Below are 54,551 nucleotides of genomic sequence, written 5' to 3'. Positions count from 1 at the left end.
AGTTGGCGCCAGTCGGCAAAACTAGTTGACGTCTAATAAACCGGAGCAGGCATTGTCGACAGCACTTCCACATTCGACTGCGGTTCCGGTTGCGCAACGTAAACCCACTTCACTGCACTCTCTGGCGTATCTTCATCCGGTCCACCAGCAAAGTCTCTCGTGGATGCTGTCGCAGCATTCATCACGGTGGCAGGCATCACAATACCAGGCTGAACGTTCGACCCGGTACTATCGCTGTTTTCCAGCCGGACAGCACTGTTGTGCATCAGGGTACGCAGCGTATCGAGCTGGCTCAGATGTTTTAGCTCCAGGCGCTGCAGTACTTCTCCCAGACCCGTAAGCAGTTGCTCCGCCCGGTACAGCTGGCTGAGGTCGCTGTAATTCAGCGGAAGCGAGCGCATCCGTTGCTGCAGGCGCTGACTCAGACTGCTGAGGATTTCCATGCGTGCATGGACTGGCTGAGGCCACAGTGCCCCCCACTGATGGTTTATCAGGGCCTCGAGTATCGTCAGCCCTTCATTGAGCCCGAATAAGCCGGCCAGCTGCGTACGCGCAAGCGTATACCAGGCTGCTGTTTGCAATTCCACACCGTTCTGCTCGAACAGTGAGAGACATAGTTTTTCCGCATAACGCCAGTTCACATCCGGGCGAGCCGGATGCGTCAGCTTACTCAGCTCATCACGCAAGGCGGCATAATCAGATAGCGAGCGCGGGTCACCGCCGGTTTTAATCTTACGTTGGGTAATGTCATTCATGACCAGTTGTCCATTCTGACGTGTCCGGGAATAAGGATGATTAAGGCTTATGCGGCTTCGCTTTCTGCATATTCGAGACTCTGCAGATACTGTAACGCCACCGGGTCGGCGATATATTCAACCTGGCCATGATGACGCTCAACCTCATCGATAATTTTACTGAGTTCAACCCGGAAAAACTCCTTCCGCAGGTTGATTCGGTTAATCCGGTAGCTTTCCAGATGATCATGCAGTGTCTTTTCAAGCGCAGGGGCGTCATCGCAGGAAATCATGGCATGGACGTCAAAATCAAACGGCACGGCTGCTCCGCTCAGTTCTTTCACGCGCTCCATAGGCTCCAGTCGTCGGGTCATACCGATTTTAAATACGTTTTCACCGAAGGAGCCAATATTCGAAATCACATATACGTGTCCCTGCTTCGTGAGCTGGGCCATGGATTTGGCGCGTTCATACTGTTGATGCACGTCCTGGATTTTCTGCTCCAGCTCCAGACGCTGTCTTTCCAGCTCTTCCCGGTGCGCACCTTCAGCGGCGAGCAGAGCTTCTTCCAGTAAACGCTGCTGCTCAGCAAGGCGTTGCTCCTCCTCTTCCGCTTCGCGCTGCTGCTGCTCCAGTTCATCCTGACGCTGTTTCTCTTCCCGCATCTGACGCTTGAGCTCAGCCTGATATTCTTTTTCTTCCTGAGCTTTTTCAAGCAGGGCGACCTTATCCAGAAACTGCTGTTTTACGCCTTCCCAGTCGGCATTATCTTCCAGTTCCAGAAAGGTGATTTTCTCGCTTATAGCAGCATAAGCGTCTCTCTCTTTTCTGAGCTGGTCGTACTTGCTTTGCCAGTTATTTACCGTGGTGCCCGAAAGCAGGGTTTTGACTTTGAATTTATACGCGGAGTCCACAATACGCTGCAGAGCCCGGGAGGTTTTATTTCTGGCATTGTGAAAGTCATCCCACTGACCGGAAAGCTTTTTCTTTTCCTGATACAGGCCGCGAGCCACTTCAGTCCTGACCGTTTCGTCAAAGGCTTTCTCTTTCTGGGCCAGGTCCAACATGGCCTGTTCGAGTTCTGTTGTTTTCTTCCGGAAACCCCGGTAAATGAAAATTCGTATTATCAACGCACCGGCTATCAGTAAACCTAAAAACAGACCGATTATTCCGACCGGATTAGACACAGATTCAATAAATCGCTCATTAATATTGATTAATGCTCTTACCGCAACATAAACACCCCAGGCAACGACACCAATAATAACCAGAATAATACCCGCTGCATTGTCATCCTTTTTTCTTCGTGCCATGTTTTATTTCTTTCCTTTCTTATTTTTATCCTGACGATTTAATCTGAATAATGGAAATAAAATCTTTTCCATATCAAATTAATACTGATTCCCTGAGCAAATCGGTAAATGGGTGTATCCGGGCTTACTGGCCATATAGAGGGGAGCGCATGTGGGCTGTCGGGGTTGGGTACTGACCGGTTCGTCGTTTTCTGCAACACGTTGCGGTTCCTGCTTTTTCGCAGTTGTCACTTTTTTCGCCTTAGCTTTGCGGGTGGAAGTGGGCGGTTTTACCGGATTGCTGGTTGCTGAGGAACCATACCCGGAACAGAATCGTTTCGACTGACTTAAACTCCCGTCATTACAGACAAAGGGTCCATCCGATGTGCAGTGCGCTATACCGCCTTTTGAACCTGAGCAGGGCTGCCTTCCACGCGCAGCATCAGCCTGTGCCGTAAAAAGAATTCCTGAGACCAGTAGAAAGATTAATTTTCTCATTTCCATATCCGTAATTTATTTCGTTATTTTGTGGCTCTGTTCTCCGTCAGCCATTAACTGTTTCGCCAGGTAATTATGCAATGGCTGACAGGCAAACAAACTATTGCTCATTCCGGTTGCACTATGGAAGGAGTGCCAGAATCAAACCAAAAAAAGTGCTCTCATCAAAACCCTGCCCTGGGCTGGATAAAACACCAGGCGGAATAAAGGTCCAGTTGTTCACCATTCCTGACCGCATGAATAAACGTCCCAGCGAAGTCGTATGCCTCCCATCATGGAAGTTCACCTCCACGCACCCGGTCACACCCTGACCATAAAGGAACGCCGGCACAAATTTTACAGACCGGTCGTCGATACGCAGAACGAGGGCGGTAATCTCAAAAGTCCCGTTCTCCACCAGCAGATCCGTAACGGATGTACTGTACGCCTCCACATTCAGTCCGGTACCTTCCAGCCACACGTCCATCTGCTCCTTAAGTTGCGTCATTCGCAGGCAAAACTCAGCTATATCGGCCTGACTCTTACTGACAGATGAAGCCGGAGCAGACTGTCGGTCCTGCAATTTATCGAGAAACTGTGATTTTACTGACATGATGCTCTCTGGCCTTACTGACGGGTTGCAGTATCGATATACTGCTGTTGCTTAAGATGGCGTAACATTACTCGCCCCTCCGGCATAAACTCGGTGCCATAGCGTACGAGGCCAATGCCCTTCAGCTCAGCGTCAATGGCATAACGCAACTCGCCGGGGACGTTCTGCTCCAGCAGGACGACAGTAATTTTTTTCAGACGCGGCTCATATTTGAGCAGCACGTCGGAGAATGTTTTGAGCAACTGATGTGCGGTTCCTGGCATGCCTTGCAGGATTTTAGTCATATCCGGCAGACCGTAGTCCGGCAGGTGCGCCAGCGTGCCGGCGCGACAGTTGAGGATACGCTGCATGTTATCCAGCACCGACAATATGACCTGATTCTGTTCACTGACCTGATGCAGGTCGAGGCCACCGGTGAAGTTGCCAAAGAGCGTTTCATACAGCGACGGACGTGGAATTTCATTCATCTTTCAGCGCCTTCAGGGTCAGGCGGTTGTTGCCCGCTTCAATGACGCGAGCCTTATCTGGATGAAGGTCATCGCGGCTCAGTACCACGCGCCAGGTGTTGTTCACCTGGTCCGGCGACATAAACATTCCGGCCACCGCCACGTACTGCGCATTTTCCTCCATCGGCATATCGACCGTCACCGCGCCACCCGGCTGCAGGCGGATATCTTTCTCTGCCACCAGGTCTGCTTTAATGGCCTGGCTGTCGGCTTTAAACAGGGACGGGTAGTCCGTGCTGTCGAAGGTCTTGCGGTCCTTTAGCTGATAAATACGCACCACCGTCGACAACGGCACACCACCGTCATTGCTGTTCACGGCCTCGCGGGCCCGAATATCCAGATGCAGGGTCTTTATCTGCTTATAAAATATCGATTTGGTCACAGCAACGGTGCCGTCTGTCACTTTTTGCGTCAGCCCACAGCCCGCCAGTATCAAAGTGATACCAACGGCCAGCGCAGCCAGAGGAAATTTACCAGCGGTAATCGCCATCTTCATCGGTCTCCCTGCGGTGAATATTTTCCTGTACCCGCTCATAGCGGCCAAGATTGATGGTTATAGTTTTGGGGTGCGTGACTGTGTTTGCCGCATTCAGCGGCCGCATCACGGCGGTACGGCCCAGTTGCACTGCTCCGGCGTCGGGTTTAGTGCTCATTGTCGCGTCCGGCAGCAGGCTACGGTCGACACACAGCTGCAGACGCACATCGAGGCGGGAGCCAAGATAGACATGCAGCAGCCCCATTAAATCCGAGTGAAGCTCCCCGCCCGGTAACCAGCCCTGTACTTCAGCCGGGTCAGAAGTTGTCAGGCGCATCAGCACCTGGCTGTTCACGTCGGTGGCATAACTGCCCATCACCGGTCGGTTTGTCAGGGTGACGGGCTGGCTGACGCTCATGGTCAGTCGCTTCTTCAGCGGCACACGGCGTTTGTCATGGTGCCAGATTTTCGCCAGCGTGTTGGGTGCCAGCAGGCGCACCAGTGAGGCCATACCTTCTGCGGTACGTCCGGGCAATAACATGACCGGCAACAGCGCCAGAAAGCGCGAAGCCGGGGTCGCGATACTGTCCGTGCAGCCGTCAATGCCAAGCCCGGCCAGCCCCAGCAGATACTGCGAGGTTTTGTCCTTACCGCCTTCTTCGAAAGTCGCCGGGTATGAATATTTACGCCAGATACGGTAATACTGGGCAATCAGCCGGTGGTTGAAGATATCGAGGAAATCCGCGGTGGCCTCATACCCTTCCCGGCGCTGGGTGATGTCATCGATATAGTGCGTTGGCAGCGGGGACTCCACGCCGTAGAGCCCCATAAAGGTGATGCGTACCGTCGGCGGCAGATGCGAATGCTCAGACTGCTCAATCCCTTTGATTTCAGATGCCGGAAAGCCCATCCCCTGGTGTGGCCGAAAACGTACCGGTTCATGACGTACCTGCCAGGTACTGCCCGTATCCGGTTTGTCCGGCTGGCTCTGCTCCAGCAACTGGCAGAAGCGGTAAAAGTTGATATATGGCAGCCGGTCCCCCAGCTGCGCTATCAGCCGGGCAGGCGCGGACTGTGGTTCTCTTTCCACCGGATGCATTTTCCTTCTGGCTGAACAATGAGGGTGAGCTGGTTGAACTGGTTCATATCGGCATACAACGCAAAGAGTCGGTTGAGCATTTCACCGAACAGGTGAATATCGCCCTCGCCGGTGAAGCCGCTGCTGTCGAGGGTTACTTCGATATCCAGCCCCCGCAGCAGGTAGCCCTGTTCAAAACGTTGCAGGCGATGGTGCTCCACATGCTGAATCGCCTCCAGACGCCGGGTGTTCATTTCATCTTCCTGCCAGTTATAGAGGGCCAGCGTGCCGCGCAGCACTTCGGCGGTACTCATCATATTCAGGAAACCAGATCCCAGGTGGCTCAGAACACGCCAGTGGAAACGGTCTTCGGAAGGCGGATAGACTGGCAGCGTTGGTTTGCAGAGGTTGTGTACTGAAAGTTGTGTACTGACCACCTGCTCACAGCGGTCAAGCAGCGTGCTCTGTAATGCCCGGCGTGGTAACTGACCGTTGGTGCCTGTGATTTGCAACGAGACAGCTTCTCGCTCAAACAGGCGATCATCTTCCCACTGGTGCCCACCAAGGATAAGCCAGGTATCATACAGCCCGGTCACGCTGCGCTTCACACGGGTGTGGTAGTAACGGGGTGGTGCATGACGGCGCATCATCCCGCCCTTGTGCCTGAAGCTGCTGAACGGCACATACTCTGCATCACTGGTCCGGTTTGAGCCTGTCACCGAATCCACCGAATAAATCTCGGTGTGTCCGTCCTGCAGACGTTTGGGGCGCAGCAGGTACTCACTTTCAAGCCCGGTAATGGTGAGCGGGTCAGCTTCCAGTGTGAACAGGTTAATCACCGGCACACAGTGCAGACGAACCGCGTCATCGGTGACCGGCAGCTCTGAAGGCCACGGTGTGCTGAACACGACTTCAATGTCGAAATACTCCGCTCCGGCAGGCGGTGTAATGCCATCCAGGCCGTTGAGGTTGACAAACATAAACTTGTCACGGAAGGTGAAATACTCCAGTAGCAGCTGGTAACCACTGAAGGCTGTATCGCCCTTCGGCCACAGCCCGTCTTCCTCCGCAAACCCGCCCGGTGAGAAATATCCGTCAAGCCGGATGCGGTCGGTCTGGCCAGGCAGACGTATATAGAGTGCGGCCTGACGTTTGGTCAGCATCAGATGCAGCTGGCTACTGACGGGGGCATCCGCCCCGAGATACAGGCTCAGACGGCTAAGGTCAGCTCCGGACCAGTCTGCCTGGCTGCTGCAGGCAAAACGCATCCGCAACAGCGAACGACCGTCGGGCTCAGTGGTCATGGTAATGCCCGAAACGCTCAGGGGATTGAGCATCACATCCTGGGTGGTGCGGTAGCGACAGACGGTGTTCTTCGGCCCTACCGGACGGGAATATATCTCAAGACCCGCGGGCACCACTTCCGCCATTTTCATGGAATGCAGGGCCGGGGTCAGTGCCACCACCGAGAGGGACGGAATGGTGCGCAGGTAGTGTGGCCAGAGCATGCTGACCAGCCCTTCCGTCAGTTCCGGCAGGTCGTCGTCAATTTTTTCGCGCAGCCTCCCCATTGAGAAGGCAAACCCTTCAAGCAGACGTTCAACATACGGATCGGGTGTACCAGCCTTATCCAGGTCGAGCATTGCTGCCCGATCGGGGTGGGTTTGCGCGAACTCTTTCGCGGCTTCACGCAGGTAGCGCATTTCTGCGTCGTAATAACGCAGGGTTAAATCTTCCATTTATTCATATTCCTGTGGATCTAACCGCAAAGTACGGCGGCGCGAGCAGGGTCAACGGTTATCAGTCCGGCCAGCAGCTGGTCCATCACCGGCGTAAGGCGTGCTTTGTCAGCCTCGCTGCGACCGGCTTTCAGGCGCAGGAGTTTCAGATGGCGGGCCTGTACCTCAAACAGCAGCTCTGGCTCCCACTCACTGAGGGTCACTTCTCTTGCACGCTCACCCAGCTCTGCAAACAGATGCACCGCCAAGTCATTTTTTCCGTACTGCTCAGCAATGCGACCCATCAGCAGGCGCAACAGCCACTTCTGACGATCGGTGGTCATGCCCGGCCGGGTCTGCAACCAGCCCAGCGCGGCATCCAGGCCTTCACTGTCGGCCAGTGCCACGGCTTCCGGCTCCAGCGCCAGAATGTCATCGTTACCGGCGGTGACCGGGACTGATGGCGTGTCGTTGCCCCACCCGCCCGTGGTATCAAGCACGCTCTGCTGGATCCAGTTCAGCGTCACTTCGTCCGCAAACGGCGTACCGTCACTGAACGCCAGCGTCTCCAGCCCGGACAGGCGGGTCAGCAGTCCTTTCAGGTCGGCAGCAATGATGCCAGCCAGAGTGTCCTGACCTGATTTCGTCAGCGCCTGGTGAATGTACCACTGCAAATCCAGCCACAGGTGATTGGCACCGCGGGAAAAGGTGCTGTCCGCCGTTTCCAGCATCTCAGCCCAGTTTTGCTGCAGATACAAACGCTTGAGCAACGCACGCTGGTCTGCTCTTGGCGGTTCGATACGGGTACGCCCCTGTGCATCCGGTGCCGGAATGGCCCGCAGGGTGTCATGACGCAGGCTTTTCATCAGATGGTGAGCTGACAGCCAGCCATCCGGCTGTTCACGCAGGTATTCGGTGAGGGTGCGGGCCTGGGCCAGCAAATCCTGACCGGAGGTGATCCGCCCGATTGACGGGGCATCGCTGTGACCGATCGGGTTTTGCGGTTCGCTGCAGACATTCTGTGGCACCACCGCATCCACGCCCCCGCCTTTCTGCAACCGGCTTTCTAGCGCGCCATACAGCGCATTGAGCTCCGGGCGGGTTTCTTCCGCTTCTTTCTCCGTAAGATGTGCTAACAACAGCAGTGCACCGGTGGTACGTTCCGCATTTTCCCTGACGACTTCCGGGTAGAGAGAGAGGCTGTCAGTCATACGCGAACCGCCCAGCCATTCCAGCGCGGCCTTACGGCTGCGGTCACGCTGCGGGTGCAGCTGTGTACCAAAGCGCTCCAGTAGTCCGGTCAGTAGTTCAAGGCCCTCAGCCAGCCCCTGCTCGCCTTCACGATGCAGCTTTGCCCAGCAGTAGTACGTCGCGACGCGAATGTCTTTGGCAGTGGTGGTCAGCAGCTTCTCCGCCAGACGACAGATGAGTTCGATATCCGCGCCGGAGAGTTTATTGACCTCTTCTCGCATCTGCTGGAAGTCATCGTCATAGCCTGGGTCTTCGCCAGCGGGCGAGGGTCCGGACAGCGGCTGCAGCCAGTTATCCCACTGCGCCACACGCTCACGGGTTGCTACAAGTAATGGTTCCTCTTCTGCCTGACAGGCACTCAGTAACGTGTTCAGCGTACTCATCAGTAGACCTCCTCTGCATCGCTGGCGACCTGACCTGATGCCGCAGCGCCGGTCGTGCTGAATATGGTTTCCGGGAGGCGGAAGTTACGCAGCTTCAGCAGCGCCAGCGGCCCCTCACCCGCTTCAGTACGCAGGGTATAATTGAGCATGCGACCGTCCGGGGCCTTCCAGCTCAGGCTGTAGCTGCTGCCCACGCCCGGATATGCTTTTACGCTGGCTTTATCGAGCATGCGAATCAGCCCCCAGCTACCCGGAATATCGGCGTACTGACGGGTCCCGGCCTGCGTGCTAATCCAGCTCAGGTTGGCCCCCGGGGCTTCAGTATCAGCAGGCCAGGTGAAGCGCTTCCACGCCGGCATCTGGTTCACATAAGTCAGCTTCTGGCTGTCGATAATCATGTCGGTCTGCATCACCCCATCGGCTGTGCCCGGGCGCAGTTCGAAGTTCATGCCAGCATTGCCTTCGGTGAAGGCCACATCCGAAATGTGACTCAGGGTGTTAATGGCGTTGAGGAATGCCGGGTTAAAGGCGAGGCCCTGCGAGTTGATGCTGTCAGGTACCCAGTGGTTGCCCTCTCTGTGCAGCACACCTTTGAGGCGGGTCTGCAGGAACCGGGCGATACGCCCGGAATCCGCGTTGAGGTATTTGGCGAGCAGCGGAAGAGAAACATCGCTGCTGGAGTTGTTAAATGGATAACGGCCTCCAAAAGCACTGTTCCAATCAGCCACGACTGCCTGCTGCCACTGGACATTGAGGCTGTCGGCCGCCGGGGTCAGCACCTGCTGCCAGGCCTGCTCCATCGGATTCACAAACACCGTCCGCCCAAAGCCGCTCCACTCCTGCCCCAGACCGGCGGCAATGAGACTTCCGTAGTCGCGGGTTTCAGTCAGATCCACGGCTTTTCCCTGGAATACCGTCTGGGCAATGGTCTGAGTCATCGCCTGCGGGTCGGCGGCGTTGGTCACCTGCTGAAGGCGCAAACGGACCTGCGTCACGCGGGTCAGGTACGACTGCAGGCTCAGTTCCTGCGCACCGGTGCGGCTCTTGTCCATCAGGGCCAGTACCGGACCAAAGGACGCATCCAGCGGCCCGTGAACACCGGCACTCTGGTCAAAGGCATCTTTGTTGTCACCGCCCAGCAGGTTCTTCGCGGATTTCACCAGGGAGTCAGAAATCGCCTCGCCGGTCTGGCCGGTGCGCCCCTGAATGTTAAGTGTGTTCATCAATGCCACAAGAGGGGACTGGCGCACATCGGCCATCAGCGTCAGCTGGTCAATGGAGTCCGACAACGTCGCAGCCTGGTTCCAGCGCAGACTGTTCAGAAACTCCAGCCAGGCACCACCAAAGTCGGCGAAGTAACGCTCCGTCAGGCGTTGCTTCAGCGCTTCCGGTGAGGTTTCATCCTGTTTATTCACCTGACGCTTACTGTCCGTGAGCACCCAGTCGAGTTCGTCCCGGCGAGCTTTCACCACTTTTTCAATGGCGGGCTGTACCGCCTGCTCCCAGGCCTGGCGGGTAAACATGCCCGGCACAATTTCGGTGGTGCTGAACAGACGGGATGCATCGGTATCCCCGGTCATATCTTCGAGGCGCATATCGACATACAGGTGCGCCACCTGAGAGAGCATCTTCTGGTACAGGGTAGATTCACTGTTACGCACGCCCATCAGGCGAACCAGCAGGGAACGCGCCTGGCTGACCATGCCCTCATCAGTACGGAGTTTCCACTCCGGATGCGCAATCAGTTGCGCGCCCCAGAACGACAACAGAGAGGGAGCCATCCCCTGCCAGACCCCGTCTTTCACACCGTTACGCTTGGGCCAGTCGTTCAGCAAAGCAGAGCTGAACCAGGCGGCATCCATATGTTCCGGACGGGCCAGCATCAGGTAGAGCTTGAGCTGGTCATAAGTGGTTTTTGCCATCTGCTCACGCAGCGGGCTGTCCGGCGGCAGTGCATTAAAGGCATTAATCTGTTTTTGCAGATGGTTTGCAGATGCATCTCGCAACAGCGGCAGTGCGCTATCCTGATAACGCGGCCAGAGTGCCGCCAGCAGGGCGTTGTTCTGGCTCAGCCCGGCCTTCTCGTACCACGGCACGCCATGCTCTGAACGGTATTGCAAACGAGCCAGGGTTTTCTGCAGTTCAGACAGGGCATGCAGGCGCTGCTCCAGCGGCTGATTCTGTCGGGCGGCAAGTGCGGCCTGTACATTAGCACCGTCAATCTGGCTGCGGTTGGTGACATACGCGATGCCCATCCACACAGCCCAGCCCATCATCGCCAGGGCGACAACCGATGCAAACACTTTACGCCATGGAATGCCCGGTTTGCGCGGACGCAGTCCGACAGGCAGCATCCGGACAGATTCAGGCAGCACATCCCAGCGTTTATCCATGCCCCAGTGGTGCTGAACGCTGCGCTCAGTACCAGCTGAAGGCTGGCTGAACGCGATGCCCGCCAGCGGCAGCGGGCGGTACGGATTAAGCATCACCGACAGCGGTGCGGTCACACTCTGTGGCTCACGAATGAGCTGGTCGGCAAGCGTCAGTAAGAAGTTATGTTTCACCTCACTGCAGGTCTGCTGCAGACCCTGTGAAGTCAGATCTGGCGTCAGGGCGGAGAGTTGCTCTGCCAGCGCTTCGGTACGACAATCGGCAGGCAACAGACAGCCAGTCGCCTGAGTAATGCGACCTTCCGGTTTACCGGCGCGCGGGTGCAGGGACCAGACATACAGCGGAAGCTTCCAGCCCAGCGCATCCATGCGGCTGCTGATGGCATGAGACAGGGAATCCATGGTGCTTTCTGACGGTACCGGCGGCGGCTGCTCCAGCCCTGGTACTGAGAGTTGGTCAAAAGCCGAGGTCACCCACACCAGTCCGTCAGCCGGGCGATGGCGCAGTTTACGCAGCGCGGTCAGCCAGGCACTGTCGGCTGGGGTATTGAGGTCGCCGCCCCACAGCAACAGCGTGCCCCGGTCTTCCTGCCAGAGCTGGCCCGTCAGGCCTGGGGTCAGTTGCTCCACTTCAGCGGCGGGGCCAGTTATCAGCAGAATGCGCGTTTTACAGCCCCAGCGGCGACCGTAGAGGTTGCGCATGGCGAGGCGGATGGTATCAACGGTGACATTGCGAGGCGGAGTCAGGGCAACTCTTGATTCATCAGAAGGCAACGCATTGTTCTTCTGCTCCCGCCAGCGGTGATACTTTTCCCGCATGTACCGGAACATGAACGGCGTATAGAAAACAATTAGCAATACTATCCATACGGCAACAAATGCAAGCACTTGCTTCAGTCGGGTATCAAGGCCATACGAGGGCCCCAAATGCAGGATCAAGGCCACTATAATCGCTGAGATGCAGGCTATTATGCCGACAAGCCCCCCTCTGCTCCATGTACTACCCGGCATCATTATTTCCACTCCCTGAGGTAACAGTACTGACAAAACGATCAGCACCTGAGGTAAACAACCCTAAAACAGGTTTGTTGCTGACGAACACTATGTCGGCCAGTAATGTGGCTAAAAGCCACGCACTCCCGCCCCCTGGAATTCCGTTATATTTTTCCAGTACATCAATTTCCTGGGGCACCCATGGTGTCAGATGCGATTGAGACGCGGTCATTAGATCAGCAAACCAGCCATTCCAGTGCCCGTAATCACAAAACACGTTTGACGTCTGACAGGCGATCGTTTGTGTTTCGAGGAACAAACCTATATCAGCCCTGAAATTAGTCATGTCCAGCGGCATCGGTCGCAATATGCGGGCAGAGTGTGAAAGCTGGTATTTTTCAGCAACATCATCGCTGGTAAGTACCATCGCTGCGAGTGCATCGGAATACTGTTCAGCACCCTGATGCTGCAATATCAGGATCAGATCGATATCGAAAACGGGATTTTTCAGGCGCTCTTCGATCCAGGCAAAAGAGAGAGTTTTACAAAACGAAACCGAACCTGTCAGCACACGACCAGGGTAAATTCTTCCCCATGATTCACGAAACCGGGTCTCGAAGTCCGGCGAAGTCAAGTCGCTCACAATGGTAACATTGAACGGCACTATCGCAGGCAACATAGCGATCGCGCTTTGTACACTGGCCAGACCCTGTTCGAGTAAGGAAGTGGACTTCGCTGATTTCGCATCAAAATGGCTGGTCAGTGAAAGAAATCGCGGCGCATCTGCAGCATCAGATTTAGCAATGGCGTCAGAGGTCACTCCGGAAGGTAGCAGTATGCTGCTTCCAAGTACGGCCAGATAGCGCCCAGCCCAGGCTTCCCACTGTTGCTGCCCGTATTCAGCTTCCTTCTGCAAAAACTGATGTTCGCTGACTGTTCTGCCCCACAGCCACCCCCGCAAACAAAACAGGAAAAACCAGCCAAGAATCGGGCTGGATGCCAGCCACCAGATATTGAATGCAGCTAGTGTCTTAACCATGCCTGACGCATGCAGGATAAACAGCAAAACCCCCACAACTGCGGCAACAACTCCTGCTAACAGCCATCCCGTAAAAGATGGCTCACGAGGCAACTCCATTGTTGTTGCTTTCGTCCTTTCCCAGCCCATTGATTATCCTACTGTGCTGTTCTGAGCACTTGAAATTACAGTACAACCACACTGACATTTGCAGCCATCGACGACAACAGCGCGACCATTAAATGTCCGGTGCGGTGATCCTTCCACGATAGGATTAGTTCCATGCCCTTCTATCGGGCAACTAACCATATCACCAACTAATGCGGCTTTTTTTCCGTCGACAGTAATATTGGAAGAGGCAGAGATCACTTTTCCGCCGTGAGAAGTTTTATCACCGAGCAAAACGATGCCATTGGACATAATAAACACCTATATTTATTAGCAGTTACTTCGCATTGATTTTATTAAAATCAGAAATCTCGGATGATGGCGATAATATTCGCTCATCTGCACTGACACAACCAACAATAAAGAACATTAAAGTATAGAGGGATAATTTATTTAGTCCCTTACACATAAATTAATCCTTTAACTTATTTACATCAGGGTGAGTTGTTCCATCGGACACAACCGAGCCATCCGGATAGATAATTTTATAAAACGCTCCAACCTTATGCTCTTTTGGAGCAATCATTTTAACAAGTTTAGATTCATCAAGAGTTGGTTTAAATATCACCTGAATAGCTTGGGCAGGAGAAACCATCTTTATTTGCATAAAATCCTTCTCACCAAATAAATTCAACATATCGTTTGCGCTGATACGTTTATTGGTTTGTATCAAAGGATAGTACGCTGGAGATAAAAAAAGTTCAGGGTTTTCAAATACTTTAAATAGACCATTTTTTGTTGCATTGTCATCAAATGCAATTGTAGCACCAACGGCTGTTCCTAGAACTAAACCCTTCCCAAGGTGGGTAGCATCAACATATTCAATACCCAAATTGAACTCACTCAGTTTCCAGTTGCACTTACCGCCGCCATCTTTTGCTATTTTTGCAATCCATACACCGGATGAGTTCTTTTCCTGAAGAGGTATTTTTATTGGATTAAGTCCCACTTTCTCATAATGCTGACCATCTCGCATACTCATCAATTCACGCTTGCACGTCGTTGATACGTACAACACTTCAAGAGGAAAAGGCTTTGTATACGGTGAAGGATTTTTTATCTGCACATCTACCCATTCAGTATCCGATGGCGGTGATAATGTTCTGTCAGTTGCCTGAGCACATCCATTTAGCAAAAAAACAGCCTGAAGTAAGATGAATAAATTAAATCTCTTATACATTTTCTATGTCCTCTTCTCCATAATGGCCAAATCTTTTTACAGCATCAGATCCGGATGCGGCTGAGACGGTTGAGTTAAGCGAGTTTTTTAGTAACCCCTCGAGTGAAAGAAATTTTTTATTTCTGTCAAACTCATTCTTAGGAATCTCACCTGAATAATGATCCATTTGTAATTCAAAGGAAGCTACTTTATCCGCATGCTCAGTGAAGGTCTTTCCATCGCTCAACTCTTTTTCATAAGCTAACCCTAGTAATTTATTATTTATATAGGGCATATATGATGTCAGGAGATGATTTCCAACATTAGCTGGAATACCTCTATTTGGATTCATACCTTCAGGGAAAAATTCTTTAAGATCTTCCTTGGTAAGTGTAGCTTTAAAATCCTTTTGATCTTGCCCGGATTGTTTAGCTTCCTGAAGAGCTAGGGAAGGTACAAGATAAAGCTTAACTTTTTCAGGAAGCCTTGCCTGAATGGTCATGCAATTTCTCGGATAAGGAAGCTCAATACTACACTGCTGCCATTTTCTGCTTTGAGTTGTGGTTAAAAATGCGACCGTGTTTCCATGATGCCAAAAACAATCGCCCCACTCTACAATTTGCCAAGCTGTAAGCTCAACGACGGACCATAAAAAACCAAGTGTTGTTCCCAATGGGCCCCATAATTTATATAACTGGTTATCCAAATCGGCCTCAGGTGGAACTGATGGTACTGGGTCTTGATCATTTACATGCCGATAGTGAGTAATACTTGATAATACATCTACAGCATTTTTAGTGAACGTTCTTGGCATACCATAAGTATAAAGAAGTGGTTTGCTTTCCTTTAACCTTGCCGAGTGGATTAATGCCAGCGATCCTCCTAAGCTATGACCACAAATGAACAAATCCCTACCTTCGATTTTATTGCTAAGTTCATTAATCTGATTTTCAAAAATTCTTTCAATTAAGGTATAGCCAGCCCAAAATCCCGTATGTACTTTCCCAGCAGGAACTAATGAAGTACATTCAGATTTAATACTGCAACTATCGGACTCTACTGGCCTGAAAGAAGCATCAGTTATCCCATCTGTAAGGCTGGCAGTTCCGCGCCACGCAATGACTACTTTATTATTATTGTAGACATAATAAAGCTGAGTATCCCCTTCAGGATCATCAGCTTTGGTCGAATCGATATCTATTGGAAGAAAATATCTATCAGAATACGGCACATCAACGACTAAAGCATTAATAGTTGATTGACCAATTTTTCTGGATGGTATCGTCGATAGATCCTGGAATTTATTAATAAAATACTTCGTGATGGTATCTATATCATCATAGGCTAAATCTGAGGCCAACCCTAAATTAATGGCATTTGCCATAGAGTAATCATTTTGGTGATGGAGCACTAACTCCCAGGCTCTAAATGGGCAAATTTCGATCACATGGCGTTTTTCAAGCTCATTTGTTCTGACCTTAACACCCTGAAATGAACTACTGATTGGAAAATGAAATAAGGGCAACTCCTCCCCATCTCTTAACTGCAAATCAGGTTTTCCATGGCATAACTCACCTACGACAGCGTAGTGCCATACATAACCATTTCCCTCTGCTTTTGGGCGAACAATCGAATCTTTTATAGCATCCCTACCAACGCGAAGAGAGCGCTTTTCCATTTCCTTTGTCAGTTGATTACCATCTAACGTCAACCTCAGTTCAAGTCCATGCGGCATATCAATACGAATAAGCCCATTCGCATCGCTTTGGCCAGAATGCGTAAAGTTATCAACAGGGCCGGAGTCAGGATGAGCACTTTCCACAGTCCATGGCATGTTTGCCACCGGATCGCCCTGCTCATCAACCAATTGAAACTCGACCCAGTAAGGCATTTGTTCGTCACATGGAGCATGGGGATTTTTACGGCAGAGTGAGGATACAGCTGTAGTCATTTATTCGCCCTCCTGGCTACCGGCAATATTTCGCGGATATTCAATTTTTAACTGCGATGGCATAGACGTAAATATTGGAGATGTCTTTCCATCTGCACCAGAAATGCCCTCATAAACGTCCCCTTCAGCCGTCGTAATTTTATATGTGGTGAAGGGCTTGACTGCCCCACTGGCTGATGACGTTGTGGTAAACCCTTCGCTGTACCCTTTAGGAAAAGTCACAGGTGGTGTATCTAAACTGGCAGGTCCGGTCTGATTGACATTCGCGGCTTTCAGTAAAATATTCCCCGGGCATCCCAGTTCTATATTCCCGCCGCTAAGCTTTATATAAGCGCCCCCACAACTTAAAACCAGCTCCTGGCTGGCATTCACCTTTACACTTCCCTGACCACTGGTGATGGTGATGTCCTGTAGCGCCGAGACATTCATGGCATCCGCCTGCGCCTGAATATCAACCTTCCCTGCCCCGGCATACATTTTCATTCCTGCAGCCTGTGCAAACAAACTTACAGCCTCGCTTGCCGCTACAGTGAACGATTGCCCGGTGCTGATATCCGTGTTTTTCCCGGACATCAGACCAATACTTGCCCCGCCTGAAGCAAGCCGGACAGCCTCAGGACTGAGAATGCCTATACCAGCAGGTGCACTGGCCAGCATTCCTGGCATTTTTAGATATCTCAGTGAACGATTAAGTGTCTTCTGGCTGTCGATATCGGATACAGTTGCCTTCGCTCCTTTCGCAGCAGCCTGGAGGCTTCTTGCCAGCGTGAGTGCCTGCTCCAGTTGTTCTACAGCCCTGTCCATTTCAAGCATTTTACTGCCGACGTCAGGCTGAGCATCTGCAGTAAGCAGAATGCCCTTACCACCACGAACGCTGACCCAGTCGTTAGTGCGCAACTCTGCCCCTTCACCACGAAGAACCCTGGAAGCATTGACGTTGTGCCCTAAATTCAGTTGGGTCTTACCCCCGTATTCGGTACTGAGCTTAATGTGCTCTTCGCCGCGCTTGTCCTCCATCCGCAGTTTGTTCAGGCCAGCTGTGCGGATAACGTTACGCGTGCTGTTGGCTTCAGTGACGTGATCAACGTGACGGGAGTCATGCAAGGCGTGAGCTATATACGGACGATCAGGATCGCCTTCATGGAACGCAATGACAACTTCAGTACCCTGTATCAGCGGGAAGTGGAAGCCGTACTTGTCTCCCCCGTAAGGCTTGGCGAAGCGCACCGGCATACTTTCCATGCCCTGACGTTTGTCGTCGCGGTCGGCATCAAACTTCACCCGGTACATGCCGGATGCATCCTGCCAGGCGTAGATGTCGTTATCTTTGGCACTGGTCACACGCGCCATCAGGGTGCCGCTGACCACCGGACGCTTTTTCGCGGCTGGACGCCAGCATCGGTTCTCGTAGTACGGCATAGCCGCCCATTCCACCTTCAGCGCGCTCTGACGGCTGGCAGAGTAACCGGCGCTGATGATGACGAGACCGTTTTCGGTTTCACGCGGCAGCGTCGGCGGGATAGCAGTTTCGGTGATAGTCAACACCTGAGACGGGCCCAGGGTATGGTCGGTACTGCTGCCAGTTACAGTGGTCTGGGTGGAAAGGTAGCGTTCATGCTCCAGGCGTGCCCAGAAGTTACCTGTTTCCGCTGCGGGGTTAATTTTGTCGCCACGTTCAAGGTGACGCGGGCGATAATGGTACACATCGCCGTAGGTGTTCCCTTCCCCGTCCCCGCGAGTCATGTCCGCCAGCACGGACGTCAGTACGTTCTGGGCTTCGCGGTGGTTGTAATCGCTGGCGGTGACCGAGCGCTCCACTACGTTGTGCCACACGTGCACGTCCCACACCGAGTCGACCGCATTGTCATTCGCCCCTGACGGGCTGTTCAGCGGTAGTTTCTTACCAAACGTCCACGCGCTCTGCTTGTCCGCAAAGTGCACCACTTCGGTCTGGGTATCAGGCTGCAGGGTGAAGAAATAAAAAATACCCACCTCCGCCAGCAAGCGTTCAATGAAGGCGAGGTCGTTTTCCTGATACTGGTTAATCTGCTCACGCTTCGGATAGTCGGCTTTGAGGGTAAATTCATACTCCCAGCCTTTCAGGCCATGCTCCGTGAGCACCTCTGCAACCACTTCCGGCACCGACTTGTTAACGAAAAAGCGATGAGTACGGAACTGATTCCCCAGTAATGCCAGGAACGGTTCCAGCACAATGCAGTACTGCGCTTCATCCGCGGAGCCACCGGTACGCTCGAAACGGGTCACCACCCCGTGAACCACCTTGCGCTCCGTCAAGGAACGCAAATTGCCCGCGCCCATGGTCAGGGTCGCCGGCTTGCTCAGCATCTGGCGGGCATCAATGTTCTTGTCGGCACTGGTGAAGTTGATGGTGTAGCTGTAAAGCTCGCTCATCGCTTCTGAACCACTGAAGTCCTCCACGTCGATATCGGCCGTGCAGGAAGGGATATCGAGGCGATAGCGATTCAGGGCTTTTCCGGTGACGGTGGCCACCATCGTGTTCAGGGTATCCGTCAGGCTCATGGCGTTGACTCCATTGTGTATTTGGTTATTCCGTCAGGGCTGGCGCGGGCCAGTATCGGTCAGAGAAGAAGAAAACGGACTATTTATTCAGACGGTTGCGCAGCCAGTGGAGCAGGGTCAGCAGGAGGTATGCTCCGACGCCGCTCAGCAGGGCTTTTATCAGGTTGACCGTCATCGCAAGGTTATCCATCCCCTCTTCGCCGTCTCCCGGCACCGGAAGGTGGTTGATGACAAAATCGGTAAGACTGCCATCGGGAAGGAAGAACGACCCGAGCAACGCCAGGACCAGTACGAGCAGGATTTTCATTCTGCGCTCTCCGTGCGTTTCTTCAGGGCCTGTTGTGCACGACGCTTGTCAGCGTCTTCCTTTTCTCTGACCTCTGCCTCGCACTGACTGAAATCAGGCGTACTGCGCACATCGATACGCGCCCAGGCCATCAGGCCGTTCCCGCCTGGCACCGGAAAGGTCCCCCGCTTCAACAACAGGCGGCGCAGATGGTGAAAATCGCTGTAACGTCTCAGGGTGATACAGCCCCAGGAAACGCCGGTGCCATCGCTGTTCAGGGGGTGAAGACGAAAGCCCGTGCGGTTGAGGCCATTCACATTCAGGCAGTCTTTTTTGGTTTTATCACTGAACAGGGCAAACCATTCAGAATGATGATCCCGGTAACCATGCCACGCATCAATCGCCTCTGCCCTGACGCGGTTATACAGGCTGCCGGCAGGCCTGTCGGTCACCCAGTATGTACCGGGTGGAATAGCCGCCTTCTCATGGTCGGTACAGTCAGGGTTATTAATATAGCGCTCAATCCCCGACAGCACTTCAAACGTCCCGATGCCGTAGCATTTCAGGTACGCCGTTTTGCCATCCGCCGACAGGTTGCCGTAATCCAACATGCAAATCTGCATTTCAGCCTCCGTGCGCCTCATTAAACGCCAGTACAATCCCTTCCTCATCATTCCAGCCGAACGTCAGGGAGTGTGGTTTCTGCTTCGCAGCCATGTGGGTCAGCAGTTGTTGACTCAGCACCGGCAGAATTTGCTGGCTGAGCAGGCTGTCGACGTTGCGCGCACCGGTATCCGGCAGCAGGCAGGCGGCGGTCAGCGCGTCGTAGAGGCTCTCATCAATCTGCGTGGTCAGGCCGTAGTGACGGTTCAGACGCCTGCTGACCTGAGCCAGTTTCATTTCCACGATGGTACGCATGGCAGCTTCCGCCAGCGGGCGGTAAATCACGGTCTGGAAACGGGCCAGCAGCGCCGGCTGGAAGTGGTCGCGTAATATCGGGCGCAGCAGCTCGTGCAGGTCGCCTTCGGTGGCCTCCGGCTGTTCATCGAGCAGTTGCATCAGGTGGTCACTACCGAGATTCGAGGTCATCAGGATGACGGTATTGCGAAAGTCGATTTCGCGCCCTTCGCCGTCGCGCATAAAGCCGCGGTCGAACACCTGGTAGAACAGGTTCATCACGTCGCGGTGCGCCTTTTCCACCTCATCGAGAAGCACCACACTGTACGGGCGCTTGCGAACCGCTTCGGTGAGAATGCCGCCCTGACCGTAACCCACGTAACCCGGCGGCGAGCCTTTCAGCTGCGACACCGTGTGCGGCTCCTGGTATTCGGACAGGTTGATGGTGATGAGGGATTTCTCACCGCCGTACAGCACGTCCGCCAGCGCCAGTGCAGTTTCGGTCTTACCGACGCCACTCGGGCCAACCAGCAGGAACACGCCCTGCGGACCGTTCTCGGAAGTGAGACCCGTTTTTGCCGCACGCAGGCGCCGGGCGATGGCGGTCAGCGCCACGTCCTGCCCGACCACACGTTTACCGATTTCATTTTCGAGTGTCAGCAGTTCGGTCTGTTCATCTTTCATCAGTGAAGAGAGTGGTACCCCCGTCCAGTCTGCAATCACGTTGGCAACCATGCGGATATCCACATCCGGCCGGATTAGTGCACCGTCCTGCTGCAGAAAATCCAGCTGTTGCTGTAGGGTGTGAATATCTGTCTGACGACTGATGTCCTGACGGCAGGCTATCAGCTCCCCGACCAGCTGGCGCTCTACCTCAAGACGGGCTTCCTGCGTTTTCAGCTCCGATTCAAGCTCCGTACGCAGCGTGTCGATGACTGCCAGCCGGTCACCGTGTGACGATGCGCCTGCGGCAATGTCCTCCAGCAAGTCCTGTGTTTCCATTCCAAGCGCTATCAGACGGGATTTCAGGCGTACAATGGCTTCCGGCACGGTATCAAGATTCATGCGCACGCGCGCGGCGGCGGTATCCAGCAAATCAACAGCCTTGTCCGGCAGCTGGCGGCCGGTCAGGTAGCGACGGGACAGCGTAACCGCGGCACGGACCGCATCGTCGGTGATGTGCACGTTATGGTGTTCGGCATATCGGGATTTGAGACCGCGCAGCATCAGGCAGGCGGTATCGTCATCCGGCTCGTCCACTTTCACCATCTGGAAGCGGCGCTCCAGGGCAGCATCGCGCTCAAAATATTGTTTGTATTCAGACCATGTGGTGGCAGCGATGGTGCGCAGTTCGCCACGCGCCAGCGCCGGTTTCAGCAGGTTCGCTGCATCCGCGCCCCCCGCCTGGTTACCGGCACCGATAATGGTGTGGGCTTCGTCGATAAACAGCAAAATCGGCACCGGTGACTGCTGCACCGCGTCGATGACGTTTTTCAGGCGCTGTTCGAACTCACCTTTCACTCCTGCCCCCGCCTGCAACAGGCCAAGGTCGAGGGTGCGCAAAATAACCGGCTTCAGGCTTTCCGGAACGTTGCCTTCAGCGATACGTAAAGCCAGACCTTCCACCAGCGCCGTTTTGCCGACGCCTGGTTCACCCACCAGAATCGGGTTGTTCTTGCGACGCCGCGAGAGAATGTCCACCATCTGACGAATTTCAATATCACGACCAAAGACCGGGTCGATTTTGCCTTCTCTGGCTTTGGCGGTGACATCGAGCGTGAATTTATCCAGCGCATTCTGCAGGGCCGGGGTCAGCTCCCCCTCTTTCAGTTCTGCACCCACCGGACGGCCAACAAACTCCACCTCTCCACCGTGGCTCTGTGCCAGCTTTGCTTCACGCTGCACGTCCGGGCGTTCATCCGACTGTGCGTCGAGCAGCGGACGCAGACGTTCCAGTTGACTCTGGCCCAGCGTCAGCAGCGGCCACAGCCCGTCACAGCGAACCAGTTTCTGTTTGTCAACCAGCGCCATCAGCAGATGGATGCTGCGTATTTGTTCCTCACCGTTAAGAGAAGCAATCAGCCAGGCTTCCTGCAGCAGAGACTGAATGGCAGCAGACAGCTGCGGACGATGGCGAACTGAGCGCGGTTGCTTGTCCAGCCAGTCCAGCAAATCCTGCCAGATGGCGTCCATATCCCACTCGTAGCGGCGTGCCAGCACCGTCAGATCACCTTCTCCCTGTTCGAGCAGCTTCAGCAGCCAGTGCTCCGGCAAAATTTCCGCATGGGTGCGGGTCTGGCAGAGCGACGCTGCGCCTTCCATCGCACGGGCACAGTAAGGGTTCAGACGTCGCAACAGGATGGCTGGATTTTCCATGAATCTCTCTCTTTGTCGGTTCCTGGACACGCTACCGCCCATCGCTGTTTCCCGTGAAGGGGACCAAAGCGCATATGGTCAGGCTGGCAGTTTGTGGTTTTCTTTGCTGAAAGCCCGTTACGTACAGGCACTCAGCAAAAAACTGCGGACAGGGCCCTGTCCGCATGCGATTTACGCAGTGGCGCGTTCGTTCCAGGAATCGGAATGAATGATGTTGCCGTCTTTGTAGGTCCAGGTGATTTTTTCGTAACGCAGCTCGATCTGCTCGAGGTGGTTGTGCTTCTCGAAAGAAGGATCCTTGACGTCATGCATCACCGGATTCACTTTCACCACTTTCACGTTCTCGAGTTTGGTGTTGAAGTACTCAACTTCCTGACCCGCGTCGTTGATTTTGTACCACTTGAATTCCGCAGACTTGAGGGTCTGACCTGTGGTCACAGCCTTGTAGAGGTACGGGCTGGAGGAGTCGATTTCCTTGGTGAACAGGAACGGGGTGTGGATACGTGTACCGGTCAGCTTGCCGGTGTTGTTGTCGGTCGGGATGTACAGGTTATGCTGCTGTGCAACCACTTCGATGCTGCCTTCACGATCCTGAACGTCTACAGAACCTTTAATGTCCGCGCCGCCGTCGTCTTTCAGCCAAAGATAAACAGGAATTGCCATGGAATTACTCTCCATTGTGTTGTGATGCGCCATCATCCTGCGATGGCGCCTGGGTGAGGCCCGGTATCTGGCAGGCATTGGCCTGCGGTACCAGACTGATTTCGACACGGCGGTTGAGCGCGCGCCCATCCGGGGTGTCGTTCGTTGCGATCGGACGGCTTTCGCCATAGCCCTGCACCGCAAAACAGCTTTCCGGCACATCACCGGTATCACGCATCCAGTCGCGTACCGCTTCGGCACGTTTCAGGGACAGCGTCTGATTAAGCTTCGGGTTACCGGTGTTATCGGTATGGCCGGACACGACAATCAGCCAGCCCGGCTTCGCCTTAACGCCGACCAGCGAGTTCACCAGCATTTTGGTGGATCCGGCTTTCAGCGCCGATTTGCCCGAATCGAACAACGACATGCTGTCGAGGCGAATGGTTTTCGGGCCCTGAATGATTTTCTTAATGACCGGTGGAGGCGGTGGAGGTGGAGCCCAGTCGCTGACGGCGGCCTCAATAGGTGGAACCAGACGCAGCCCCTGATACAGCCCCAGGCGATAACGCAGTGGCTCCCCGCGACGCTGCCAGTCGTCCAGCAATGCGCCATCGGCTCTGAGGCGCTGCTGCGCACGCAGTTTCGGTGCAACAGGATTACCCGTCAGCTGGTGATATAACGCAAGGTGATCGCCAACATTACGAATGAGACGCTGGTTGTTCATCCAGGACGCCAGCATGGCAAGTGCCAGAAAAATCCCGCCCAGTAATCCGGCATAACGCCAGAACACCATTCTGCGGCTGACACCACGTCGGCGTGGCAACGCCGGCAGCAGCAATTCAGGCAGCGGCAGTGGCTCTGTGGTGACAACGGCATCCGGTGGCAGCGCCGTCACGGCGGTGATGTGCTGTTGCCAGAGATTGCCCGCGATACCGCTCACCGGCACCATGCACATGCCCTGCACGCAGGGCTTCATTGCCGGTAGCTCTCCCTGTCGTACCGAAAGCAGGTCATTGACCGCGCTGTTCTGCCAGGCAAGCAGACCGTCCAGCCACAAAATCTGACTCAGACGGGAAAGGCGTCCGTCTGCTCTTGTCTCCCGGGTCCATTCCGTCAGTGACACATTACCCTGACCGGGCTGATATACCTGAATGCCGGTCCGCTGACTGACCGTGGTAAACCAGACGGGCTCTGCCTCTGCGCAAGCCACAGGAGGCGATACCCAGGTCACGGTCCACAGCGGGGGGAGAGTGCCAAATGCCGAGCGGCACTGGACGACGACACGCTGCCAGCCGCGCAAAGACTGGGTAAAATCATCACCGAATGTGTGCTTTTCAGGCACCACCGCCAGCATGACGGAGATTTGTGACACCAACGCCGGACGGATCAGACTCAGATGTTGGGCAAGCAAGGGCAGCTGTTCTGCGTCTTTTACCCGCAGATACCAGCCCTGACGGGTTTCACGATGCCGGACAGACTCAGCGAACAGTGCGCGGTTATCGCCACACACCAGAATGACCGCGCCCTGAAAATCTTCCGGGGGCAGGCTCTCGTCCACAATATCCCTGAGTGCCTGTGCCCGCCGCTGTGATGCCCGCCGCTGACGCCAGAGCATCGCCCCGCACAACAGAATGACCAGCAGGCTGAGTGCCACACGGCTCCCGACCGACAGCGGCCAGAAGCCCAGGATAAGCCACAGTGCCAGTACGCCCGTCAGGGCGGTTAACAGACTCCGGTAAACATCACGCATCCTTTACCCCGGTCTGACCGTCTGACTCACCAGTTCGGTGAGGGAGGATGAAAGGAAGAACCACAGCCCCACCAGCACAGCCGTCCCGATAATCCAGGAAAGCCAGTACAGACGACGACCGCTGCGCAGACGGGAAGCCCTTGCGACAATCGGCGCATCCTGCGAAAGCGTAAAGGCAGGCACCCGTTCACCCAGTGCCCGTACCACATCTTCACGTCGTTCATCGTCTTCAGCCCGGTACTGCCCGACAAAGCCCAACTGAAGGGTGCGGTACATACAGGTCAGCACCGCCATATCAGGTGCCGTTTCTTTAAGCAGATTGCGAATACGCTCCCAGAGCTCTTCACCGGCATTCAGGGTGCCAAAAAAATGCGCCTGCAGCGGATCGCGCCGCCACGTCAGGTAACCGTCATCTGTCGACCCGCGATTCAGGACGCTCTCATCCAACAGGGCACACAGCGCATAGACCATGTGCTCCCGGCTGATATCGCTGTAGCCTGTCTCCGTCAGCGCGGCTTTCGCCTCCTGCACCAGGCGGCAGGCCCGGCGGTAGAGCCCTTCCCCGTCGCGGATCTCCTGTCCGCCCCGGAGCTGACTGGCCATCAGCCAGCCGGGGTAGAACGTACGCTCAATTTGACTCATTTCTGATGTATTCATGTACGCAGCACCGCAAAAAGTTCAAGTTTCACCTCTCCCAGAGAACGCGGGGTATAGAAGGTACAACTGCCCATTTCAAGCATGGTCCGGGCCACGTCAGAACTCAGGTCCAGCGAAAAGTACTGGTTCTCCAGGCGCAGAGGGATCGCGGCGGGAACATGCGTCAGAGGTTTGATCTCTATTCCGCTCAGCGCCACGTTCACCACATCCGAGACATCCTCAAAGCTGCCCGCCTTACACATCTGCGGGAACCGGGTCTGGAGCTCGTGATTCGGCATGGAGGAACGCACCGAGAGATAAAAATCAGCGCCTTCGCGCAGGCGCGCATCGTGAAGGGAGCCTTTCCAGATTTGGTCCTGATGCTCAAGCTGGATACTGACAACCCGCGATGGCAGGCTGGCTTCAAGTAACTTATCCAGCAGGGCCAGTAACGGCGGGAAGACCCGTTCAGGTACAGCATGCTGGTACGCCGGAATATCACTGGCATCGTGCTCCAGCGAAAAGGTCAGCAGGCTGCCGGCCAGACGGGCCAGTTCGCGGTAAAGCAGTTCCGGGTGACGGGACGGGGTCTGCAACAATTCAGTCAGTACGGGTTCAGCGCTGTTCAGGGCATTGAGCAGCCAGAACAGGGAGACATCCGCGACCGCAAAGTCGGCCATCCGCTCATTGCTTTCCCGGCGCATAGCCATCAGGCGACGGCGACGGGCCTGCAGACGGACCAGCAGGTCACCCAGCTCGGTGGCAAGCCACGGACTGGCAACAACAGACAGCATCGGTGGGATAAAGGCCGGGTCCCGGCTCCACTGCCCCTGCGCATTACGCACCAGACGGGCTACGGGACAGGTCAGGTATGCCGTGTTTTCCTGGCTGGACAAACGCAGTGTGATGGCATTACGCAGAATGGCCAGTTCGCCGCTTTCATGCCCGGCCAGTTCCTGCACCACCACACGTTCCGCTTTCCAGCGACGCGGGCGCTCACTGTCCTGGCCGTTATCAAGGTTGCTACCGCTGGCGCTCAGCAACGGCAGCGCGACAACCACGTCAACAGTTTCACTGCCCTGTGCTGCGGACAAATCACAGACTGACGGAAGATTATCTGCCAGATCTGTATCAACAATCGTGCCATCCTGGAAACGTACCACCAGACGGGTGGCATTCAGGCGAGACAACGCCAGAGCAGCATCATCAAACTCTGCGGCTACCACGCCCCAGGGATGAGAAAACCCCATCCGGGCGACCATGCTGGCAACGTGCTCATTCCAGCGGGCCTGCTGCTGGAACTGTTGCGGGGCCAGAGCGGCCCCGTCCTCCCAAAGTGGGCGGTAAATTTTCATCCCTGATTTCCCCTTGCCTTACGATTTGGCTTTCGGCATCTGGGAAACCAGTGACAGGTTGACGTCCATGCCTTCGACCTGGAAATGCGGTACCGCATACAGGCGAACGCGGAAGAAGCCCGGATTGTCCTCAATGTCTTCCACCACCACTTTGGCGTCACGCAGCGGATGAGAGGCCTGCAGCTCATCGCCCGGATCGGTCATTTCGGTCACCAGGCTTTTTACCCAGGTGTTCAGCTCCAGCTCCAGCAGACGACGGTCTTTGGTGGTGCCGATATTTTCGCGCTGAATCAGCTTCAGGTAGTGCGCAATACGCGACAGCAGGAAGATGTACGGCAGACGCGCGTTGATACGGCTGTTAGCCGTCGCATCGGCGGTGTCATACAGAGCCGGCTTCTGTGTGGAGTTCGCCGAGAAGAAGCAGGAGTAATCACGGTTCTTGTAGTAGGACAAAGGAATGAAGCCGAGATTCGCAAATTCAAACTCACGGGTTTCCGGGATCATCACTTCTGACGGGATCTTGACCTGATTGCCGGTGCCCAGATCGTACAGATGGATAGGCAGATCCTGGACGGCACCACCGGCCTGGGGGCCACGGATCTGCACACACCAGCCGTTGTTGATGAAACTGCGAACCATGTTAGAAGCGAACGCAAACGAGGCGTTAGTCCACAGGTATTTATCGTGATCCGGGCCTTTCACTTCTTCTACGTAGTTGAAGCTACGAACCGGCACGGTGTCCGGACCATACGGCAGACGCCCCAGCACGCGTGGCATTACCAGACCGATATAGCGGGCATCATCCGTCTCGCGGAAGGATTTCCACTTGATGTATTCAGCACGGTCAAAGTAGTTACCGATATCCTTGATGGCTGCCACTTCTTCCATTGAGTCCTTGAGGAAGAATTTAGGGCCAGCAGAGCCAATAAACGGCATATGCGCTGCAGCGGAGACTTTGGATATATTACGCAGCAGAGCAACATCCTGCGCAGACGCATCAAATTCGTAGGCGGAAATTAGCGCGGCAATCGGCTCACCGCCCGGGGTGTCATACTCATCAATATATGTATGTTTATACAGTCCACTCTGGATGATTTCCGGGCTGTCTTCGAAGTCCTGACGCAGATCTTCTTTGGACATATCCAGCAGCTCAACCTTCACGTTCTGGCGAAAATCGGTTTTATCCACCAGGGACTGCACTCCGCGCCACAGGCTTTCAACAGCCTGGAAGTCCGGTTGGTGCATAACCGCATCCAGCTGGCGGCTAATCTGATAGTCCAGCTCCGCAATGTGGTGGTCGATGAGGTTGCGGTCGAGCTTCTCCACTTTTGAGCCAGATTTTGTCAGGCACTCCAGGAACACCTGCATCCCCGCTGTTAAACGTTCATCCGCCGTTGCATCCGACATCGCCTGCGCGTCCTGCCAGATATCCAGCGCACTCAGCTCGGACACCGGGTTCAGGTTGATTTTTTCAAACAGGGACGCATAAACCCCGCCCGCAGCAGGACGTTCCAGCACCACGCTTTCGCCACCAGCCGCATTCTCATTTTTTACAGACATCAGCATCTTCCTTTTTAATCCGTTAAATCATCGTGACCGTTATGGCTGTTTAGGTGCGAGAGCAGACAGCTCTGAGCGGAGTTCTGCGCTTAACGCCGGGTCGAGCAGAATTTTTTCCAGCTCCTTTCGGAAAGCCTGATTGTCCAGCAGGTTCGCTTTTAAATCGCGAAGCAGGTTGCGCATGGAAAGCATTGCCTTCAGCTGTGGGATTTGCCTGGAAACCTGCTCCGGGGTGAAATCCTTCATGCTACGGAAGGTCAGGCTGATGTTGTCTTCACTGCCGTCATCAGCCAGCGTGTTTTTAACGGTCAGACTGACTTTTGGGGAATATTCAGAGAGCACTGAGTCGAAGTTATTTTTGTTCAAGTTAACTTTTTTGCGCTCAGACAGGGGGGCAGACTCCTGACCATTACTGAAGTCACCCGCCACCAGTAATTTCAGCGGGAGCTCGGTTTTCTTGCTGGCTCCCCCTGTATGCAGGTCAAGCTTTAGATTAATACGTGCCTTTGGCACTTCATTCTGGAAACTATCAGCCATCTCATCATCCCTCGGTTTATCGCTGCGTGCACTTTTTCAGACTAAAGTGATTTACACGCGATAATAGAATAATGATCGACTTAAGATCAAATATACCGATCTTTAATCGGAATAGAGAAAATTCTTAAGAATTTTCCACTAAATGTTAGTAGCGAATTGCACTATCATGCCAGTAAAATGAACTACCACTAGCACACAAAACAAACATTTATGTCGCAGTAGTAAAAACAAACGGACAATTGTTAATAAAATGATCTTAAATTGATTTATATCAATATCAGGGGAATTAAATTACCCATGTTTTTTAAAGATATGGTTTTAGATCAGAAAGAGATAAAAGGTTCAGAAAGTCATAGCTTTGCTTCATGTGGGAAATACAGCAGTAGCGATAAGGAAAACATCAGGAACAAAAGCGGTTTCATGTCCCGGAAGAAAACGTTTCATTAACTATCAGAGCTGTATGGCGATCCTGTCAGGCTTCAGCACGACAGCAGGGAGTGCATGGACCAGGAAAACCGCCATACATGCTGACAGGTTGCCCGTCACCTGAAATTCAACCGGCGCAACCAGTTTGCCTTCATTAGAAAATCCATCGGTCAGTGCCGATTTTCTTACCAGCAGCGCATCAATATCACGATATTCTTCAGTCAGGGCTTCAGTGCCCCACTCCCGGTCACTCACCACTGCATTGACCCAGCCCTCTGATTTAAGCTGTTCAATCACGTAAGTCAGCCGGTACAAATCCGACTGAGCGGTCACCGGCCCTGTACAGGATACCCACAAATATTCCAGACGGTTGAATAAGCCCGCGGCAAGACCTTTCTGGCGCCCCAGTACCACCATACTCTCAATATCGGATGCGATTGCACGCGGAAACCGTTTTTGTTTATACGCCACCGTTAACCAGCGCAGTAAAAATGCATGCATGCTGAGTGGCGACAGCGCCTGACCATCCTGCTGAGCGGTACGTAAGGCGACCAGTGCGCACCAGGCAAAATGTGCCAGTGCCGCGACGGTTTGTTCCGGGGGTAAGGTATCGTGAGTTTTTTTCATTCAAAAATTATATCGGCGCAGCAGAGAACGGGGAAGACCGGGATAAGGTGCATATTTTCAGACCTGAATTAACTGCCATCTCCTTTGTTTACAGAGACCATTACGTTCACGGACAAACCACACCCGTTCTGGCTGTCATCACGGGAGATACCATTTCATTCACCCTGGTCTGTAGCTGACTGAATGGCTGTGAAAATGAACATCTTTCTGTGCGACTGATAATGAAAGACGCCATACTGGTGACGTTGCTATCAGTACCCGTCACAGTGCGCCATGCCTCTCTGAGTATCCCGCTAATCTCCTGCTGTACGACCTCATCGCGCCAGGCCCCCAGCGTATCAAGATTCATCAGCAGCACTATTTTGTACTCTGGTGCACTGGCAGACTCCCACATCCATCGCAGGATCGTTGGCGGTGAACTCTGGCGCACCTGCTGACGCTGACGCGAATATTCGCCGGTGCGCTGCCAGACTTCAGTATGAAAACGCAGAATCAATGAACGGTATTCGCTCATGGCTTCACGATACGGCAATTTCAGCGTAAAGCAGAATGCCGCCAGTCGCGGGTAATGGTCAACGGCCTGCTGCAGAAACGCACGCGTGCTGACGGCATCCGCGCTGACATCATCCGATGCCCGTGTGTAAGAATGATTCAAAATGCAAACTCTCTTTGGGTTAAATCAGGGAGGACACCGCCTGTGCGGCGGTATCGGGTTCATAAAGACGGGAGAAGACTATCCGGTACTGCAGCAGTAGTTTCTCTGCCAGTTCACTTCTTCGATGCTGTAGATACCGGTCTGGCACCGGTAACAGTGCTTCCCCCCCTGATAATGGTCACCGCACCACACACAGTACCAGGACAGCGTCATCACAGCTGCATCCAGTCCGTTGAGCATATTGCGCAGCTTCCTGTACCGGGCTTCGGCTTTCACTTCGGGGTCGAGATGAGCGCAGTTCATCAGCACATCCCGGGCCACGGCCAGCGTATCGTGCTCAAACCACGCCGGGTCGCTGAACGTGCTGGCATGCAGCACTAGACGACAACCACAGGAAGCACAACTCCATATTTGCCCCGGTGCGCTCATGGCCTCACCGGCCGTCACAAAGTGACCTTCGCGGTCATTTGCAAGGTAACATTTCAGTACGCGCATGCCGTTACCTCTGCAGTATGGATTTCAGCATCAGAGAGTGTCCTGCTGAACTCACCGGTCCGGCAGCTCAGGCAGTAGCGCTCGCCATGGTAATTGCTGTCGCAGCCACTGCAGTGCCAGTCATTCCGGTAAACCAGCGGACGGGCATCCGGTATATAACATTTAAGTTTCCGGATATGACGGGCCTCCCCCGGCTCTGGTCTGACATACGGACAATGCTGTCGCCCGTTATCTGTCAGCATGTCGGACCGGTGTTCAAACCATGGTCGTCCTGCGTCGTAATCAGGGTGGTACTGCAGCGCACTGCCGCAAAGGTGGCAGGTGTAGCGGTCATACGGATACTGTTGTGCCGTTCTGGCTCCGGTGAGTCGACCATTACCGTCAAGGGCGATGAAAGATTTGGCATACATTGTGGTGCTCCTTACCGCCAGACAACACGCAGGCGTCAGCCGTCCCGGTATGGGCAGCGTGGCAGGGGATGAATGGCGGGTCAGTTATGCGTTAGCGGAAGATGTTTCGTGGTATTCAGTCACGGCAGACCACCAGGGTTACGGTTGTGCAGATGTGACGAGGGTTCGAAAACAAACAGGGCAGGGTCTGGCTCCACAATACTGTCGCCGGCAACGGGGACACTTCCAGCGCTCCGGGAAGTTTTGTGGTTTGGTTCGGCGTTGTTTTTCCATCAGGAGACCTCGTCTGCTCAGCCGCCACGGGAATCTGCAATACGCTGCTGCATCCAGGTTTCCACCTCGCTTCTGCGCCAGCGGGAGCTGCGGCCCAGCTTGATAGGTCCGGGAAACAGCCCGTCGCCAATCAGTTTGTAGAACCACTTATCCGTCATCCCGGTGTAAGTAGTAATAAAAGTCATATCGATGAGCGGGTCTTCTGCGCAAAGCAGGGGGGTGTGGTTTGTGTTAAGTGTGGTCATGGTCGTTATCTCCCTCTGAGGAATAGCTGTCGGGAGACGTCCGGTGTCGTTGAGTCATGGACATGCCGGCTCGCCTCAGAGAATAGGGATTGCCTGTTAAAAATTACCGGCCCCGTATCATCAGGCCGGCTGAATATGTGCGTGGGAGTATGTTCAGCCCCGGCTGCAGCCGAAGTTACGCTCACCATCGCCGGTCTCTTTGGTTTCGCGTTTGGCAAGATAAGCGGCCTGTGCCAGCGCCTGTTGAAGCTCTGCGGTATTGCCGCGCGTCAGCCAGGACACCGGGCTCTTCGGGAAGCGGGCCAGAACAGCATGCGCCTGTGCATCCACCTTCAGGGCACTGCACCACGCCTGTTTAATCATTCCTGCAAGCGAATCCGGGTCTTTGTAATCCCCCGGCCCGCACCACGTATCGCGATTCAGCAACAGCACCGCGTGGTAATGCTTCTTCCCTTTGATTTCACCAAACTCCCGCGCCCAGACAAAACGTAGCGTGGTCGGCCAGACGCGTTTTCCCTCGCGACGTTGACGCGCCTGAAGGGCAGCAATGCGGGCTTTCAGAGCATCGGTGAAGCGGGAGATAACGGCCGCATCGGTGGCCGCTGGCATATCCGGCAGACGGAGGTCAACACGCAGGGCCAGTAAGCGGGTGTAAGCGTTAAGTGCGCAACTGAAGGTATCGGCGATGCGTTGCTGCCAGTAAGGGTCGTATTTGTAACTCATCAAAATGGACTCCGGTGGGTTATCGTTCATAACCATTACCGGTGCTGTAAAAAAAAACTTTTCGGGAACCCTGCCATCGCAATGCCAGAGCGGATTGCCGTGTGCCACATGAAAATATCGTCACCCTGCGCGGTGCTGTTCGCTTAAATCAGGAGATAAATCAAACAGCCGTCAATAAAAATGTTCACCTGCCCGGTAGAATAACGGGCAGTTCAACTGAGCTGTTTCATCAAAAGGGAAAAGACATGCGACTGAAAAGTGTGGCAGTTAAAAATTTTCGCTGTTATGCACAAGAAGTAAGCGTTGAGTTTGATGACCTGACAACCTTTGTCGGACGCAACGATATTGGCAAATCGACGATCCTTGAAGCGCTGGAGATCTTCTTCAACAACAGTGTGGTATCTATCGAAAAAGGCGATGCCTGTATCCACAGCGGACAGGACAATGTGGAGATCACCTGTGAGTTTATTGAGCTTCCCCCTTCCCTCACACTCGACTCTGGCGCGGAAACTACCCTCCAGGAAGAGTTTCTGCTGACGGGAAACGGCTCACTGAAAATCCGTAAAATCTTTAACTGCAGTAACAAAAAGCCGACCGCCGAGATTTTTGTCATTGCAAACCATCCCGCGGCTGCTGGTTTTGAGAACCTTCTGGAACTGAAGGAAAAAGAACTTCAGGCCAGGGTGAAAGCGCTGGGGCTCAGTGTTTCGCTTAAGGGGAATCCCGGGATGCGAAAAGCTATATGGGCCGCCTCAGCAGATCTTCAACTGACGGAAACACAGCTTCCCGTCAGCAAAGCCAAAGAGGACACAAAGCGTATCTGGGAGCAAATAGAGGGCTGGTTGCCCATGTTCGCTCTCTTCCAGAGCGACAGAAGTAGCCGGGATTCCGACGATGAAGTACAAAGCCCGATGAAAGCGGCGATTACTGCAGCACTGGCGGAGGTCCAGGAAGACATAGCCAGGATCCAGTTGAAGGTGCAGCAAAAAGCTGAAGAGATTGCCCGAAATACACATGAAGCGCTGAAGACCATTGAGCCGGGCCTGGCAAGTGAGCTTACCCCTGAATTTACCCCTCCCACACAGTCAAAATGGCAGGGGCTGTTCTCTGTAGGTCTTAACACGGATGGGGGGATCCCGCTGAATAAACGCGGTAGTGGGGTCCGTCGTCTGGTGCTGGTCAGCTTTTTTAAAGCCGAAGCAGAACGGCGACTGAAGTCCAGCAATCGCCGCAGTATCATCTACGCCATTGAAGAGCCTGAAACCTCACAGCATCCCAATTACCAGCGGATCCTGATAGAGTCATTCAAATCTCTGTCTCTCGAAGCCGGCTGTCAGGTTATCCTTACCACGCACAGTCCCGGCTTTGCGGCAGAGCTACCAGGTGACAGCATTCGCTTTGTTTCCCGTGATGCTGAAACCGCGCAGCCGACCATTCAGGCTGGTGCTGATGTTTTCGGCATCGTCACAGATACACTGGGCGTCACACCAGACAACCGGGTCAGACTGCTGTTCTGTGTCGAAGGACCGACCGATGTCGCCGCTTTTAAGGCTCTCAGTAAAGCGCTACATGCAGAAGACAACACCCTTCCTGACCTGGAGAGTGATGAACGTGTGGCGTTTATCGTACTGGGTGGGGGAACGCTCAAGCACTGGGTCAATGAAAATTATCTACGTGCCCTGAACCGCAGAGAAATTCATATCTACGATCGTGATGTTCCTGCTTATGCTGAAGCAGTCAATGCCGTTAATGCACGGGCCAAAGGATGCTGGGCGGCTCAGACACTAAAACACGAGGTCGAAAGCTATCTTCATCCTGATGCCATTCACGAAGCTTTTGGTGTGATGATCGACGTCACCGACCATCCTGTCGGCGGTAAAGCTACCCCTAAAGTGTTTGCAGAAGCCTATTCACTGGCACAACGCTTTGACGGTGTGATGAAGGATAACGCCGCCAAAGCCCGACTGGCAGAACGGGCGTTCCCGTTGATGACTGCCGCCCGCATCCATAAGCGCGATCCGGAGGGAGAAGTTGTCGGCTGGATGCGGAGGATACGTGACATGCTTCAGTAGTAACGCCGAGAAATCCGGATAGCGCTTTCTGTTCCAGGACTGGCTGCCAGCGATAACCCGGAGAGCACGCTGCATCACCCAGATCCCTCCCCGGGACAAACGGTGTGCCTCCCGGCATGAAAAATGATTAACCGGTAACGTCTTCCCCCGTTTGATTAAACGCCCGGACATTACCCAACCTGCCGATAACAATGCAGAAACGGATATTAACGTTCTGGTCAGCCAACAGCGGTTTATATCATCTTCTAAAACGCGCTGTAACGCGTCAGGTTCAATATACCCAAGCCATTCACAGATTTCTGTTAGCGTTAGCTTTTATGCGATTACAGGGGATTACAGAAAGCCTCTGTGATATCCAGGGATTATAACGCTACCGCTTATCAAATAATTCCCGCTAATGTGTTAATCGTACCCCATGCACAGGCAGCTTTATTGGTAGCAATAAGCAACCTTCGACTTCGTTATCGGATCTACGGTATATGCATGGGTTATGACTCCCGACACAGGCTACAGACCTGGATTATGGTATCGTTGATGTAATCAATACACCGGTACATACCCTGCGGGTTAACACAATCCTTTTAACTGAATTGATTATTGCATGACCTGTCATAGCCAGCTCCCGTAATAACATACCTGGCAGACAGACTCATACCATAGCGCTCACTATGTATTTACACTTCGTATAACGCTGCCATACGCTCAGTCCATCCGCCGGTAATATTATCAACTGTGCTACCTTCCCTGAAGGTTTATACACCAGCAACAATATCACTACTTTTAATATCTAACGTATTTACTCGTTTACGCAGCCTTATCTCAGGGTAACTATCTCACCTTGTTGCCTGACATAGGGATATCACTGAGTTCAGGTACTATCTGATAAATAACCTTAACTACCGACTGATATCATCGGTAACACTCTTCTTAACAGTAACACTCCCTTTCAGATGACATTCTTTTCTTAGCTATCACTCACCCTTCTGATGCAATACGCTTGTATTAACTGTTGTTGAACTATAAAGACACCCCCTTCTTTATTATATTAATACCAATCCAACACATCGGGCCTGACTGCAATACCAGAGCAGGTTACGTCAGGCCTGGTCTATACGCGATAAAAGCCATGCACGTTCACTCTGGAATTATCTTTACCAACAACCAAAAAAAAGACACTTTGTCGCCTCAAATAACCTCAACCACTATAACGCCCAAATTTCCACAGCTCACAGAAGCCATCTCCCTGATTCTGAGCAATGAAGTGAAACTATACCAGGGTAACCATACCTGATGCCAAAAATGTATCCAGCAGCGAACCAGGCACCATGATGGGGATGAAAAAGCGCGTGTACACAAGGATGATCGGGTAGCTAAGATGCGCCTTTCACAAAGGGAATATTGAAGATAAAAACCAGAAAACAAGGTATTAGAAAGAAATTTAATAACATTAACGACTACACTCACACCACGCTATCACCTTTTAAATACCCACTTAAAACCACCACTGAACCTCAATCTGACTACCAGATGTGTTTTTTAGTGACTGTAAAACCGTATCCATGCTACTGTGTGACCACTAAACACACCACTAAAATCACTACAATGTAGTTTAAAAACAAAGGAATTAATAATGGCAGTTAATTTCTACAATGGAAGTCAGGGAATTATAAAAAGTCGGGATATGCGGATTTGCAATTATTATGCTGACTGGCTGATGACGAATAACCGAATCGACACCAGAAACATTCCACGACAGGATGCAGAAAGTTGCAGAAAAGTATTAAATGAACTTATTAATCAATACATTCCGGATAAAGAGCAACAGATAAGGTTGCTCCAGGATATGGAAATGGGCAGGGAAGAAAACATTCTGCCACTGGATAGTTTTGACTGGCTGAATCAGGATGAGCGAGCTACATTCTGGTTGTGGGGTTACCTCTGTAAAGTTAGCGATGAAAATTTTGGGATTACCCGAAATGGAAATACACTATACGGTCCAAACTGGTATACACATTTCGGATTATCTCTGTCTCCAGTCAATCACAGGGAACGGGTGAATATCATAGGTCATATATTTGATCGCATTATCATCACGCCTCCCCCTGTGACGTATTTAAAAAAACAGGTCATGGAGAGACTTAAAGACAAGTGGAAAAATATTTACAGCAAACCACTCCCGCTAAAATGGTTGCCGGATGAAGAGGACGCTGTATTGTGGGCGTGGAACAACCTGAGTAAAGTACAGAAAGTCAGCATCAGTACCCTGGAGGAACTGAGTATGACCTCCGGTGGGTTAACAACATGGTTTACTCCTCTCAGTCATACAGAGCGTAACCTTGCCCTGCGTGCAGCGCTGGATTTATGGGACAATGCCCCAGACTCAAAACGTTTGTTTCTCCTGAACCTCAATAAAGCCTGGAACCAACAAAAGCTACGCCAGTCCCGTACTGATAAAAAAGCGCTGAACACATATCTTAAGAACGAAACCAAAACGCGACTCGACTTTATGGCTGATCGTAGCGGGGTTCGTATCAGCGATATGCTGGAAATGTTGATTAATGAACATTACCGGAAGACCTGCGGTGGTGAATAAATTTTCTCCCTGACTACAGAAGTGAATGAAAGTCTCAATCATACAGACCAGAAATTACATTCAAAAAAATTTCAGACCTATATTACCTGTGTGAGAACGGCAGCAGAAATGCTGCCGTTTTATTATTCCACTCACGGAGGTTAATGTGTCCGATAAAACTGAACAGGGCCTTGATGCCCTGAAGCAACAGCTGTCTATCCTGCCCGAAACACTCTCCCGCACAATACTGAACCGCATCCGGCAGCACATCCATTACGAGCCGGTCATTGGCATTATGGGTAAAACAGGAAGTGGAAAAAGTTCGCTCTGTAATGCGCTCTTTCAGCAACCCCTCAGCCCAGTCAGCGATGCTCAGGGCTGTACCCGTGAACCGCTTCGCTTCACGCTCGATATCGGCGGGCGCCGCATGACGCTGGTCGATTTACCCGGTGCCGGAGAATCTCTGGACTATGACCGTGAATACCGGCAGTTGTATAAAGAGCAGTTACCGACGCTGGATCTTATCCTCTGGGTGATGAAGGCGGATGACCGGGCCTGTGCTACTGATGAGGCATTTCACCGGTTCCTGCTCAAATGCGGTGTCTCATCAGGCAGCATTGTCTTCGTCATTAACCAAGCCGACAAGGCAGAACCCTCGCTGGAATGGGACAGGGAAGCCTGTCAGCCCTCCACCGGCCAGCTACTGACACTGACTGCCCGGAGCGCATCCATCTCGCGGCAGTTCTCCTGTCCTTATCCGGTGCATGCAGTGTCGGCAAAAACCGGCTACAACCTGGCCCGTCTGGTCGAAACCATGATATTCGCCCTGCCCCCGGAGGCCAGCAGCGGCGTGTTTAGTCAGGTCAGGGAAGAACACCGGTCTGCAGAGGCAGAGAGTACAGCCCGAAAGGATTTTGGCGATCTGCTGGGTGAGTTATTCAGCCGGATAGTTGACGCCATTCCGCTGCCAAAGTCGGTCCGGGAAGGGCTGGGAACAATCCGCGATGGCATTGTGAATGCCGCTTCCGCACTGTGGCACTGGTTTTTTTGAGGAGGTGGAAATGATACTCAGGAAGCTGACATTGCCTCTGTTACGCATGCTGCTGCGCTATATCCGAAGACAGATAGTAAACAGGATCCTGGGTTACTGTCGGCACGCAGGCAGGCCGGAGAAAGCGATCCACCGCGTCCGTTGGGCTCTCATCGTTCTGTTTCGCATCCTACTGCGTTTATTGAGGGAGAGATTAATAAAACGCAATACTGCAGCCACCTTCAGCCCTGACAGCGCATCCTGCTGACCGGCTTTATGACAGGGTATGACCACCTACAGCTCACTCACTGAACAATGTGCAATTATCCGCGAGAATTCAGTCAGTTATTTTCGAAAAAATATTTCATCTTTTCTGCCTCTTCCTCTCATCGCTGGTCATAACCTGTCCACCCCATCCTGCATAATAACCGCATGAGTTATCTCAGTATTTTTATTCACGGAGGGCATATGCGCGCCACGGATCCTGCGCATCGACACGACAGGCTGGCACTCAGGCTGTCAGTTATTATCAGCCGGCTTCTTGCCGGTGAATCCCTTTCACTGAAAGCGCTGTCCGGTGAATTTGGCGTATCTGAACGCACCCTGCGCCGGGATTTCTCTCAGCGTCTGCTGCATCTGGATCTGACTGGCGATAACGGCTTCTGGCGTTTAAGAACGAACCCGATGCGCGATCATACCCCGGGTGCGCTGGCGTTTGCCCGCAACACCGGAATAGCCCGTCTCATTCCCTCACAGAGCCGTCAACTGATGCAGCTGCTGATGGATGAAAGCGGCACATCGCCCTGTCTGATAGGTAATGTACAGCATCCAGCGGGGATCCTCCCGGACTGCTTTCAGAGGCTTGCTGAAGGCATTTACCACCACCGGATGGTCAGCCTGCTGGTAAAGGGTATTCGTCACGACCACCTCGAGCCCTACCGGCTGATTTTCTCACAGGCATACTGGTATCTGGCGGCCAGCCAGTATGGTGCGATACGGGTATTCAGGGTTGAAGAAGTAACGTCGGTCTCCCTGTCTGAACGCTCTTTTCACCGACGCAGTGAGACCAGCGCGCTCATTGTGGACGCGGATTTCATCAATGCCCTTCCGCATTTTCACTTTATCAGCAACGTCATTCACACCTTCCGGGAGCATTCTCCCGAACCTCAGACCAGACCAAAAGGAGTTAAAACATGAAATACGGCAAAGCCCTGCTGCTGAGCGCAGGAATGATGCTGTCATCGCTGTCAGCTGCAAATGCCGCTACGCCCGATGCGCTTATACAGGCACATCATCAGCGCTGCGGCAAGCCCGTCTTCTATGCACAGACCGCTAACCACAAAAAAGAGGTCGAGATTTGCATCATCACCCCGTCGGTATCCTATTCATTCGGGAAGAAAGGCGCAGAACATAAGGAAATGGACATTACCGTACCGGCAAACACCACCACGTACGCATATCAGAACAATCAGGTAATCAGTCTGCAGGAATTCACTGTCCGAAACGGCGACACCTCATACCAGGTATCTGCCTGGACAAACGATGAAGGCACACCGTTCGCATCCCTGGACGTTTATCAGGGAACACCGGAGACGGGTAAGCATCTGGCGGAAATCCGTCTCGACCCGAATACGGTGGTGAACAATATCAGCCATTCACTTGCACAGGAAGACGTGACGGAATCAGACAGCCTCTGAACAGCGGTGTCTTAACGTATGGATATTAACACAATGATTAATAAGAAATTAAAAATAACGATGGCTCCCCGGGGTGTATTACTGATCGTCACGCTGCTGGCAGCACAGGCCCTGAGTGGCTGTGGTGACAGGAACGAACAAGAGTTCATCCGGGGCTGCAAGTCCGGTGGAGGCACTACCGCAGTCTGCGGCTGTATATGGGATGAGCTGAAGACGAAATATACCCACGGGGAACTGGAGAAAATGAACCAGCAGTACGGCTATGTACCTCCCCGCGTCATGGACAACATGCTGAGCGCTGCTCAGCAGTGCAGAAAATAAGGACTGAAAAGAATGGCGCTTGTTATTAAATATTTTGCGATTGCCTTCGGCATCGCGCTTGCGGTGGTCCTGTTTAATGTATTCGGGAATACGGGCGAAATACGCAGTTTCGGGCAGGGAATTGGGTATCTGTTCTGGATGACGCTCGGCCCCGGTGCAGGTATGACGGTCGGCGCGTTCCTGCGCCAGTGGCTGATGCCGGATGCAGTATACACCAGCGAAGGTATGACCGGGCTGCTTAAAGCCCGCCTGTTCTGGCTTGTGGGACCTCAGTGTATCGGCTGGCTGACCGGTCTGATAACGGTGGGCAAACAGCTTATGTAACGCCCACGACGGGTTCATCAACAGTTACCACCTCTTCGATAATTTAAGGAAAAGTTCATGCGCAAACTATCTGCCGTTCTGCTGGTAACAACACTGGCATTCACTGGCCTCGCACACGCAATCCCCAATATGTGGACCAGCGGCTTCGGCATGGGGGTGACCGAATACATCATCACCAGTCCCGAAAATGTGATGTTTAACCTCAACTGCACCGGCAACCCCGATGAGCAGAACATCCTGCAGCATCACGTCATGCTCACCTTTCCTGATGGTTCCGGAGCGGACTCACATGACGACCAGACCGTCATCACGCTGGTCATAAACGATCGACAATTCCCGCTCCCTTCGTCTCTGGGATGGCGTAATGCAGACAATGCCTGGTCGCAGTTTATTACCGCTCTGGGGCAGGCAGCACATTTTGATGTGTATGTGAATGACAGGAAAGCCGGCAGTTTTCATCCGGGGATCAGGAATACGCAGCAGGAACTGGAAAATATCAGCGACTGTGAAAATACGGCCGGTTAATTTCCGGACACACCTCCCCCACTCGTTTAATACAGGAATTTAGTTCATGATGGATATCACGATTAACACCCTCAGCCAGCGGCTGAATACCCGTACGCTGCATTTTGTCCTGCTCAGCATGGCCACCTGCGGCGTCTGGCCCCTGCTCTGGCTTTACAAAAAGCAGGATATCATCAGCGAAACCACGGGCTACCCGCTTTACGGCAATCTGTTTATTATCTGGCTCACCGTCTGTTTCGGGCTCAGCCGTCAGTTGGGTGTCATGGCTGCGCCTGACCCGTATGGCTACGACTCAACCGGCGATATCCTGCTGGCACTCAGCGGACTGCTCTCAGTGGCCAGCGGAGTGATGTATGTGGTCTGGGCCTTTAAGGCCAGAACGGTGCTGCGTCACTATGCGCTGAACACCTTTCGCTTCGACCTGAAGATGAACGCCTTTTATACCGTGCTGTTTAACGTCTTCTACATCACGTACTGCATCAATGACATGCAGCAGGCGCTGGCGAAACACCAGATTATTCATGGCACGACAGCAGCACTGAATGAACCCGCGCCAGCCGGGGCAGAACCGACGAGCCAGCCCTGACAACTGTCATAACACAGGTATTACACACTACCGACGCCCTGCTCATCCGAGCGGGGCGTTTTCTTTTGTTTCTCAGAAAGGAAATTTCCATGCGCTTAGCCAGCCGCTTTGGCCGAATTAACCAGATCCGCCGTGACCGCCCGTTAACCCGTGAGGAACTGATGCAGCATGTCCCCAGCGTGTTCAGTGAGGACAGACACGGTTCCAGAAGTGAAAAATACGCTTACATCCCCACCATTACCCTGCTGGAGAACCTCCGGCGGGAGGGTTTCGAGCCGTTTTTTGCCTGCCAGTCACGCGTTCGCGACCAGAGCCGCCGGGAGCACACGAAGCACATGCTGCGTCTGCGCCGTGCCGGTCAGATAAAGGGTCAGCAGGTACCGGAGATCATTCTGCTTAACTCGCACGATGGCAGCAGTTCGTATCAGATGTTGCCTGGTTACTTTCGCAGCGTCTGCACGAACAGCCTCGTCTGCGGACAGTCGTTTGGCGAAATTCGCGTTCCACACAGGGGGAACGTGGTGGAAAAAGTCATTGAAGGGGCTTACGAAGTACTCGGTATCTTTGACCGGGTGGAAGAGAAGCGCGATGCCATGCAGTCGCTGATGCTGCCGCCACCGGCAAAACAGGCATTTGCCAGAGCAGCACTGACGTATCGCTTTGGTGAAGAGCATCAGCCGGTGACCGAAGCCCAGGTGCTCTCCCCCCGCCGCTGGCAGGATGAACAGAATGACCTCTGGACGGTATTCAACCGGCTTCAGGAAAATCTGCAGAAAGGCGGACTTGCCGGGCGAACCGCGCAGGGAAAGCGCAGCCGTACCCGCGCCGTGAAAGGTATCGACGGTGACCTGAAGCTTAACCGCGCGTTGTGGGTGATGGCGGAAGAGCTGCAGCAGGCACTGAGCTGATGCAGCACGTTCCGGCGAATACTGATCAGGCAGCAGTCTGGGCTGTCTCCCTGCAAAACCAGCCCGGCAGCCGCTCCATATCCGACGATGACCTCTGCGCCTGGTGCAGACATCTCTGCTACCGCCCCGGTGAACGCAGTCTGTGGCTGACGGCATCTGGCCCTCACGGTGCGATGCTGATGGCTATGCACAGTCCTGCCCACAGCTACGCCTGAACGTACCGCCGGCAGATATCACCAGCCGGTAGCACTGCACGCCTGTTGCCCAAAAACTCAAACGACCTGCACGCTCCTGTTCAGCGGGAGTGCGCTTATGACCTTTACAAAAGGAACCACTGACATGACTGATATGATCAACCTTAACAACACCCTCCCGTTACATCCATCCTCTGATGAACTGAGCGCTACGCTCGTTTCGGACGAACTGCGTGTGGACTTCTGGCCACAACACTTTGGCAACATACCGCAGTGGATAACCCTGGAGCCACGTATCTTTGCCTGGATGGACCGACTCTGCGCCGATTATCACGGTGGCATCTGGCAGTTTTACATGCTGAGCAACGGCGGTGCTTTTATGGCCCCGGAAGCAAATGAGGATACCAGTGAAAAATGGTCGCTGTTCAACAGTATGAATGGCAACGGCGCAGAGATGAGTGCAGAAGCTGCAGGCATTGCAGTCTGCCTCATTGCTTACAGCCACCATGCCTGTCGCACCGAATGCGATGCCATGACGGAACACTATTACCGTCTGCGGGATTACGCACTCAGGCATGCGGAATGCAGCACCATCATGCACATCATCGACTGAGGGAAACGCCATGAAACAACAGCTCCCTTTATTTGCCTCAGACCTGCCTGTCTCTGCACAAAAGACCATCCACAAGGCACTAACCCTTCTGGAGCGTCACTTACGCGAACCCGGGGCGTCATTTACGTCCAGCCATGCAGTACGTGACTGGCTGCGTCTGCAGCTTGCCACACAGGAGCGCGAAGAATTTACCGTGATCTTCCTCGATAACCAGCATCGGTTGATTACGCACGAAACCCTCTTCACCGGCACCATCAACCATACACAGGTACATCCACGGGAAGTGGTGAAAGCTGCGCTGAAACATAACGCTGCTGCCATTCTCGTGGCGCACTGCCACCCTTCAGGACACGCTGAACCCAGCGATGCAGACAGACGAATCACAGAACGCCTCAGGCAGGCACTGGACCTGGTGGATATCCGCCTGCTGGACCACCTGGTAGTGGGAGGTATGGAAATAGTCTCGTTTTCTGAGAGAGGCTGGCTTTAAGGAGGAAAATATCGATGAAAATTATCAGCAAGCGTCAGGCGATGGCGATATACCGCCAGCATCCGCAGTCCCGGCTGTTTCGCTTCTGTACCGGTAAATATAAGTGGTCCGGCAGTATCTGCCACTATGCCGGCCGGGAGGTACAGGATATCAGCGGTGTGCTGGCTGTCTTCGCTGAACGCCGTCAGGACCGTAACGGCCCCTTTGTCGTATTACGCAGCGTTACCCTGAATTAACGCATCATTAAGGATTACTTAAAATGCAAAACACAACGAATGCAGCAAAGCATGATATTTCTGAGCCCTGGTGGGGACTTAAACCCACCGTCACGCCATGCTTTGGCGCACGGCTGGTGCAGGAAGGCAACCACCTGCATTATCTGGCTGACCGCAGCACTATCGCAGGAACATTCAGCGACGCGGATTTACGCCACCTTGACCAGGCATTTCCGGTACTGCTCAAACAGCTCGAGTTAATGCTGGTTTCCGGTGAAATCAATCCCCGCCATCAGCACTGCGTCACGCTCTACGCAAAAGGGGTGACCTGCGAGGCCGACAGCCTCGGCTCGCATGGGTACGTATACATGGCAATTTACCCCACACCTGCAGCAACTGCGTAAACCTTCGAACTGCTTTCCCTCGTTTTAACCCATCAACAAAGAGATCAACTATGCAAACCCAGCCACTATCCTCCACGCAGGAGGTTACGCCACGCCAGTCGCCGGTGGAGATCTGGCACCGGCTTCTGAGTCACCTGCTGGACCGTCACTATGGTCTGGCACTAAACGACACCCCGTTTGGCAACGACAGCGTCATCCAGGAACATATCGACGCGGGTATCTCGCTATGCAACGCCATCAATTTTATCGTGGAAAAGTACGATCTGGTACGTACAGACCGTCGCGGTTTTAACGCAGAAACACAGTCGCCGCTTCTCACCAGTATCGATATTCTTCGCGCCCGCAAAGCCATCGGGCTGATGACCCGCAACGATTACAAAGTGGTGACCGATATCACCACCGGTAAATACAAAGAGGTGCAGCAATGAAGCTGTCTCTGACCGTGGAAGCTGATGCCGTCAATATACTGGCCCTCAACATGGGCCGAATCGCTGTTGATATCGACGGGATTGAACTGGCTGACCTGATCAATGTGGTCTGCGATAACGGTTATTCGCTTCGTGTTGCTGATGTCCCCGGAAAGGTGATTGTTGATGAAGATCCACTCCCGCCTGTCGCACGTCTCAGCGGCATCCAGTGCAGTACTTCTCACATCACCGAAGCCGACAACACCCTGCTGTTTGCCCTTTCACATCAGCATGAAGACTTTGGTGACAGTGAATGGATTCTGTACACCGGGTCGGGCTATCTGCTTCACCTGGGGGCGTGGTCGTTTCCGGTATTACGCCTCAAACGTCTCGGTCTGTCGAAAGCCTGTCGCCGCCTGGTGGTGGCGCTTATGCGTCGTTACTCCGTCAGCATTGTTCATCTTGATGCCTGTGGCGAAGTGCTACCAGGCTTTGCCACCTTTGACTGGTAACTCAACATCAATCACAACAAGGAGTTCTAATGCCAGAATTAACCACTGAGGTCGCTCTCAACATTCTGACTGGCTGGCTGCAGGACAATATTGATTGTGGCAGCGAGATTATCTTCGATAACGACGAAGACAACACTGACTCAGTAGCCCTGCTGCCCTGGATTGAACAGGCATTACAGGACGTTCGCGATCTCCGCCATCTGCAGCTTCTGCAACAGGCCAGAACAGATTAGCCCCGAGCCAGACTTATCACACGCACATAAGCGCCAGTCCTCACCGACTGGCGCTTTGCTTTTATATAGAGGACAGAAATGATGTCACAACTGACTCTCACCGACCCCGAAGTACTAACCGACCATACCGACGTGATTTGCTCCACCAGTATTGAGCGCATTGTTACCGGACGTAATGCCGCACTGGCGGAGATTGAAATGTTGATACAGCAGCTTGACGATATTTCAATGCTGACCCGCAGTATCGGGGGGAAAACCGCTCTGGACTGGGCCATGAAGCAGGACTTCCGCTGCGGCGGCTGGTTGATGGAAAAAAGAGAAACAGCAATGAAGGCCATTACCCGCAATCTAGATCGCAGCATATGGCGAGAGCTGATGAAGAAGTCCGGGATGCTCTCACTAATGGATGCCGAGGCCCGTAACCAGTGGTACAACAGCTTGGAAAAGGATGATATTCCGGCTATCAGCGAAGAGAATATTCTCAACACATTCGAGCAGCTGCATCTTAGTAAAGGTGACGTATTTGAACGTGGGGCGATAAATGTGTTTAAAGGTCTGAGCTGGGACTACAAGAGTAACAGCCCGTGTAAGTTTGGGAAAAAGATCATCGTTACAGGGCTGGTGAAATATGATCTTTGGGGATTTAGGCTTAGCTGGGGATGGCAACGTGATCGTCTGGCGGATCTTGAACGCATGCTGATGATCCTAGACGGAAAGCCTGTTCCTGACAATCGAGCTGATGTTACCCGTCGTCTCGGCGATCATATCCATGAAAACAGGCACAGTAATCACTATGAGGATGAGATGTTTGCAATCAAATATTTTCAGAAGGGAACAGCGCACATCGTATTCAAGAGACCTGAACTAGTCGATAAACTGAACGATATCATCGCCCGACACTATCTAGGGGCTTTGCCCAATAAACTCTAAGGAGCCAGGTTATGGTATCATTTTCAAACGCTGATGGTGCTCACTACGATTCCGTAAACAGCCAGGTTACCGTGCAATCCAAAACACTTCAGATGGACGTAAAAATTCCCCTTCAACCTTCTAGTTTTGACTTACTACAGATGGGGGCCTTATTGGGGGCACATGAATTAATCGAACAAACTAAATTATATTATTATCAATAAATTAAAACGCAAATTCGAAGTCTGCAGGGGACGCCATTTTTACATTACCCAGCATTACCAAAACCCGCGCAAAGACTGGCATCCTGTAATTTCATTGTACCCGTCGTTACCCATCATATATTGTCTACACCAGGTTTTTGCGGGCACATATTGCGGGCATAATATAAATGCCCACGGAATTATGCCCACATGCTGACAGTCAAACGGATAGAAGCCGCAAAGCCATCAGTTAAGGCATTCCGTATACCAGCAGATATTCCTTTATGTTCCGTTGTCAGGGGCGGATGCGCTATCGGTAGTGAAGAAAAGGGGGAAAACACTGCTAATTGGCCCCCTGGCCGGCTGTCTCGCTCACGCAAGCAAGGGCAAAGCAGTCTGGATATATAGAGCAAATCCCAGAAGGGATGCTACCCATTTACTTTCACAGTTCCTTATAGACACTTTCTGTTTCATTTATAACCCGTCGGCAACGACGCAATACATACCTTTTACCCACAAATACATTCGGCACACAAACCTGCCAGAATAAAAACATATGAATCAATAAGTTACTAAAGACATGAAACATGCTTTTCAGTTTGCGGAGGCGCTTGTAACCCTTATCAATTAGGGGTAAATTAACGGCGCCCATGCCGCCTGGCCCGGAAAAAGACGCAAGGCATCCCGCAAGCGTCTTTGTAAGCGTAACGGTCTATTGTTTTTCATAGTGCGGCACCGGCATTACCCGTTTCGATATAAGCGTGCAGCAGGTGCGTGGAGCAAAAGACGTGAAATACTTTTTGATGGGCGTTTCTGTAATTCTGATTTTGTGGGTCGGCACCTTCTTTTTGATGCTTGATTAACCTTGCTTCACGGAAAACGAAACGATGACAGGAGCCGGCAGACTCCTGTCAGTTAGTTGACAAAAAAAGGAAAAAACGGTTTTTTTCCTTCTTTGAAGTAAGCAGACAAAAAGCAACGCTTTGTTTTTCATTGTTTTTCATCCATCCTGTCTGCGACAGGATGGGGTTTGTCAGCAGGCTCCTGTTTACGTTTTATTGCCCGTTCGCCTCTGTTTTTTCTTCTGCGTGCAGCAGCCCTTCGGCACGAAACATTGCTTTTATACCGCGCACGGCCTGGCGGATACGATCGCTATTTTCAATCAACGCAAACCGCACGTGCGTATCGCCATAGTCCCCAAAACCGATACCTGGCGAGACACAAACTTTTGCCTCCGCCAGCAGTTTCCTGGCAAATTCCAGCGACCCCATTTGGGCATACGGCGCCGGGATTTTGGCCCAGACGTACATTGAGGCTTTTGGACACGCTACCTTCCACCCTGCTTCATGCAGACCTTTCACCAGAACATCACGCCGGCGTTTGTACTGTTCAGCGATGTCGCGCACGCACTGCCGATCGCCCTCCAGCGCAGCAATGGCCGCTACCTGTAACGGCGTAAAGGTTCCATAGTCGTGATAACTTTTTATACGCGCAAGCGCGGCTACCAGCTCACGGTTTCCTACCATAAAGCCAATACGCCAGCCCGCCATGTTGTAGCTTTTTGACAGCGTAAAAAATTCCACGGCCACATCGCGCGCGCCCGGCACCTGCATAATGGACGGCGCTTCCCAACCATCGTAGACGATATCGGCATAGGCCAGGTCATGCACTACCAGCACATCGTAACGCTTTGCCAGCGCCACAACTTTTTCGAAAAACGGCAGCTCTACGCATTGGGCTGTGGGATTTGACGGAAAACCAAGGATCATCATTTTCGGCCTGGGATAACTTTCACGAATAGCGCGCTCCAGTTCCGTAAAAAAGTCCACGCCTTCCACCAGCGGTACCGAACGCACCTGTGCGCCGGCGATGACCGCACCGTAAATATGAATGGGATAGCTGGGATTTGGCACAAGCACCGTATCACCGTGATCCAGCGTTGCCAGCATCAGGTGTGCAAGCCCCTCTTTTGAACCGATAGTCACAATCGCTTCGGTTTCAGGATCGATATCCACCTGATAGCGCATCTGATACCAGCGCGAAATAGCGCGACGCAAGCGCGGAATACCTCGCGAGGTGGAATAACCGTGGGTATCGGGACGCTGAGCAACGGTACAAAGTTTTTCAACGATATGCGGCGGCGTCGCGCCATCGGGGTTCCCCATACTGAGGTCAATAATATCTTCGCCGCGCCTGCGCGCAGCCATTTTTAACTCAGCGGTAATGTTAAAAACATAAGGGGGAAGGCGATCGATACGCGTAAAACGACGTGGAGAGCCTGAATTATCCATAAGTTCCTCAAATTACGTAAGCGCCCGGACCGTCCGAGCGACGTAGCCGCACCGGCGGCCAGTACAGAACATAACCTATAAAAATTTCTGTTGTCGAGAGGAATGAAGCATATTTTTCAGCCGGAAAAGAGGCTATTCACAAAAAAGCCTTCTGGTTTTTATCCCTAACGTAACTTATATGCGCCTGTTTTAGCATCAATTAAGCAACATGAAAATTAAAACGTGGTGACGGCGTTAAGCCCCAAAATTTATACACAACATTAAGCAGCCGTTCCGCCAGGCGCAGCCCGGTAGCGCTAAAAAGGCAGGGATTCTGCTGCATGCATTGCAGATTAATGTGCCGCAGGGGCTACAGCGCAGCGCGTGTCCAACCCGCACGCCGCCTGTTAACAATTAGCAATATCCCCTTTTGCTGCCTGGGATATCATCATTTCCAACCATAAGGCCGCAAGCGGCCCTGTTCCAGCCCTGTAATCTCGCTAATGCGGCGAAAAGCATTTGCAATGACGGATTCGGGCGGCAAGCTGATGGGTAACACAACGGTGCGCTGGCACAGAAAAAACAAAGCGCCGCGATTCCAGGCTGTGTTCCTTAATCCTCATGATGCTGGATTAAGGGACACAGCCTGATACGGGTCTTTTAAGGTTAAGCGGATGTTCCGTTCACTTAAGGCCTGGGTTCGAAACACACCGCCACGGCCTTTTGTCAGGCGCTGGCAGGTAATATGACGGGCATAAACAAAAACGCGCGCCGCAGGCAGCGGCACACGTAAAACAGCCCCAAAATATCAGAGGATCTGGCCCATTGCCTGGCGTAAATGCGCGCCTGCCCCGAGCAACCCTGGCTGTTCATGGGTAATAAGATACACGGGGATATCCTCTACAAAACGTCTGAGCCGCCCTTTATCTTCAAAACCACCGCGAAAACCAGAGGCTTTAAAAAACTCAAGGAAGCGCGGCACAATGCCGCCAGCGATATAAACGCCGCCCGCCGTACCCAGCGTTAACGCCAGGTTACCGCCAAAGCGCCCCATAATGACGCAGAACAGCGACAGCGCGCGCCGGCAATCCGTGCTGCTGCCATCCAGCGCGCGTTCGGTAATTTCTTTCGGCTGTAAATCTTCCGGCTGGCGGTTGTCTGATTTCACAATTGCGCGGTAGAGGTTAACAAGGCCGGGGCCTGAGAGCACCCTTTCAGCAGACACATGCCCAAACTCGCTGCGCAACTGCTCAAGAATAATATCTTCTTCTTCGCTGTTTGGCGCAAAGTCCGCATGCCCTCCTTCACCCGGCAGACTAATCCAACGTCTGTCAACGTGAACCAGATGCGCAACGCCCAGTCCGGTACCTGCGCCATACACCGCCACAGGCTTCCCTTCCAGCGGCTTATCGCCGCCAAACTGAATCAAGTGCTCCGGCTTAAGCATCGGAATCGCCATAGAGGCGGCGGTAAAATCATTAATAATTTCCAGATGCGTAAAACCTAAATTCCGCTTCATTTCAGCGATAGAAAATGCCCAGGTGTGATTGGTCATCGCGACCCAGTCGCCGGTAATCGGGCAGGCAATGGCCACACAGCCTGCGCTAATATTCATATTGCGCTCTTTCAGATAATCCTGTACTACCGCCTCCAGCGACGGATAGTCCAGGCCGGAATACGTTTTAACACAGTCTATCTCTCCATTTTTAAGGTTACACAGCGCCAGACGGGCATTAGTACCGCCGACATCCCCTACCAGGGCGTATTGGGTCATTATTTCCAGCCTCCACACAGGCTTAAGTGGCTAACACGCTAAAATTATGGTGCTACAACAACGATGAACATAACTCAGGCATCCTGTGAAAATCGACCCCTGTCGCAGAATTTCAGCAATCCTTCTCACCCTGCGGCGGTCGCTCATCCCATTGTGTCCTGAGCTAAATAGCCAAAGCGGGTATCAGTAATTAAAGGTAATACATCCCGTTACGGTATTCATCTTAATAAAGAAAGCACTGTCCGATTTAGGGCAGTACGCAGGTATAACGCTGAAACGGTATTTGAGAATTTTCTCAAAACAAATATTGTCGCCATCTTTCAGAGCGGCGATGAAGATATATTACGTTACCTCCCGATAAACTTGAAATTCACTGGTTTTTAACGACCAGAGATATCCTGAGGAGAAAAATATGTTGTTCAGGTCACTGTTTATCGGGGCCACTTTGCTGGCGCTACTCCCGTTTGGCGCAGGCGCGGCTGAAATTACTCTGCTGCCATCCGTTAAACTGCAAATAGGCGATCGCGATCGTTACGGGCACTACTGGGACGGCGGACGCTGGCGCGATCGCAACGACTGGTACAATAACTGGCACTGGCGCAAGGGACGCTGGCATCATGACCACGGCCGACATCATGGCTGGGATAAACGCCGCGCCTATGAACGCGGCTATTATGACGGGCGGCGCGACAGGGGGCCGCACGGCAGTTGGCGCAAACGACATCATTAATAAGCCGCCCCGCAATAGGGTGCTGTATCACAACAGCACGTCTGTTATCAGCCAGGCGTTGAGCGCCACGACCAGTGCCGCAATAATCCAGCCCAGCGTACTTACCCACTTTCCGTTGACCAGTTCCCCCATTAGCGCGCGGTTGCCGGTAAAGCACAGAAGCGGCACCAGCGCTAATGCAATACCGAAGCTTAGCAGTACCTGGCTCAATACCAGAATGCGCGTAGGGTCAAGCCCCATAAGAATAACGACAAACGAGGGTAGCATAGTCACCGTGCGGCGAACCCACAATGGAATATGAAAGCGCACAAACCCCTGCATCACAACCTGGCCGGCAAGCGTGCCGACGACGGTGGAAGAGAGCCCTGCGGCCACGAGACTCAGGCCAAAAATCACGGCAGCCGCGTCACCCAGCAACGGTTTAAGCGTTACATAGGCCTCATCCAGATCCGCAACGCCGGTATGGCCGCTAAAGTGAAACGCCGCCGCCGTAGCCATCATCGCCAGGTTAACGAACCCTGCAATGGCCATAGCGATCGAAACATCCCATTTTGTGGCGCAAAAACGTTCTTTTGCGTTGCCATCATGCAGATTTTGCGTTAACGAAGAGTGCAGATAAATGACGTGCGGCATAATCGTCGCCCCTAATACGCCGGCGGCGAGAAACACCGCCTCCCGGTTTGGCAACGAAGGCACTATCATCCCAACTGACAGCGCCGCAATCTGGGGCTGTGAAAAAACCAGCTCAACAATGTACGCCGCCGCAACAAACAGCAGCAGGCCGCCAATGACTTTTTCCAGCGGCTTTTGCCCACGGCGCTGTAGCATCAGAATCAGGAAAGTGGCGATGCCGGTCAGCACGGCGCCCTGCAACAATGAAACGCCAAGAATCAGCTTAAAGCCAATGGCCGCGCCGATAAATTCAGCAAGATCGGTCGCCATAGCAATAATTTCCGCCTGTATCCACCATACCCACACCAGCGGACGCGCAAAACGGTCACGAATATGCTCAGCGAGATTCCTGCCTGTGGCGATACCCAGTTTGGCAGAGAGCGTCTGGATCATCATTGCCATAAGGTTAGCCCATACCACTACCCACAATAACTGATAGCCAAACGATGCGCCCGCCTGAATATTAGTGGCGAAATTGCCCGGGTCGATATAGCCAATGGCTGCAATAAACGCAGGCCCCATCAATGCCAGCCTGAGTTTGCGCGCGGTACGCCCGGTAGTGTTCTCAACGCGACTGTTTGTCATCTCTGCCTCAAAGTATAGCCTTTGCTATGTTTCATCCTAACAAAATGAGAATGATTATCAAGCTCATTTGAAGGAGACGCCCTGATTGCTTTAAAAGAAATAAGCGCTGGAAATTGTGGTTAGTGGATGTTTTCGTAAAAATGCGTAATTTTAAAAATCGTTATGCATTTTAAAATTTTATCATTCTTTATGAAATTTTCCCTTCTTTACGTAAAAATATTAACAGCAGGATTGTTCACTATTTTGATGTTTATCCGCAGATCCTCATTATAGTATGCATTTCCTCTCGTTTTCTTGCTGGTTGTTACATAGAATGTGCGACGAAAGTAAACCTGACTCTACATCTGGAGCCACCATGTCCCGCATTTTACACTTCGTTCTGGCGCTTATCGTTGTTGCGCTACTGGCGCTGCTGGTCAGCCACGATCGTAAAAGTATTCGCCTTCGTTACGTGATACAGCTACTTGTTATAGAAATCCTGCTGGCCTGGTTTTTCCTGCATTCGGAAGTGGGCCTGGGCTTTGTTAAAGGGTTCTCCGCTATGTTCGACAAGCTGCTTGGCTTTGCGAACGAAGGAACAAACTTTGTGTTTGGGAAAATGAACGACGAGGGACTGGCGTTTTTCTTCCTGAAGGTACTGTGCCCTATTATCTTTATTTCGGCGTTAATCGGTATTCTTCAACATATTCGCATATTGCCTGTTGTCATCCGTTTTATCGGCACGGCGCTGTCTAAAGTTAACGGAATGGGGAAACTGGAGTCTTTTAACGCCGTCAGTTCACTGATACTGGGGCAGTCCGAAAACTTCATCGCCTATAAGGATATCCTGGGCAAGATGTCCCGCAACCGCATGTACACGATGTCGGCTACCGCAATGTCAACGGTTTCCATGTCTATTGTGGGCGCTTATATGACAATGCTGGATCCCAAATACGTGGTCGCGGCGCTGGTACTCAATATGTTCAGCACCTTTATCGTCCTGTCTATCATTAACCCTTATAAGGTAAACGCCAGCGAAGAGAATTTGCAGATGGCTAACCTGCATGAAGGGCAAAGCTTCTTTGAAATGCTGGGTGAATATATTCTGGCGGGCTTTAAGGTGGCCATCATCGTCGCAGCAATGCTGATTGGTTTTATCGCGTTAATTGCCGGTTTGAACGCGCTGTTTGCCGCCGTGCTGGGGATTTCATTTCAGAGCATTCTCGGACATATCTTCTGGCCTGTCGCCTGGGTAATGGGCATACCAGCGTCAGAAGCATTACAGGCGGGCAGTATTATGGCGACCAAGCTGGTGGCGAATGAGTTTGTAGCGATGATGGATCTGCAGAAACTGTCCGGTACGCTCTCTGTACGCGCCGAAGGTATTCTATCCGTATTCCTGGTATCGTTCGCCAACTTTTCCTCCATCGGAATTATCGCTGGCGCCATCAAAGGCCTGAATGAAGAACAGGGCAACGTGGTTTCTCGCTTCGGCCTGAAACTGGTTTACGGCTCAACGCTGGTTAGCGTGCTGTCGGCCGCAGTTGCCGCGCTGGTGCTGTAAACGTCGCAGTAAATAAAAAACCAGGGAGCCGATTCAGTTTGTTGACAAAGAAGGAAAAACGGGATTTTTCCTTCTTTGTCGTGAGCAGGCGAAAATCAATGCGTTGATTTTCCTTATTTTTT

53 protein-coding genes and 1 pseudogene are annotated in these 54,551 nt (G+C 52.9%); 21 read left to right on the top strand and 33 right to left on the bottom strand.

The features are described from left to right. Positions 1-38: 38 nt before the first annotated feature. From JJB97_RS13015 to JJB97_RS12875, 30 genes and pseudogenes are all read right to left on the bottom strand, one after another. A pseudogene (locus JJB97_RS13015) lies at positions 39-755 on the bottom strand (type VI secretion system ImpA family N-terminal domain-containing protein); the annotation flags it as partial. A gap of 47 nt (positions 756-802) precedes the next feature. Next, the gene (locus JJB97_RS13010) at positions 803-2,047 is read right to left on the bottom strand and encodes a GIY-YIG nuclease family protein (RefSeq protein ID WP_238714425.1); all 1,245 of its coding nucleotides are present in this window, start codon (positions 2,045-2,047) and stop codon (positions 803-805) included. Positions 2,048-2,125: 78 nt separating this feature from the next. Then, positions 2,126-2,524, bottom strand: a complete 399-nt coding sequence (locus JJB97_RS18775) for a YdcA family protein (protein WP_399198524.1) — start codon at positions 2,522-2,524, stop codon at positions 2,126-2,128. A gap of 121 nt (positions 2,525-2,645) precedes the next feature. Next, complete coding sequence (locus JJB97_RS13005; protein ID WP_238714424.1) at positions 2,646-3,116, bottom strand: hypothetical protein; 471 nt, start codon at positions 3,114-3,116, stop codon at positions 2,646-2,648. Positions 3,117-3,130: 14 nt separating this feature from the next. Then, positions 3,131-3,583: a type VI secretion system baseplate subunit TssE gene (gene tssE / locus JJB97_RS13000; protein WP_238714423.1), complete on the bottom strand. Its 453-nt coding sequence runs from the start codon at positions 3,581-3,583 to the stop codon at positions 3,131-3,133. Further along, positions 3,576-4,112 carry a type VI secretion system lipoprotein TssJ gene (gene tssJ / locus JJB97_RS12995; RefSeq protein WP_238714422.1) on the bottom strand — a complete coding sequence of 179 codons (537 nt, stop codon included), beginning with the start codon at positions 4,110-4,112 and terminating at the stop codon, positions 3,576-3,578. The genes tssE and tssJ overlap by 8 nt, the downstream gene beginning before the upstream one ends. After that, positions 4,093-5,196, bottom strand: a complete 1,104-nt coding sequence (gene tssG / locus JJB97_RS12990) for a type VI secretion system baseplate subunit TssG (RefSeq protein ID WP_238714421.1) — start codon at positions 5,194-5,196, stop codon at positions 4,093-4,095. The genes tssJ and tssG overlap by 20 nt, the downstream gene beginning before the upstream one ends. Next, positions 5,151-6,914 carry a type VI secretion system baseplate subunit TssF gene (gene tssF / locus JJB97_RS12985; protein ID WP_238714420.1) on the bottom strand — a complete coding sequence of 588 codons (1,764 nt, stop codon included), beginning with the start codon at positions 6,912-6,914 and terminating at the stop codon, positions 5,151-5,153. Before tssF ends, tssG begins: the two co-directional genes overlap by 46 nt. Positions 6,915-6,934: 20 nt before the next feature. After that, positions 6,935-8,527 (bottom strand): type VI secretion system protein TssA, encoded by a 1,593-nt coding sequence (gene tssA / locus JJB97_RS12980; RefSeq protein WP_238714419.1) that lies wholly within the window; start codon positions 8,525-8,527, stop codon positions 6,935-6,937. After that, the gene (locus JJB97_RS12975; RefSeq protein ID WP_238714418.1) at positions 8,527-11,931 is read right to left on the bottom strand and encodes an ImcF-related family protein; all 3,405 of its coding nucleotides are present in this window, start codon (positions 11,929-11,931) and stop codon (positions 8,527-8,529) included. The genes tssA and JJB97_RS12975 overlap by 1 nt, the downstream gene beginning before the upstream one ends. Continuing rightward, complete coding sequence (locus JJB97_RS12970; protein ID WP_238714417.1) at positions 11,918-13,078, bottom strand: hypothetical protein; 1,161 nt, start codon at positions 13,076-13,078, stop codon at positions 11,918-11,920. Before JJB97_RS12970 ends, JJB97_RS12975 begins: the two co-directional genes overlap by 14 nt. A 3-nt stretch (positions 13,079-13,081) precedes the next feature. Continuing rightward, positions 13,082-13,348, bottom strand: coding sequence for a PAAR domain-containing protein (locus JJB97_RS12965; protein ID WP_238714416.1), 267 nt, complete (start codon positions 13,346-13,348; stop codon positions 13,082-13,084). Positions 13,349-13,508: 160 nt separating this feature from the next. Then, the gene (locus tag JJB97_RS12960; protein WP_238714415.1) at positions 13,509-14,276 is read right to left on the bottom strand and encodes a hypothetical protein; all 768 of its coding nucleotides are present in this window, start codon (positions 14,274-14,276) and stop codon (positions 13,509-13,511) included. Continuing rightward, positions 14,269-16,206: a lipase family protein gene (locus tag JJB97_RS12955; protein WP_238714414.1), complete on the bottom strand. Its 1,938-nt coding sequence runs from the start codon at positions 16,204-16,206 to the stop codon at positions 14,269-14,271. The genes JJB97_RS12960 and JJB97_RS12955 overlap by 8 nt, the downstream gene beginning before the upstream one ends. Beyond that, positions 16,207-18,747, bottom strand: a complete 2,541-nt coding sequence (locus JJB97_RS12950) for a type VI secretion system Vgr family protein (RefSeq protein WP_238714413.1) — start codon at positions 18,745-18,747, stop codon at positions 16,207-16,209. 79 nt (positions 18,748-18,826) lie between these two features. Beyond that, complete coding sequence (locus tag JJB97_RS12945; RefSeq protein WP_238714412.1) at positions 18,827-19,054, bottom strand: hypothetical protein; 228 nt, start codon at positions 19,052-19,054, stop codon at positions 18,827-18,829. Then, positions 19,051-19,656, bottom strand: coding sequence for a DUF2778 domain-containing protein (locus JJB97_RS12940; protein WP_238714411.1), 606 nt, complete (start codon positions 19,654-19,656; stop codon positions 19,051-19,053). Before JJB97_RS12940 ends, JJB97_RS12945 begins: the two co-directional genes overlap by 4 nt. Before the next feature lies 1 nt (position 19,657). Next, positions 19,658-22,306, bottom strand: coding sequence for a type VI secretion system ATPase TssH (gene tssH, locus JJB97_RS12935; protein WP_238714410.1), 2,649 nt, complete (start codon positions 22,304-22,306; stop codon positions 19,658-19,660). A gap of 171 nt (positions 22,307-22,477) precedes the next feature. Continuing rightward, positions 22,478-22,969, bottom strand: coding sequence for a type VI secretion system effector Hcp (gene hcp, locus JJB97_RS12930; protein ID WP_238714409.1), 492 nt, complete (start codon positions 22,967-22,969; stop codon positions 22,478-22,480). 4 nt (positions 22,970-22,973) lie between these two features. Beyond that, a complete protein-coding gene (locus tag JJB97_RS12925; RefSeq protein WP_238714408.1) occupies positions 22,974-24,698 on the bottom strand; it encodes an OmpA family protein in 1,725 nt (574 codons plus the stop codon). Between the two features lie 3 nt (positions 24,699-24,701). Continuing rightward, positions 24,702-25,355: a type VI secretion system protein TssL, short form gene (tssL, locus tag JJB97_RS12920; protein WP_238714407.1), complete on the bottom strand. Its 654-nt coding sequence runs from the start codon at positions 25,353-25,355 to the stop codon at positions 24,702-24,704. After that, a complete protein-coding gene (gene tssK / locus JJB97_RS12915; protein WP_238714406.1) occupies positions 25,352-26,689 on the bottom strand; it encodes a type VI secretion system baseplate subunit TssK in 1,338 nt (445 codons plus the stop codon). Before tssK ends, tssL begins: the two co-directional genes overlap by 4 nt. 18 nt (positions 26,690-26,707) lie before the next feature. Beyond that, the gene (tssC, locus tag JJB97_RS12910; RefSeq protein WP_238714405.1) at positions 26,708-28,255 is read right to left on the bottom strand and encodes a type VI secretion system contractile sheath large subunit; all 1,548 of its coding nucleotides are present in this window, start codon (positions 28,253-28,255) and stop codon (positions 26,708-26,710) included. Positions 28,256-28,288: 33 nt separating this feature from the next. Further along, positions 28,289-28,786 (bottom strand): type VI secretion system contractile sheath small subunit, encoded by a 498-nt coding sequence (gene tssB / locus JJB97_RS12905; protein WP_238714404.1) that lies wholly within the window; start codon positions 28,784-28,786, stop codon positions 28,289-28,291. A gap of 450 nt (positions 28,787-29,236) precedes the next feature. Continuing rightward, positions 29,237-29,839, bottom strand: coding sequence for a DUF2913 family protein (locus JJB97_RS12900; protein ID WP_238714403.1), 603 nt, complete (start codon positions 29,837-29,839; stop codon positions 29,237-29,239). 106 nt (positions 29,840-29,945) lie between these two features. Then, a complete protein-coding gene (locus tag JJB97_RS12895; RefSeq protein WP_238714402.1) occupies positions 29,946-30,494 on the bottom strand; it encodes a YagK/YfjJ domain-containing protein in 549 nt (182 codons plus the stop codon). Between the two features lie 78 nt (positions 30,495-30,572). Beyond that, the gene (locus JJB97_RS12890) at positions 30,573-30,923 is read right to left on the bottom strand and encodes a putative zinc ribbon protein (protein ID WP_451923554.1); all 351 of its coding nucleotides are present in this window, start codon (positions 30,921-30,923) and stop codon (positions 30,573-30,575) included. Positions 30,924-30,976: 53 nt separating this feature from the next. Continuing rightward, positions 30,977-31,399: a zinc-ribbon domain-containing protein gene (locus JJB97_RS12885; protein ID WP_238714400.1), complete on the bottom strand. Its 423-nt coding sequence runs from the start codon at positions 31,397-31,399 to the stop codon at positions 30,977-30,979. A gap of 290 nt (positions 31,400-31,689) precedes the next feature. After that, positions 31,690-31,917 (bottom strand): helix-turn-helix transcriptional regulator, encoded by a 228-nt coding sequence (locus JJB97_RS12880; RefSeq protein WP_238714399.1) that lies wholly within the window; start codon positions 31,915-31,917, stop codon positions 31,690-31,692. Between the two features lie 153 nt (positions 31,918-32,070). Next, on the bottom strand, positions 32,071-32,640 hold the full coding sequence (locus JJB97_RS12875; RefSeq protein ID WP_238714428.1) for an inovirus Gp2 family protein: 570 nt from the start codon (positions 32,638-32,640) through the stop codon (positions 32,071-32,073). A 101-nt stretch (positions 32,641-32,741) separates the two neighbouring features. Here JJB97_RS12875 and JJB97_RS12870 point away from each other — a divergent pair, with 101 nt between their 5' ends. The 19 genes from JJB97_RS12870 to ypdK all read left to right on the top strand — a co-directional run bounded on the left by JJB97_RS12870 (position 32,742) and on the right by ypdK (position 47,718). Then, entirely contained in the window at positions 32,742-34,712 is a 1,971-nt protein-coding gene (locus tag JJB97_RS12870; RefSeq protein WP_238714398.1) for an ATP-binding protein, read from the top strand. Between the two features lie 1,630 nt (positions 34,713-36,342). After that, positions 36,343-37,305: a hypothetical protein gene (locus tag JJB97_RS12865; protein WP_238714397.1), complete on the top strand. Its 963-nt coding sequence runs from the start codon at positions 36,343-36,345 to the stop codon at positions 37,303-37,305. Positions 37,306-37,450: 145 nt separating this feature from the next. Continuing rightward, positions 37,451-38,335, top strand: coding sequence for a GTPase family protein (locus JJB97_RS12860; protein ID WP_238714396.1), 885 nt, complete (start codon positions 37,451-37,453; stop codon positions 38,333-38,335). A 447-nt stretch (positions 38,336-38,782) separates the two neighbouring features. Then, entirely contained in the window at positions 38,783-39,511 is a 729-nt protein-coding gene (locus tag JJB97_RS12855) for a helix-turn-helix transcriptional regulator (protein ID WP_238714395.1), read from the top strand. Further along, positions 39,508-40,011 (top strand): hypothetical protein, encoded by a 504-nt coding sequence (locus JJB97_RS12850; protein WP_238714394.1) that lies wholly within the window; start codon positions 39,508-39,510, stop codon positions 40,009-40,011. Before JJB97_RS12855 ends, JJB97_RS12850 begins: the two co-directional genes overlap by 4 nt. 18 nt (positions 40,012-40,029) lie before the next feature. Continuing rightward, positions 40,030-40,332 carry a hypothetical protein gene (locus JJB97_RS12845; protein WP_238714393.1) on the top strand — a complete coding sequence of 101 codons (303 nt, stop codon included), beginning with the start codon at positions 40,030-40,032 and terminating at the stop codon, positions 40,330-40,332. A 12-nt stretch (positions 40,333-40,344) separates the two neighbouring features. Then, positions 40,345-40,656: a hypothetical protein gene (locus JJB97_RS12840; protein ID WP_238714392.1), complete on the top strand. Its 312-nt coding sequence runs from the start codon at positions 40,345-40,347 to the stop codon at positions 40,654-40,656. A gap of 57 nt (positions 40,657-40,713) precedes the next feature. Next, positions 40,714-41,181, top strand: coding sequence for a hypothetical protein (locus JJB97_RS12835; RefSeq protein ID WP_101701123.1), 468 nt, complete (start codon positions 40,714-40,716; stop codon positions 41,179-41,181). Between the two features lie 46 nt (positions 41,182-41,227). After that, a complete protein-coding gene (locus JJB97_RS12830; RefSeq protein WP_134933851.1) occupies positions 41,228-41,767 on the top strand; it encodes a DUF4234 domain-containing protein in 540 nt (179 codons plus the stop codon). An 89-nt stretch (positions 41,768-41,856) separates the two neighbouring features. Beyond that, positions 41,857-42,675: a DUF932 domain-containing protein gene (locus JJB97_RS12825; protein ID WP_134933850.1), complete on the top strand. Its 819-nt coding sequence runs from the start codon at positions 41,857-41,859 to the stop codon at positions 42,673-42,675. 348 nt (positions 42,676-43,023) lie between these two features. After that, positions 43,024-43,482 carry an antirestriction protein gene (locus tag JJB97_RS12820; RefSeq protein WP_399198526.1) on the top strand — a complete coding sequence of 153 codons (459 nt, stop codon included), beginning with the start codon at positions 43,024-43,026 and terminating at the stop codon, positions 43,480-43,482. A 10-nt stretch (positions 43,483-43,492) separates the two neighbouring features. Beyond that, positions 43,493-43,972, top strand: a complete 480-nt coding sequence (gene radC / locus JJB97_RS12815; protein WP_238714390.1) for a RadC family protein — start codon at positions 43,493-43,495, stop codon at positions 43,970-43,972. Between the two features lie 14 nt (positions 43,973-43,986). Then, positions 43,987-44,208, top strand: a complete 222-nt coding sequence (locus tag JJB97_RS12810) for a DUF987 domain-containing protein (RefSeq protein ID WP_137229970.1) — start codon at positions 43,987-43,989, stop codon at positions 44,206-44,208. A gap of 23 nt (positions 44,209-44,231) precedes the next feature. Continuing rightward, positions 44,232-44,591, top strand: coding sequence for a type IV toxin-antitoxin system YeeU family antitoxin (locus JJB97_RS12805; protein ID WP_238714389.1), 360 nt, complete (start codon positions 44,232-44,234; stop codon positions 44,589-44,591). A 50-nt stretch (positions 44,592-44,641) separates the two neighbouring features. Next, positions 44,642-45,019, top strand: a complete 378-nt coding sequence (locus JJB97_RS12800) for a TA system toxin CbtA family protein (RefSeq protein ID WP_238714388.1) — start codon at positions 44,642-44,644, stop codon at positions 45,017-45,019. Further along, positions 45,016-45,510 (top strand): DUF5983 family protein, encoded by a 495-nt coding sequence (locus tag JJB97_RS12795; protein WP_238714387.1) that lies wholly within the window; start codon positions 45,016-45,018, stop codon positions 45,508-45,510. Before JJB97_RS12800 ends, JJB97_RS12795 begins: the two co-directional genes overlap by 4 nt. A gap of 29 nt (positions 45,511-45,539) precedes the next feature. Continuing rightward, positions 45,540-45,743, top strand: coding sequence for a hypothetical protein (locus tag JJB97_RS12790; RefSeq protein WP_238714386.1), 204 nt, complete (start codon positions 45,540-45,542; stop codon positions 45,741-45,743). A gap of 81 nt (positions 45,744-45,824) precedes the next feature. Beyond that, positions 45,825-46,673: a DUF4942 domain-containing protein gene (locus JJB97_RS12785; RefSeq protein ID WP_238714427.1), complete on the top strand. Its 849-nt coding sequence runs from the start codon at positions 45,825-45,827 to the stop codon at positions 46,671-46,673. 943 nt (positions 46,674-47,616) lie between these two features. Then, on the top strand, positions 47,617-47,718 hold the full coding sequence (ypdK, locus tag JJB97_RS18770; RefSeq protein ID WP_399198516.1) for a membrane protein YpdK: 102 nt from the start codon (positions 47,617-47,619) through the stop codon (positions 47,716-47,718). Positions 47,719-47,910: 192 nt separating this feature from the next. Here the strand turns inward: ypdK and alaC are convergent, their stop codons facing one another. After that, the gene (gene alaC, locus JJB97_RS12780) at positions 47,911-49,146 is read right to left on the bottom strand and encodes an alanine transaminase (protein ID WP_238714385.1); all 1,236 of its coding nucleotides are present in this window, start codon (positions 49,144-49,146) and stop codon (positions 47,911-47,913) included. Positions 49,147-49,933: 787 nt separating this feature from the next. Then, a complete protein-coding gene (gene glk, locus JJB97_RS12775; RefSeq protein WP_238714384.1) occupies positions 49,934-50,899 on the bottom strand; it encodes a glucokinase in 966 nt (321 codons plus the stop codon). Positions 50,900-51,314: 415 nt separating this feature from the next. Here glk and JJB97_RS12770 point away from each other — a divergent pair, with 415 nt between their 5' ends. Beyond that, the gene (locus JJB97_RS12770) at positions 51,315-51,629 is read left to right on the top strand and encodes a DUF2502 domain-containing protein (RefSeq protein ID WP_238714426.1); all 315 of its coding nucleotides are present in this window, start codon (positions 51,315-51,317) and stop codon (positions 51,627-51,629) included. A gap of 27 nt (positions 51,630-51,656) precedes the next feature. On the opposite strand, the gene JJB97_RS12765 is transcribed toward JJB97_RS12770, so the two are convergent. Then, positions 51,657-52,886 (bottom strand): Nramp family divalent metal transporter, encoded by a 1,230-nt coding sequence (locus JJB97_RS12765; RefSeq protein WP_238714383.1) that lies wholly within the window; start codon positions 52,884-52,886, stop codon positions 51,657-51,659. Positions 52,887-53,241: 355 nt separating this feature from the next. On the opposite strand from JJB97_RS12765, the gene JJB97_RS12760 reads away from it, so the two are divergent. Next, complete coding sequence (locus JJB97_RS12760; RefSeq protein ID WP_238714382.1) at positions 53,242-54,429, top strand: NupC/NupG family nucleoside CNT transporter; 1,188 nt, start codon at positions 53,242-53,244, stop codon at positions 54,427-54,429. Positions 54,430-54,551: the final 122 nt, after the last annotated feature.

The organism is Tenebrionibacter intestinalis, assembly GCF_016632365.1.
GTDB classification, from domain to species: Bacteria; Pseudomonadota; Gammaproteobacteria; order Enterobacterales; family Enterobacteriaceae; genus Tenebrionibacter; species Tenebrionibacter intestinalis.
Note: the sequence above shows the minus strand (reverse complement) of the source record. Positions and strands in the feature narration are given on the sequence as shown.

Excerpts from the sequence above, each read along its gene's own strand:
- JJB97_RS13010 (WP_238714425.1), bottom strand. The coding sequence starts at position 2,047 with ATGGCACGAAGAAAAAAGGATGACAATGCAGCGGGTATTATTCTGGTT.
- JJB97_RS18775 (WP_399198524.1), bottom strand. The coding sequence starts at position 2,524 with ATGAGAAAATTAATCTTTCTACTGGTCTCAGGAATTCTTTTTACGGCA.
- JJB97_RS13005 (WP_238714424.1), bottom strand. The coding sequence starts at position 3,116 with ATGTCAGTAAAATCACAGTTTCTCGATAAATTGCAGGACCGACAGTCT.
- tssE (WP_238714423.1), bottom strand. The coding sequence starts at position 3,583 with ATGAATGAAATTCCACGTCCGTCGCTGTATGAAACGCTCTTTGGCAAC.
- tssJ (WP_238714422.1), bottom strand. The coding sequence starts at position 4,112 with ATGGCGATTACCGCTGGTAAATTTCCTCTGGCTGCGCTGGCCGTTGGT.
- tssG (WP_238714421.1), bottom strand. The coding sequence starts at position 5,196 with ATGCATCCGGTGGAAAGAGAACCACAGTCCGCGCCTGCCCGGCTGATA.
- tssF (WP_238714420.1), bottom strand. The coding sequence starts at position 6,914 with ATGGAAGATTTAACCCTGCGTTATTACGACGCAGAAATGCGCTACCTG.
- tssA (WP_238714419.1), bottom strand. The coding sequence starts at position 8,527 with ATGAGTACGCTGAACACGTTACTGAGTGCCTGTCAGGCAGAAGAGGAA.
- JJB97_RS12975 (WP_238714418.1), bottom strand. The coding sequence starts at position 11,931 with ATGATGCCGGGTAGTACATGGAGCAGAGGGGGGCTTGTCGGCATAATA.
- JJB97_RS12970 (WP_238714417.1), bottom strand. The coding sequence starts at position 13,078 with ATGGGCTGGGAAAGGACGAAAGCAACAACAATGGAGTTGCCTCGTGAG.
- JJB97_RS12965 (WP_238714416.1), bottom strand. The coding sequence starts at position 13,348 with ATGTCCAATGGCATCGTTTTGCTCGGTGATAAAACTTCTCACGGCGGA.
- JJB97_RS12960 (WP_238714415.1), bottom strand. The coding sequence starts at position 14,276 with ATGTATAAGAGATTTAATTTATTCATCTTACTTCAGGCTGTTTTTTTG.
- JJB97_RS12955 (WP_238714414.1), bottom strand. The coding sequence starts at position 16,206 with ATGACTACAGCTGTATCCTCACTCTGCCGTAAAAATCCCCATGCTCCA.
- JJB97_RS12950 (WP_238714413.1), bottom strand. The coding sequence starts at position 18,747 with ATGAGCCTGACGGATACCCTGAACACGATGGTGGCCACCGTCACCGGA.
- JJB97_RS12945 (WP_238714412.1), bottom strand. The coding sequence starts at position 19,054 with ATGAAAATCCTGCTCGTACTGGTCCTGGCGTTGCTCGGGTCGTTCTTC.
- JJB97_RS12940 (WP_238714411.1), bottom strand. The coding sequence starts at position 19,656 with ATGCAGATTTGCATGTTGGATTACGGCAACCTGTCGGCGGATGGCAAA.
- tssH (WP_238714410.1), bottom strand. The coding sequence starts at position 22,306 with ATGGAAAATCCAGCCATCCTGTTGCGACGTCTGAACCCTTACTGTGCC.
- hcp (WP_238714409.1), bottom strand. The coding sequence starts at position 22,969 with ATGGCAATTCCTGTTTATCTTTGGCTGAAAGACGACGGCGGCGCGGAC.
- JJB97_RS12925 (WP_238714408.1), bottom strand. The coding sequence starts at position 24,698 with ATGCGTGATGTTTACCGGAGTCTGTTAACCGCCCTGACGGGCGTACTG.
- tssL (WP_238714407.1), bottom strand. The coding sequence starts at position 25,355 with ATGAATACATCAGAAATGAGTCAAATTGAGCGTACGTTCTACCCCGGC.
- tssK (WP_238714406.1), bottom strand. The coding sequence starts at position 26,689 with ATGAAAATTTACCGCCCACTTTGGGAGGACGGGGCCGCTCTGGCCCCG.
- tssC (WP_238714405.1), bottom strand. The coding sequence starts at position 28,255 with ATGCTGATGTCTGTAAAAAATGAGAATGCGGCTGGTGGCGAAAGCGTG.
- tssB (WP_238714404.1), bottom strand. The coding sequence starts at position 28,786 with ATGGCTGATAGTTTCCAGAATGAAGTGCCAAAGGCACGTATTAATCTA.
- JJB97_RS12900 (WP_238714403.1), bottom strand. The coding sequence starts at position 29,839 with ATGAAAAAAACTCACGATACCTTACCCCCGGAACAAACCGTCGCGGCA.
- JJB97_RS12890 (WP_451923554.1), bottom strand. The coding sequence starts at position 30,923 with ATGAGCGCACCGGGGCAAATATGGAGTTGTGCTTCCTGTGGTTGTCGT.
- JJB97_RS12885 (WP_238714400.1), bottom strand. The coding sequence starts at position 31,399 with ATGTATGCCAAATCTTTCATCGCCCTTGACGGTAATGGTCGACTCACC.
- JJB97_RS12880 (WP_238714399.1), bottom strand. The coding sequence starts at position 31,917 with ATGACCACACTTAACACAAACCACACCCCCCTGCTTTGCGCAGAAGAC.
- JJB97_RS12875 (WP_238714428.1), bottom strand. The coding sequence starts at position 32,640 with ATGAGTTACAAATACGACCCTTACTGGCAGCAACGCATCGCCGATACC.
- JJB97_RS12865 (WP_238714397.1), top strand. The coding sequence starts at position 36,343 with ATGGCAGTTAATTTCTACAATGGAAGTCAGGGAATTATAAAAAGTCGG.
- JJB97_RS12855 (WP_238714395.1), top strand. The coding sequence starts at position 38,783 with ATGCGCGCCACGGATCCTGCGCATCGACACGACAGGCTGGCACTCAGG.
- JJB97_RS12850 (WP_238714394.1), top strand. The coding sequence starts at position 39,508 with ATGAAATACGGCAAAGCCCTGCTGCTGAGCGCAGGAATGATGCTGTCA.
- JJB97_RS12845 (WP_238714393.1), top strand. The coding sequence starts at position 40,030 with ATGGATATTAACACAATGATTAATAAGAAATTAAAAATAACGATGGCT.
- JJB97_RS12840 (WP_238714392.1), top strand. The coding sequence starts at position 40,345 with ATGGCGCTTGTTATTAAATATTTTGCGATTGCCTTCGGCATCGCGCTT.
- JJB97_RS12835 (WP_101701123.1), top strand. The coding sequence starts at position 40,714 with ATGCGCAAACTATCTGCCGTTCTGCTGGTAACAACACTGGCATTCACT.
- JJB97_RS12830 (WP_134933851.1), top strand. The coding sequence starts at position 41,228 with ATGATGGATATCACGATTAACACCCTCAGCCAGCGGCTGAATACCCGT.
- JJB97_RS12825 (WP_134933850.1), top strand. The coding sequence starts at position 41,857 with ATGCGCTTAGCCAGCCGCTTTGGCCGAATTAACCAGATCCGCCGTGAC.
- JJB97_RS12820 (WP_399198526.1), top strand. The coding sequence starts at position 43,024 with ATGATCAACCTTAACAACACCCTCCCGTTACATCCATCCTCTGATGAA.
- radC (WP_238714390.1), top strand. The coding sequence starts at position 43,493 with ATGAAACAACAGCTCCCTTTATTTGCCTCAGACCTGCCTGTCTCTGCA.
- JJB97_RS12810 (WP_137229970.1), top strand. The coding sequence starts at position 43,987 with ATGAAAATTATCAGCAAGCGTCAGGCGATGGCGATATACCGCCAGCAT.
- JJB97_RS12805 (WP_238714389.1), top strand. The coding sequence starts at position 44,232 with ATGCAAAACACAACGAATGCAGCAAAGCATGATATTTCTGAGCCCTGG.
- JJB97_RS12800 (WP_238714388.1), top strand. The coding sequence starts at position 44,642 with ATGCAAACCCAGCCACTATCCTCCACGCAGGAGGTTACGCCACGCCAG.
- JJB97_RS12795 (WP_238714387.1), top strand. The coding sequence starts at position 45,016 with ATGAAGCTGTCTCTGACCGTGGAAGCTGATGCCGTCAATATACTGGCC.
- JJB97_RS12790 (WP_238714386.1), top strand. The coding sequence starts at position 45,540 with ATGCCAGAATTAACCACTGAGGTCGCTCTCAACATTCTGACTGGCTGG.
- JJB97_RS12785 (WP_238714427.1), top strand. The coding sequence starts at position 45,825 with ATGTCACAACTGACTCTCACCGACCCCGAAGTACTAACCGACCATACC.
- alaC (WP_238714385.1), bottom strand. The coding sequence starts at position 49,146 with ATGGATAATTCAGGCTCTCCACGTCGTTTTACGCGTATCGATCGCCTT.
- glk (WP_238714384.1), bottom strand. The coding sequence starts at position 50,899 with ATGACCCAATACGCCCTGGTAGGGGATGTCGGCGGTACTAATGCCCGT.
- JJB97_RS12765 (WP_238714383.1), bottom strand. The coding sequence starts at position 52,886 with ATGACAAACAGTCGCGTTGAGAACACTACCGGGCGTACCGCGCGCAAA.
- JJB97_RS12760 (WP_238714382.1), top strand. The coding sequence starts at position 53,242 with ATGTCCCGCATTTTACACTTCGTTCTGGCGCTTATCGTTGTTGCGCTA.